Origin of the sequence: Enterobacter sp. BIGb0383 (genome assembly GCF_003751845.1) — a bacterium.
GTDB lineage: Bacteria > Pseudomonadota > Gammaproteobacteria > Enterobacterales > Enterobacteriaceae > BIGb0383.
This window is the reverse complement of record NZ_RJKQ01000001.1, coordinates 1541988-1597411: the sequence shown is the minus strand read 5'-3', so window position 1 is coordinate 1597411 and position 55424 is coordinate 1541988. Positions and strand designations below refer to the sequence as shown.

The 55424-nt window shown below is 54.7% G+C and carries 55 protein-coding genes and 7 tRNA genes (2 of these 62 cut by a window edge); 31 read left to right on the top strand and 31 right to left on the bottom strand.

All coding sequences use genetic code 11. The annotated features are described in order from the left end of the window. Together ligA and EDF81_RS07610 are read left to right on the top strand one after the other, a co-directional pair. Positions 1-2014, top strand: the 3' portion of a protein-coding gene (gene ligA, locus EDF81_RS07615) for an NAD-dependent DNA ligase LigA (RefSeq protein WP_123347468.1). 5 nt of this gene lie to the left of the window's left edge; only the last 2014 of its 2019 coding nucleotides appear in the window; its start codon lies beyond the left edge, outside the window; its stop codon occupies positions 2012-2014. A gap of 1 nt (position 2015) precedes the next feature. After that, positions 2016-2228 (top strand): DUF3820 family protein, encoded by a 213-nt coding sequence (locus tag EDF81_RS07610; protein WP_123347467.1) that lies wholly within the window; start codon positions 2016-2018, stop codon positions 2226-2228. A gap of 2 nt (positions 2229-2230) precedes the next feature. Here the strand turns inward: EDF81_RS07610 and EDF81_RS07605 are convergent, their stop codons facing one another. After that, positions 2231-3226, bottom strand: a complete 996-nt coding sequence (locus tag EDF81_RS07605) for a bile acid:sodium symporter family protein (RefSeq protein WP_123347466.1) — start codon at positions 3224-3226, stop codon at positions 2231-2233. An 89-nt stretch (positions 3227-3315) separates the two neighbouring features. Between EDF81_RS07605 and EDF81_RS07600 the strand changes: the two genes are divergently transcribed. Continuing rightward, entirely contained in the window at positions 3316-4245 is a 930-nt protein-coding gene (locus EDF81_RS07600) for a LysR family transcriptional regulator (protein ID WP_123347465.1), read from the top strand. On the opposite strand, the gene EDF81_RS07595 is transcribed toward EDF81_RS07600, so the two are convergent. From EDF81_RS07595 to EDF81_RS07575, 5 genes are all read right to left on the bottom strand, one after another. Next, the gene (locus tag EDF81_RS07595; RefSeq protein ID WP_123347464.1) at positions 4236-4589 is read right to left on the bottom strand and encodes a FlxA-like family protein; all 354 of its coding nucleotides are present in this window, start codon (positions 4587-4589) and stop codon (positions 4236-4238) included. The two genes, EDF81_RS07600 and EDF81_RS07595, sit on opposite strands and share 10 nt — an antisense overlap. Positions 4590-4898: 309 nt before the next feature. Next, positions 4899-4974, bottom strand: a tRNA-Lys gene (locus EDF81_RS07590). Between the two features lie 3 nt (positions 4975-4977). Further along, positions 4978-5053 (bottom strand) — tRNA-Val (locus EDF81_RS07585). A 33-nt stretch (positions 5054-5086) separates the two neighbouring features. Next, positions 5087-5162 (bottom strand) — tRNA-Val (locus tag EDF81_RS07580). Positions 5163-5206: 44 nt separating this feature from the next. Next, a tRNA-Val gene (locus EDF81_RS07575) sits at positions 5207-5282 on the bottom strand. Between the two features lie 258 nt (positions 5283-5540). Between EDF81_RS07575 and gltX the strand changes: the two genes are divergently transcribed. Then, positions 5541-6956, top strand: a complete 1416-nt coding sequence (gene gltX, locus EDF81_RS07570) for a glutamate--tRNA ligase (protein WP_123347463.1) — start codon at positions 5541-5543, stop codon at positions 6954-6956. Between the two features lie 49 nt (positions 6957-7005). Here the strand turns inward: gltX and EDF81_RS07565 are convergent, their stop codons facing one another. The 3 genes from EDF81_RS07565 to EDF81_RS07555 are packed head-to-tail and all read right to left on the bottom strand — an operon-like array spanning position 7006 to position 8149. Continuing rightward, the gene (locus EDF81_RS07565; protein ID WP_123347462.1) at positions 7006-7392 is read right to left on the bottom strand and encodes a YfeC-like transcriptional regulator; all 387 of its coding nucleotides are present in this window, start codon (positions 7390-7392) and stop codon (positions 7006-7008) included. Next, positions 7389-7784 (bottom strand): YfeC-like transcriptional regulator, encoded by a 396-nt coding sequence (locus EDF81_RS07560; protein WP_123347461.1) that lies wholly within the window; start codon positions 7782-7784, stop codon positions 7389-7391. Before EDF81_RS07560 ends, EDF81_RS07565 begins: the two co-directional genes overlap by 4 nt. Further along, positions 7781-8149: a YfeC-like transcriptional regulator gene (locus EDF81_RS07555; protein ID WP_123347460.1), complete on the bottom strand. Its 369-nt coding sequence runs from the start codon at positions 8147-8149 to the stop codon at positions 7781-7783. The genes EDF81_RS07560 and EDF81_RS07555 overlap by 4 nt, the downstream gene beginning before the upstream one ends. 219 nt (positions 8150-8368) lie before the next feature. Here EDF81_RS07555 and EDF81_RS07550 point away from each other — a divergent pair. From EDF81_RS07550 to EDF81_RS07540, 3 genes are all read left to right on the top strand, one after another. Then, positions 8369-8444, top strand: a tRNA-Ala gene (locus EDF81_RS07550). 39 nt (positions 8445-8483) lie between these two features. Then, positions 8484-8559 (top strand) — tRNA-Ala (locus EDF81_RS07545). A gap of 182 nt (positions 8560-8741) precedes the next feature. Beyond that, on the top strand, positions 8742-10910 hold the full coding sequence (locus tag EDF81_RS07540; protein ID WP_123347459.1) for an EAL domain-containing protein: 2169 nt from the start codon (positions 8742-8744) through the stop codon (positions 10908-10910). Between the two features lie 46 nt (positions 10911-10956). Here EDF81_RS07540 and EDF81_RS07535 read toward each other — a convergent pair whose 3' ends face one another. Beyond that, a complete protein-coding gene (locus tag EDF81_RS07535; RefSeq protein WP_123347458.1) occupies positions 10957-12147 on the bottom strand; it encodes a NupC/NupG family nucleoside CNT transporter in 1191 nt (396 codons plus the stop codon). Between the two features lie 343 nt (positions 12148-12490). Here EDF81_RS07535 and EDF81_RS07530 point away from each other — a divergent pair, with 343 nt between their 5' ends. From EDF81_RS07530 to EDF81_RS07520, 3 genes are all read left to right on the top strand, one after another. Continuing rightward, positions 12491-13747 (top strand): Nramp family divalent metal transporter, encoded by a 1257-nt coding sequence (locus EDF81_RS07530; protein ID WP_123347457.1) that lies wholly within the window; start codon positions 12491-12493, stop codon positions 13745-13747. A 99-nt stretch (positions 13748-13846) separates the two neighbouring features. Then, entirely contained in the window at positions 13847-14206 is a 360-nt protein-coding gene (locus EDF81_RS07525) for a type II toxin-antitoxin system RelE/ParE family toxin (RefSeq protein WP_123347456.1), read from the top strand. Further along, positions 14190-14513 carry a DNA-binding transcriptional regulator gene (locus EDF81_RS07520; RefSeq protein WP_123347455.1) on the top strand — a complete coding sequence of 108 codons (324 nt, stop codon included), beginning with the start codon at positions 14190-14192 and terminating at the stop codon, positions 14511-14513. Before EDF81_RS07525 ends, EDF81_RS07520 begins: the two co-directional genes overlap by 17 nt. A 53-nt stretch (positions 14514-14566) precedes the next feature. Here the strand turns inward: EDF81_RS07520 and EDF81_RS07515 are convergent, their stop codons facing one another. Together EDF81_RS07515 and mgrA are read right to left on the bottom strand one after the other, a co-directional pair. Beyond that, on the bottom strand, positions 14567-14905 hold the full coding sequence (locus EDF81_RS07515) for a DUF2502 domain-containing protein (RefSeq protein WP_123347454.1): 339 nt from the start codon (positions 14903-14905) through the stop codon (positions 14567-14569). A gap of 121 nt (positions 14906-15026) precedes the next feature. Continuing rightward, positions 15027-16025, bottom strand: coding sequence for an L-glyceraldehyde 3-phosphate reductase (gene mgrA, locus EDF81_RS07510; RefSeq protein ID WP_123347453.1), 999 nt, complete (start codon positions 16023-16025; stop codon positions 15027-15029). 177 nt (positions 16026-16202) lie between these two features. Here mgrA and EDF81_RS07505 point away from each other — a divergent pair, with 177 nt between their 5' ends. Next, positions 16203-17855 carry an alpha-keto acid decarboxylase family protein gene (locus EDF81_RS07505; protein ID WP_123347452.1) on the top strand — a complete coding sequence of 551 codons (1653 nt, stop codon included), beginning with the start codon at positions 16203-16205 and terminating at the stop codon, positions 17853-17855. 164 nt (positions 17856-18019) lie between these two features. Then, on the top strand, positions 18020-18985 hold the full coding sequence (gene glk / locus EDF81_RS07500; RefSeq protein WP_123347451.1) for a glucokinase: 966 nt from the start codon (positions 18020-18022) through the stop codon (positions 18983-18985). A 28-nt stretch (positions 18986-19013) separates the two neighbouring features. Here glk and EDF81_RS07495 read toward each other — a convergent pair whose 3' ends face one another. Beyond that, positions 19014-19745 carry a LytTR family DNA-binding domain-containing protein gene (locus EDF81_RS07495; RefSeq protein ID WP_123347450.1) on the bottom strand — a complete coding sequence of 244 codons (732 nt, stop codon included), beginning with the start codon at positions 19743-19745 and terminating at the stop codon, positions 19014-19016. 12 nt (positions 19746-19757) lie between these two features. Beyond that, positions 19758-21455 carry a sensor histidine kinase gene (locus EDF81_RS07490; protein WP_123347449.1) on the bottom strand — a complete coding sequence of 566 codons (1698 nt, stop codon included), beginning with the start codon at positions 21453-21455 and terminating at the stop codon, positions 19758-19760. Positions 21456-21845: 390 nt separating this feature from the next. Here EDF81_RS07490 and alaC point away from each other — a divergent pair, with 390 nt between their 5' ends. Then, positions 21846-23072: an alanine transaminase gene (gene alaC / locus EDF81_RS07485; RefSeq protein WP_123347448.1), complete on the top strand. Its 1227-nt coding sequence runs from the start codon at positions 21846-21848 to the stop codon at positions 23070-23072. Between the two features lie 59 nt (positions 23073-23131). Here the strand turns inward: alaC and ypdK are convergent, their stop codons facing one another. The 4 genes from ypdK to EDF81_RS07465 all read right to left on the bottom strand — a co-directional run bounded on the left by ypdK (position 23132) and on the right by EDF81_RS07465 (position 26493). After that, complete coding sequence (gene ypdK / locus EDF81_RS07480) at positions 23132-23203, bottom strand: membrane protein YpdK (protein ID WP_123347703.1); 72 nt, start codon at positions 23201-23203, stop codon at positions 23132-23134. Between the two features lie 484 nt (positions 23204-23687). Next, positions 23688-24446 (bottom strand): ABC transporter ATP-binding protein, encoded by a 759-nt coding sequence (locus EDF81_RS07475; protein WP_123347447.1) that lies wholly within the window; start codon positions 24444-24446, stop codon positions 23688-23690. Next, on the bottom strand, positions 24443-25435 hold the full coding sequence (locus tag EDF81_RS07470) for an iron ABC transporter permease (RefSeq protein ID WP_123347702.1): 993 nt from the start codon (positions 25433-25435) through the stop codon (positions 24443-24445). The genes EDF81_RS07475 and EDF81_RS07470 overlap by 4 nt, the downstream gene beginning before the upstream one ends. 56 nt (positions 25436-25491) lie before the next feature. Continuing rightward, positions 25492-26493, bottom strand: coding sequence for an ABC transporter substrate-binding protein (locus EDF81_RS07465; protein ID WP_123347446.1), 1002 nt, complete (start codon positions 26491-26493; stop codon positions 25492-25494). Positions 26494-26596: 103 nt separating this feature from the next. Here EDF81_RS07465 and EDF81_RS07460 point away from each other — a divergent pair, with 103 nt between their 5' ends. Next, positions 26597-26881, top strand: a complete 285-nt coding sequence (locus EDF81_RS07460; RefSeq protein ID WP_123347445.1) for a metal-sensing transcriptional repressor — start codon at positions 26597-26599, stop codon at positions 26879-26881. A gap of 103 nt (positions 26882-26984) precedes the next feature. Here the strand turns inward: EDF81_RS07460 and EDF81_RS07455 are convergent, their stop codons facing one another. The 3 genes from EDF81_RS07455 to EDF81_RS07445 are packed head-to-tail and all read right to left on the bottom strand — an operon-like array spanning position 26985 to position 28665. Further along, positions 26985-27728, bottom strand: a complete 744-nt coding sequence (locus EDF81_RS07455; RefSeq protein ID WP_123347444.1) for an SDR family NAD(P)-dependent oxidoreductase — start codon at positions 27726-27728, stop codon at positions 26985-26987. A 56-nt stretch (positions 27729-27784) separates the two neighbouring features. Next, positions 27785-28084 (bottom strand): YciI family protein, encoded by a 300-nt coding sequence (locus tag EDF81_RS07450; protein ID WP_123347443.1) that lies wholly within the window; start codon positions 28082-28084, stop codon positions 27785-27787. Positions 28085-28104: 20 nt separating this feature from the next. Beyond that, positions 28105-28665, bottom strand: coding sequence for an NAD(P)H-dependent oxidoreductase (locus tag EDF81_RS07445; RefSeq protein ID WP_123347442.1), 561 nt, complete (start codon positions 28663-28665; stop codon positions 28105-28107). Positions 28666-29033: 368 nt separating this feature from the next. On the opposite strand from EDF81_RS07445, the gene EDF81_RS07440 reads away from it, so the two are divergent. Continuing rightward, entirely contained in the window at positions 29034-29378 is a 345-nt protein-coding gene (locus EDF81_RS07440) for a helix-turn-helix domain-containing protein (protein ID WP_123347441.1), read from the top strand. A 14-nt stretch (positions 29379-29392) separates the two neighbouring features. On the opposite strand, the gene EDF81_RS07435 is transcribed toward EDF81_RS07440, so the two are convergent. Continuing rightward, positions 29393-30346: a LysR family transcriptional regulator gene (locus EDF81_RS07435; protein ID WP_123347440.1), complete on the bottom strand. Its 954-nt coding sequence runs from the start codon at positions 30344-30346 to the stop codon at positions 29393-29395. A 256-nt stretch (positions 30347-30602) separates the two neighbouring features. On the opposite strand from EDF81_RS07435, the gene EDF81_RS07430 reads away from it, so the two are divergent. Further along, complete coding sequence (locus EDF81_RS07430; protein WP_123347439.1) at positions 30603-31517, top strand: aldo/keto reductase; 915 nt, start codon at positions 30603-30605, stop codon at positions 31515-31517. A gap of 49 nt (positions 31518-31566) precedes the next feature. Beyond that, positions 31567-32124, top strand: a complete 558-nt coding sequence (locus EDF81_RS07425) for a flavodoxin family protein (RefSeq protein WP_123347438.1) — start codon at positions 31567-31569, stop codon at positions 32122-32124. 48 nt (positions 32125-32172) lie between these two features. Here the strand turns inward: EDF81_RS07425 and EDF81_RS07420 are convergent, their stop codons facing one another. The 3 genes from EDF81_RS07420 to EDF81_RS07410 form a co-directional block, all read right to left on the bottom strand. Next, a complete protein-coding gene (locus EDF81_RS07420; protein WP_123347437.1) occupies positions 32173-33042 on the bottom strand; it encodes an aldo/keto reductase in 870 nt (289 codons plus the stop codon). Between the two features lie 157 nt (positions 33043-33199). Then, positions 33200-33274: transfer RNA gene (locus EDF81_RS07415), tRNA-Arg, on the bottom strand. A 75-nt stretch (positions 33275-33349) separates the two neighbouring features. Beyond that, positions 33350-34264 carry a formate/nitrite transporter family protein gene (locus EDF81_RS07410; RefSeq protein ID WP_123347701.1) on the bottom strand — a complete coding sequence of 305 codons (915 nt, stop codon included), beginning with the start codon at positions 34262-34264 and terminating at the stop codon, positions 33350-33352. A gap of 269 nt (positions 34265-34533) precedes the next feature. On the opposite strand from EDF81_RS07410, the gene mlaA reads away from it, so the two are divergent. Together mlaA and EDF81_RS07400 are read left to right on the top strand one after the other, a co-directional pair. Further along, positions 34534-35286, top strand: coding sequence for a phospholipid-binding lipoprotein MlaA (gene mlaA, locus EDF81_RS07405; RefSeq protein WP_123347436.1), 753 nt, complete (start codon positions 34534-34536; stop codon positions 35284-35286). Between the two features lie 220 nt (positions 35287-35506). Next, positions 35507-37600 carry a TonB-dependent receptor gene (locus tag EDF81_RS07400; protein ID WP_123347435.1) on the top strand — a complete coding sequence of 698 codons (2094 nt, stop codon included), beginning with the start codon at positions 35507-35509 and terminating at the stop codon, positions 37598-37600. 101 nt (positions 37601-37701) lie between these two features. On the opposite strand, the gene EDF81_RS23910 is transcribed toward EDF81_RS07400, so the two are convergent. The 3 genes from EDF81_RS23910 to EDF81_RS07385 are packed head-to-tail and all read right to left on the bottom strand — an operon-like array spanning position 37702 to position 39525. Continuing rightward, entirely contained in the window at positions 37702-38019 is a 318-nt protein-coding gene (locus EDF81_RS23910) for a colicin V family bacteriocin (RefSeq protein WP_148049916.1), read from the bottom strand. Then, positions 38006-38383, bottom strand: a complete 378-nt coding sequence (locus EDF81_RS07390; RefSeq protein WP_148049915.1) for a nitrogen fixation protein NifS — start codon at positions 38381-38383, stop codon at positions 38006-38008. Before EDF81_RS07390 ends, EDF81_RS23910 begins: the two co-directional genes overlap by 14 nt. A gap of 5 nt (positions 38384-38388) precedes the next feature. After that, on the bottom strand, positions 38389-39525 hold the full coding sequence (locus tag EDF81_RS07385; RefSeq protein ID WP_123347432.1) for a glycosyltransferase family 2 protein: 1137 nt from the start codon (positions 39523-39525) through the stop codon (positions 38389-38391). Between the two features lie 350 nt (positions 39526-39875). Between EDF81_RS07385 and EDF81_RS07380 the strand changes: the two genes are divergently transcribed. Continuing rightward, positions 39876-40682, top strand: a complete 807-nt coding sequence (locus tag EDF81_RS07380) for a trans-aconitate 2-methyltransferase (RefSeq protein ID WP_123347431.1) — start codon at positions 39876-39878, stop codon at positions 40680-40682. A gap of 68 nt (positions 40683-40750) precedes the next feature. Here the strand turns inward: EDF81_RS07380 and fadL are convergent, their stop codons facing one another. Then, the gene (gene fadL / locus EDF81_RS07375; protein WP_184999473.1) at positions 40751-42109 is read right to left on the bottom strand and encodes a long-chain fatty acid transporter FadL; all 1359 of its coding nucleotides are present in this window, start codon (positions 42107-42109) and stop codon (positions 40751-40753) included. Between the two features lie 400 nt (positions 42110-42509). Between fadL and EDF81_RS07370 the strand changes: the two genes are divergently transcribed. The 4 genes from EDF81_RS07370 (at position 42510) to sixA (ending at position 47090) form a co-directional block, all read left to right on the top strand. Then, positions 42510-42794 carry a YfcZ/YiiS family protein gene (locus tag EDF81_RS07370; RefSeq protein ID WP_123347429.1) on the top strand — a complete coding sequence of 95 codons (285 nt, stop codon included), beginning with the start codon at positions 42510-42512 and terminating at the stop codon, positions 42792-42794. A 161-nt stretch (positions 42795-42955) separates the two neighbouring features. Then, positions 42956-44266: an acetyl-CoA C-acyltransferase FadI gene (gene fadI / locus EDF81_RS07365; RefSeq protein ID WP_123347428.1), complete on the top strand. Its 1311-nt coding sequence runs from the start codon at positions 42956-42958 to the stop codon at positions 44264-44266. Continuing rightward, positions 44266-46410 carry a fatty acid oxidation complex subunit alpha FadJ gene (gene fadJ, locus EDF81_RS07360; protein ID WP_123347427.1) on the top strand — a complete coding sequence of 715 codons (2145 nt, stop codon included), beginning with the start codon at positions 44266-44268 and terminating at the stop codon, positions 46408-46410. Before fadI ends, fadJ begins: the two co-directional genes overlap by 1 nt. A 194-nt stretch (positions 46411-46604) precedes the next feature. Then, on the top strand, positions 46605-47090 hold the full coding sequence (gene sixA / locus EDF81_RS07355) for a phosphohistidine phosphatase SixA (protein ID WP_123347426.1): 486 nt from the start codon (positions 46605-46607) through the stop codon (positions 47088-47090). A gap of 36 nt (positions 47091-47126) precedes the next feature. Here the strand turns inward: sixA and smrB are convergent, their stop codons facing one another. Then, the gene (smrB, locus tag EDF81_RS07350) at positions 47127-47678 is read right to left on the bottom strand and encodes an endonuclease SmrB (protein WP_123347425.1); all 552 of its coding nucleotides are present in this window, start codon (positions 47676-47678) and stop codon (positions 47127-47129) included. A 167-nt stretch (positions 47679-47845) separates the two neighbouring features. Here smrB and prmB point away from each other — a divergent pair, with 167 nt between their 5' ends. The 6 genes from prmB to EDF81_RS07320 all read left to right on the top strand — a co-directional run bounded on the left by prmB (position 47846) and on the right by EDF81_RS07320 (position 52423). After that, positions 47846-48778, top strand: coding sequence for a 50S ribosomal protein L3 N(5)-glutamine methyltransferase (gene prmB, locus EDF81_RS07345; protein ID WP_123347424.1), 933 nt, complete (start codon positions 47846-47848; stop codon positions 48776-48778). A 69-nt stretch (positions 48779-48847) separates the two neighbouring features. Further along, on the top strand, positions 48848-49933 hold the full coding sequence (gene aroC / locus EDF81_RS07340; RefSeq protein WP_123347423.1) for a chorismate synthase: 1086 nt from the start codon (positions 48848-48850) through the stop codon (positions 49931-49933). 2 nt (positions 49934-49935) lie between these two features. After that, positions 49936-50760: a penicillin-insensitive murein endopeptidase gene (mepA, locus tag EDF81_RS07335; RefSeq protein WP_123347422.1), complete on the top strand. Its 825-nt coding sequence runs from the start codon at positions 49936-49938 to the stop codon at positions 50758-50760. Continuing rightward, positions 50760-51569: a sulfite exporter TauE/SafE family protein gene (locus EDF81_RS07330; RefSeq protein WP_123347421.1), complete on the top strand. Its 810-nt coding sequence runs from the start codon at positions 50760-50762 to the stop codon at positions 51567-51569. The genes mepA and EDF81_RS07330 overlap by 1 nt, the downstream gene beginning before the upstream one ends. Beyond that, on the top strand, positions 51569-52114 hold the full coding sequence (locus tag EDF81_RS07325) for an elongation factor P hydroxylase (RefSeq protein ID WP_123347420.1): 546 nt from the start codon (positions 51569-51571) through the stop codon (positions 52112-52114). The genes EDF81_RS07330 and EDF81_RS07325 overlap by 1 nt, the downstream gene beginning before the upstream one ends. Positions 52115-52144: 30 nt before the next feature. Continuing rightward, positions 52145-52423 (top strand): YfcL family protein, encoded by a 279-nt coding sequence (locus EDF81_RS07320; RefSeq protein WP_123347419.1) that lies wholly within the window; start codon positions 52145-52147, stop codon positions 52421-52423. A gap of 27 nt (positions 52424-52450) precedes the next feature. On the opposite strand, the gene mnmC is transcribed toward EDF81_RS07320, so the two are convergent. Continuing rightward, positions 52451-54466 (bottom strand): bifunctional tRNA (5-methylaminomethyl-2-thiouridine)(34)-methyltransferase MnmD/FAD-dependent 5-carboxymethylaminomethyl-2-thiouridine(34) oxidoreductase MnmC, encoded by a 2016-nt coding sequence (mnmC, locus tag EDF81_RS07315; RefSeq protein WP_184999472.1) that lies wholly within the window; start codon positions 54464-54466, stop codon positions 52451-52453. Between the two features lie 162 nt (positions 54467-54628). Here mnmC and fabB point away from each other — a divergent pair, with 162 nt between their 5' ends. Beyond that, positions 54629-55424, top strand: the 5' portion of a protein-coding gene (gene fabB / locus EDF81_RS07310; protein ID WP_123347417.1) for a beta-ketoacyl-ACP synthase I. 422 nt of this gene lie beyond the right edge of the window; the window shows 796 of its 1218 coding nt (coding positions 1-796); its start codon is at positions 54629-54631; its stop codon lies off the right edge, out of view.

The window sequence follows — 55424 nt, the reverse complement described above, 5'->3', positions numbered from 1 at the left end:
ATCAATTGAACTACAGCTAGCTAACCTGCGAACCACGCTTCGCCATCATGAATATCTCTATCACGTTATGGATGCCCCGGAACTCCCGGATGCGGAGTACGACCGGCTGATGCGTGAGCTTAAAGAACTGGAAGCGCAGCATCCGGATCTGATCACCCCGGATTCGCCTACCCAGCGCGTCGGTGCCGCGCCGCTGACGGCTTTCGGTCAGGTGCGCCACGAAGTGCCGATGCTGTCGCTGGATAACGTCTTCGATGAAGAGAGCTTCCTGGCCTTTAATAAGCGCGTCCAGGATCGGCTGAAAAATGCCGATGAGCTGGTCTGGTGCTGTGAGCTGAAGCTCGATGGCCTGGCGGTCAGTCTTCTGTATGAAAACGGGATCCTGATGCGTGCCGCGACCCGGGGTGATGGCACCACCGGAGAAGATATTACCGCTAACGTGCGCACTATCCGCGCCATTCCTCTGAAGCTGGTCGGTGAGAATATCCCGGCGCGGGTGGAAGTGCGCGGCGAGGTCTTTTTACCCCAGGCCGGTTTTGAAAAAATTAACGAGGATGCGCGCCGCAGCGGCGGCAAACTCTTTGCTAATCCGCGCAACGCGGCGGCAGGATCGCTGCGTCAGCTCGACCCGCGTATTACCGCGAAGCGACCGCTCACTTTCTTCTGCTACGGCGTCGGTCTGCTGGAAGGCGGCGAACTGCCGCGCAGCCATATGGGACGCCTGCAGCAGTTTAAGGCGTGGGGCTTGCCGGTCAGCGACCGCGTGCAGCTTTGCGACTCCCCGCAGGCGGTGCTGGACTTCTACCACCGCGTGCAGGAAGACCGGCCGACGCTGGGCTTTGATATCGACGGGGTGGTGATTAAAGTCAACGCGCTGGATTTGCAGGAGCAGCTGGGCTTCGTCGCCCGTGCGCCTCGCTGGGCGGTAGCCTTTAAATTCCCGGCCCAGGAGCAGATGACCTTTGTTCGCGACGTTGAGTTCCAGGTCGGGAGAACCGGGGCGATTACGCCGGTGGCGCGTCTTGAGCCGGTACAGGTTGCGGGCGTGCTGGTCAGCAATGCGACCCTGCACAACGCCGATGAAATCGCGCGTCTTGGCCTGCGTATTGGCGATAAGGTGGTGATCCGCCGCGCCGGGGATGTGATCCCGCAGGTGGTGAACGTGATCCTCTCTGAACGCCCGGAAGAGACGCGTGAAATCCAGTTCCCTGAACAGTGCCCGGTTTGCGGTTCCGACGTTGAACGCGTAGAAGGCGAGGCGGTGACCCGCTGTACCGGGGGCTTGATTTGCGGGGCGCAGCGTAAAGAGGCGCTTAAGCACTTCGTCTCCCGTCGGGCGCTGGACGTTGACGGCATGGGCGATAAAATTATCGATCAGCTGGTTGAGAAAGAGTACGTCAAAACCCCGGCGGATTTGTTCAAACTCACGGCGGGGCTGATGACCGGGCTTGACCGGATGGGGCCTAAGTCGGCACAAAATACGGTTAACGCGCTGGAGAAATCCAAAGAAACCACGTTTGCACGCTTCCTCTATGCGCTGGGTATCCGCGAAGTGGGCGAGGCGACCGCAGCCGGTCTGGCCGCGTATTTTGGCAGCCTTGACGCCCTTGAGGCAGCCAGCATTGAAGAACTGCAGAAAGTGCCCGACGTTGGCATTGTGGTAGCCACTCACGTGTTTAACTTCTTCGCGGAAGAGAGCAACCGGGATGTGATCCGCCAGCTGGTCGAGGTGGCGGGCGTTCACTGGCCTGCGCCTGTCGTTATTAAGGCGGAAGAGATCGACAGCCCGTTCGCCGGGAAAACCGTGGTCCTGACCGGTAGCCTGAGCCTGATGTCCCGCGATGATGCGAAGGCGCGTCTGCTGGCGCTGGGTGCCAAAGTGGCGGGGAGCGTATCGAAGAAAACCGATCTGGTGATCGCGGGTGAAGCGGCGGGATCTAAGCTTGCCAAAGCGCAGGAGCTGGGTATCGAGGTGATCGACGAGGCCGAAATGATCCGCCTGCTGGGAGAGTAAAATGGATAAGACGCAGCTGATTGAGATTGCCAATACCGAGATGCCCTTTGGTAAATACAAAGGCCGCAGGTTGATCGATGTGCCGGAAGAGTATCTGCTGTGGTTTGCCCGCAAGGACCAGTTTCCGGCGGGCAAGCTTGGCGAGCTGATGGCCGTCACGCTGCTGATTAAAAGCGAAGGGCTGAGCCACCTGGTTCAGCCCCTCAAGAAGTAACCTCAGCTTTTTACGGCGCGGGCCTGCTCCTGCGCCAGTTTTTCGCCCTGACGTTTGTAGCGTCGCGCCATCACGGCGCAGACCATCAGCTGGATCTGGTGGAAAATCATCAGCGGCAGCACCATCATCCCGATAACCGAGGTCGGGAACAGAATGTTGGCCATCGGGATCCCGTTGGCGAGGCTCTTTTTCGACCCGCAGAAGACAATCGTAATTTCGTCCGCCTTGTTAAAGCCGCATTTGCGCGCAACGAATATATTCACCGCAATCACAATCGCCAGCAGTACGATACTGACCACCACGATAAACAGCAGCGACCCCACGCCCACCTTGTGCCAGATACCGTTCACCACCGCTTCACTAAAGGCGGAGTAAACCACCAGAAGAATCGATGTCTGGTCGGTTTTTGATATCCATTTTTTATTGCGTGACACCCAGTCGCCGATCCACGGACGGGAGAGATGACCGAGCACAAACGGCAGCAGCAGCTGCAGCATAATCTTGCCCACCTGCTCCAGATTGCCTTCCGCGCCGTGCATATCCATCAGCAGCCCGACCAGCAGAGGTGACAGGAAAATACCCAGCAGGCTGGATGCCGATGCCGAGCAGACCGCCGCCGCGACATTACCGCCCGCAAGCGACGTAAAGGCGATAGCCGACTGAACTGTGGCGGGCAGGATACAGAGGTACAGGAAGCCGGTATACAGCTCCTGGCTGACGTTAATCGGTGCCCACCAGGCAAAGAGCACGCCCAGCGCCGGGAAGAGAATAAAGGTGCTGCACATCACCCACAGATGGAGCCGCCAGTGACTGCCCCCGGCAATAATCGCCTCACGCGACAGTTTTGCGCCGTGCATAAAGAACAGCAGGGCGATGGCGGCGGTGGTCAGCCCTTCGAAAAAGGGGACAAATCCGCCGGTTGCCGGGAAGAAGGAGGCCAGCAGGACGACCGCTACCAGGGTCAGCGTAAAGGGATCGAGAATACGAAAGATGTTCATAGGCACTCCACAAAGTCGATGTTGCTATTGTGCTTATTCTACTTTGAGAAATAAAATTGATTTATTGCATCCATTCATGAATTTATCAAATGAATTACTCCATACGTCAGCTACGCGTGTTTGTTATGGTCGCGCAGGCCAAAAGCTTTAGTCGGGCAGGGGACATGATTGGCCTGAGCCAGTCCGCCGTTAGCCACAGCATTAAAGAGCTGGAGCGGCAAACCGGCGTGCGGCTGCTGGATCGCACCACCCGGGAAGTGGTACTGACCGAGGCTGGCCAGCAGCTGGCGGTGCGGCTTGAACGGCTGCTGGAAGAGCTCAGCAGCACCCTGCGCGAAGCCGGTCGGGTGGGGCAGCAGCTGACCGGGACAGTGCGCGTTGCGGCCAGCCAGACGATCTCCGCGCATCTTATCCCCCAGTGTATTGCCAGCAGCAACCGGCTTTACCCGGAAATTGACTTTGTCCTTCACGACAGGCCTCAGCAGTGGGTGCTGGAAAGTATTCGTCACGGGGAGGTCGATTTTGGGATCGTTATCGATCCCGGTCCGGCAGGCGATCTGGAGATTGAAGAGATTTTGCAGGAACCCTTCTTCCTGCTGTGCCGCAACGATCACCCCTGGGCATCGCTGGCGGATGTGTCCTGGTCGGCGTTAGAAGGCGCGCGGCTGGTGGTACAGGATTATGCGTCGGGAAGTCGGCCGCTTATTGATGCCGCATTATCTCATTTTGGCGTGCAGGCCAGCATTGTGCAGGAGATTGGTCATCCGGCAACGCTCTTTCCGATGGTCGAGGCGGGAATTGGTATTAGCGTGCTGCCCGCCCTGGCGCTACCTCTGCCCCAGGGCAGCCAGCTGGTGGTCAAACGGTTGGTGCCGGAGGTGCAGCGCAAAATCATGCTGGTGCGACGCAAAAATCGCTCGCTGTCGGGGGCCGCGCAGGCGTTGTGGGATGTGGTGAGAGAACAGGCCCGGTGTTTAAACCAGGCCCGTGAGGACGATCCGCTGTTTAATCAGATATAGATATCAATCTGATGTTCGTCGGAAGGCTTGTTAACGCCTTCTGTTTTGCCCTGCTGAACCTGCTGCTGCGATTGCTTTTGCTGAGCTTCTTCAGCCTGCTGGCGCTGAAGCTGGGCCAGCTGAGCCTGCAGCATCTGAATCTGGGACTGAATAATCTGAGCCTGTTTCTGCTTCGCTTCAGCGGCGCCCTCACCATTGGCGACGTCTTTCAGCTGCTGAGTCAGCTTTGTGATCTGCTGCGTCACTCGACTGATTTGTGAAGCAATATCATTCCCGCTGGAGGCCTGGCTGCTGCCAGTGCTGCTGCTTTGTGCGGATGCTGCCGTTGTTGAAATAGTTGTCATTGCAATCTCCTTTCTTGCCATAAAACAGTGTTATCGGCCTAATCGCGCCCGACTTGAATGGCGTTCACGCAAAAACGCAGGATGGATAATATCGGCACATTAAGGATAAATTATGGATACGTGTAACGCGGTTTAACGACTGATAAATATAGTGTTTTATTACTGTTTTGATTTGCGTAAGGGCGATTTTTAGCGATGGATTCTGGAAGGCTTTTGGTGATAAATATGGCTTTAAGTAAAACCACTGACGTGGAAATATTTTTCAAATCGCAGATAGCAAAAAAGCGCCTTTAGGGCGCTTTTTTACATTGGTGGGTCGTGCAGGATTCGAACCTGCGACCAATTGATTAAAAGTCAACTGCTCTACCAACTGAGCTAACGACCCGAATGGTGGGTGATGACGGGCTCGAACCGCCGACCCCCTCCGTGTAAAGGAGGTGCTCTACCAACTGAGCTAATCACCCATTTCGGTACTGCTACGATAACGTTCTGAGATATGGTGGGCGATGACGGGCTCGAACCGCCGACCCCCTCCGTGTAAAGGAGATGCTCTACCAACTGAGCTAATCGCCCATGTCTCAAATCTTTATCTACACTGCGGAGCCTACCGAAGTAGATGGTGGGTGATGACGGGCTCGAACCGCCGACCCCCTCCGTGTAAAGGAGGTGCTCTACCAACTGAGCTAATCACCCCCGCTGTGTGGAGTCGCATTATAGGGAGAGTTGAAAATGAGTCAACGCATTTTCTAAAGATTTTGTTTGTTCGTCGTAAAATTAGGCAATGCGGCGATGATGCAGGCGGCGGAGCATGATTTCTAAACAAAAATAGCCGGAAAGCAGCAGAAATCGGGAACAAGATTGAGGAATTAGCCCACGGTGATAGAATATTGCCCACTGAAGATTTACAGAACTTGCCGCTTGTCGGCATCTTTATCAACGTAAGGCCTTTTCATGAAAATCAAAACCCGCTTCGCGCCCAGCCCGACCGGTTATCTGCACGTCGGTGGTGCCCGCACTGCACTGTACTCCTGGCTCTTCGCCCGCAATCATGGCGGTGAGTTTGTGCTGCGTATTGAAGATACCGATCTTGAGCGCTCAACCCAGCAGGCTATCGATGCCATCATGGATGGCATGAACTGGCTGAGCCTGGAGTGGGATGAGGGTCCGTATTTCCAGACTAAACGTTTTGACCGCTATAACGCGGTGATTGATGAGATGCTGAAGGTCGGCACGGCTTATAAATGCTACTGCTCGAAAGAGCGCCTGGACACCCTGCGTGAAGAGCAGATGGCCAAAGGTGAAAAGCCGCGCTACGACGGCCGCTGCCTCCACGATCACAGCCACCATGCCGATGATGAACCCTGTGTTGTGCGTTTCGCTAACCCGCAGGAAGGCTCGGTGATCTTCGACGATCAGATCCGTGGCCCGATCGAGTTCAGTAACCAGGAGCTCGATGACCTGATCATCCGCCGTACCGATGGCGCACCCACCTACAACTTCTGCGTCGTGGTGGACGACTGGGATATGGAAATTACCCACGTCGTACGTGGCGAAGACCATATCAACAACACCCCGCGTCAGATCAACATTCTGAAAGCGCTGAATGCACCGGTGCCGGTGTATGCGCACGTTTCGATGATCAACGGCGACGACGGTAAAAAGCTCTCTAAACGCCACGGTGCGGTCAGCGTCATGCAGTATCGCGACGACGGTTATCTGCCGGAAGCGCTGCTTAACTACCTGGTGCGTCTGGGCTGGTCCAGCGGCGATCAGGAAATCTTCAGCCGTGAAGAGATGATCAAGCTGTTCTCTTTGGGCGCGGTCAGCAAATCTGCCAGCGCGTTCAATACGGAAAAGCTGCAGTGGCTGAACCACCACTATATTAATACCCTGGCGCCGGAATATGTGGCGACCCATCTGCAGTGGCATATCGAGCAGGAAAATATCGATACCCGCAATGGCCCGCAGCTGGCCGAGCTGGTGAAACTGCTGGGTGAGCGCTGCAAGACCCTGAAAGAGATGGCGGCAAGCTGCCGTTACTTCTACGAAGATTTCGCCGAGTTCGACGCCGATGCTGCGAAAAAACACCTGCGTCCGGTTGCGCGTCAGCCGCTGGAAGTGGTGCGCGATAAGCTGGCCGCACTGAGCGACTGGACGGCGGAAAATGTCCACCAGGCGATTCAGGCGACCGCCGACGAGCTGGAAGTGGGGATGGGTAAAGTGGGGATGCCGCTGCGCGTGGCCGTGACCGGTGCCGGTCAGTCTCCTGGGCTGGATGTCACCGTCCATGCGATCGGTAAAACCCGCAGCGTTGAGCGTATCAACAAGGCCCTGGGCTTTATCGCCGAGCGTGAAGCGCAGCAGTAAGTTCGCTTTCGCCAGACAAAAACGGCAGGGCTTGTGCCCTGCCGTTTTTTTATTCTGCCTGTCCGATACCCAGACGATGCAGGAAGCCGTGAAGGCCTTCTCTGACCAGCAGCAGCGCCAGCCGCTGCTGTTCATCCGGCGTCATATTATGCAGCGCATGGGTAATTTGCCGCAGCGCCTGACTGTCGGATTCAGAAAGGTAGTCCAGGCGGGGCTCTTCGACCCGGGACGTTTGCTGGCGTAACGCGGTGGTATTCGCCAGGAAATGCCGCACGTTCTGGTCAATATGAATCAGGCGTGCACGGCCACCTTTGATGCCTGGAATCGCTTCCGTGCTCCAGCCCTGTTCCCGCGTCCAGCGGCTAACCGTCTGGCGTGCGATGCCCAGGTAGTCAGCCAGTTCGGCGGTGGTCATTTTATCCGGTAGTCTGTTCATAGTGTCTGATTACGGATCCCCAGACGCAGCAGCAGGCCCGAAATACCGTCCTGGAGCAGTAGCTGTGCCAGCTGCTGCTGTTCATCCTGCGTCATATTATCCAGCGCGATGTGAATCTGATTTAGCGCCGGGTTTAAAGGGCGACTGGCGTAGTCCTGTCGCTGTTCATCGGCCCGATCGTGCTGGCTCTGTTGATGGATCGCGGTGGTACTGGCGAGGAAGTCTTTAACGTCCTGGTCAATATGAACAAGCCGGGCACGTCCGCCTTTAACGCCGTGAATCGGCTCGGTGCTCCAGCCCCGTTCGCGCGTCCAGCGGTTAATCGTCTGGCGTGCGACGCCCAGACAGTCGGCCAGTTCCGCCGTGGTCATTTTACTACGTAACCTGTTCATGACTGCTGACTACGTATGCCCAGGCGCTGTAACAAGCCTGAGATACCTTCGCGTAGCAACAGAGAGGTCAGCTGTTTTTGCTCCACATCCGTCATCTCCTTTGCAAGAGAGATGAGCAGGGCGTCAAAAGCGGAGTCATTAACGGCAATCTGTGGATAGCTGGGGGTATCATTACTGTCACGCTGGGCACTGAGGATAAATTCACGAACCTGATCGTCGACGTGAACCAGACGCGCTTTTCCTCCCTGCACGCCCGGTTTTGGTGAGGTTTCCCACCCCTCCTTTCGCACCCATTTATTAATGGTTTGTCGACTATAGCCCGTGAGCCTTGCCAGCTCCTCCGGCGTCATTCTCTCCTTGATCATGCCAAATCCTGAGTCGTGGTGGGGGAATTAATGGATTACTTTATAACATCATTTTACGTGAAAACGTGACCGGTTTAACTCAAGGCTACGGGCTGCGTCGCAAAGTGATTCATTTGTCTGCTTTTTCAGCGGTTGAAAGGAATGATTCAATTTTGCCGTTGACACTCGCGGGCGGAATTCATATTATGCCGCCCGTCAACACGACAGGCTTTACGCAACGGGGCTATAGCTCAGCTGGGAGAGCGCTTGCATGGCATGCAAGAGGTCAGCGGTTCGATCCCGCTTAGCTCCACCAAATTCTGCTCCCATCAGAATTTGTGCGTAAACATACTGTGGGGCTATAGCTCAGCTGGGAGAGCGCTTGCATGGCATGCAAGAGGTCAGCGGTTCGATCCCGCTTAGCTCCACCAAAATTTAAACCCTCGCCCGATGGCGGGGGTTTTTTATATCTGCAGATTACGTTTTTCGATAGGAAAATCCTAAAACCGCCCTTCGCAAAGGGATATTCGCCTGTGTAACTTGCTTCGCAGAATGAATAAACCTACTATCATCGCACAGATAACGCTCAGGATGAGGTCGTTTTTTAACGGAAATGGGCAACAATAACTCGATTTACTTTAGAAAGTTTGCGCTGGCATTGTTGCTGTGCATTATTTTTATTCCCGTCTCACGCACACTCTCCCCGCAGGCCATTATTGATAATCACGGTATTCATCTGGCATGGCTGCCGATGAGCGTCATGATGTCAATGATGCTACTTTTCGGGCGTCACGCCGTGCTGCCGCTGATTATCGGTTTTGCCATCACCAACTGCTGGTATTTCGACTTATCCCTGGTTCAGGCCGCTCTGCTGCTGTTTTGTCAGCTCTCCGCGTTTCTTGCCATTTGCGTTGTGGTCCGCTGGCGGCTCGGGCCGCGCTGGCGCTTTGGTCTGCCAAACTGGCATATGGGAGAGCGCATTTTCTGGTTCGGATTTGTGGCGCCGATCCTGCTCAAAGGAACGATGTACCTGACCGGAGAGTACCTGGATTACCCGGTCTCCGTCTCGCCGTATTTTGCCTCTGCGTCCGCGATATACACCATTGTTGACGTGCAGAGCCTGATTGGCGCGGTACTCATTTTTACTATGCTGTTCTATTTTCCTCTGCGGGTGATACTGAATCCTCGCTATGCGCGAGTGCTGTGGCGAAAAAGTACCGGAACGCTATTGTTGCCCGGCAACCGCCTTTTTGCGTTCTCCTGGCTCTGCGGACTGGCGCTGGTCGTGGCCGCGCTGTGCCTGCCGATTAGCTCGGGCTATATTGCCGGTTATCTGGTACCGATCATTTTTATTCTGTTTACCGTCGGTATCCGCAAGCTAAGTTACCCCGTGCTGTCGCTAAGCTGGGCTCTCTGTGCGCTCCTGTTGCTGGCCAGTAACAACAACTTCCTCCATGGTGTGAGTACGGAATACGCGCTTGCCTTCGTTCTGTCGGTGCTGATCTCCTTTTCTATCTGCCTGCTCTACATGCTGAACATTTTCCAGCACAGCCAGCGGATTAGGCGGAAATGGCACGCCCAGGCGTTAACCGATCCGCTGACGGGTTTACCCAATCTGCGGGCGCTGGAGGCGAGCCTGACGGATGTTCAGCAGGCCAGCCTCTGCTGCCTGCGGATGGCGAACCTTGAATTCCTGAGCCGTCACTACGGCATGATGATGCGCGTACACTGCAAGCGGCTGGTCGTTCGCCATCTTCAGTCGCTGCTGCAGCCGGGAGAGAAGGCGTTTCAGATGCCCGGAAGTGAGCTCGCCCTGGTGCTGTACGGTCCGGAGACGGCGCAGCGGCTGAGCCATATCGTCAATATGCTGAACCACGTCAAGTTTGGCTGGCACAACGCGGTGCTGGAGCTGGAATTCGGCGCTGCCTGGGATGTCATCGACGGTAACGACAGCGATCTGCACCATACTCTGGGCCAGCTCAGCTGGCTGGCAGAGCAGGCCTGTGAATCGCGGCGCGTGCTGGCGCTGAACAACAGTATGGGCACCGTCTCGGGGCAGACCACCGAACGTGTTCTGCTACTGGGGCAAATTAAACGTGCGCTGGCGGAAGACGGTCTGGTGCTGTACGCCCAGCCGATCCGCGATGCGGCAGGGAAGGGATACGATGAGATCCTCACGCGACTGGTGTGCGACGGGGAGATCATTATGCCCGACCGGTTTATTCCCGTCGTTGCCCAGTTTAACCTGAGCAGGCGCTTTGACATGCTGGTGATTGAAAAAGTGTGCCGCTGGATCCAGGCGAATCCGCAGTTTCGCTGCTCGGTGAACCTGCTGCCCTTTACCCTCATGCACAAAGAGAGCGCCGCCAGAATCATCGCGCTGTTTCGCCTGTACAACGTCAGAGCCGAAAATGTGATCGTCGAAATTACAGAAGAGCAGGCGTTTTCTAATTCGGAAGTCAGCGTGCAAAATATCCAGATGCTGCGTGATTACGGCTGCAAAATTGCCATTGACGATTTTGGTACCGGCTACGCCAACTACGAGCGCCTGAAGCGTCTGCAGGCGGATATCATTAAAATTGATGGCTGCTTTGTGAAGGAGATTGCGACCGATGCCATGGATGCGATGATTGTGAAATCGATTTGTGAGCTGGCAAAAGCGAAGTCGCTGTCGGTGGTGGCGGAGTATGTTGAAACCGAAACGCAGAGGGAGATGCTGCTGGCGCTGGGGGTCGATTATCTGCAGGGGTATTTGCTGGGTAAGCCGACGCCGCTGAGCTGACAAAAAAGCCGGGAATTTCCCGGCTTTTTCTATTACAGCGTTGGGTTTAGCGGATAACCAGCGCGGCAATTGACGCGGACAGCACGCTCACCAGGGTAGAGCCGTAGACCAGTTTCAGACCGAAACGGGAAACCACGTTACCCTGTTCTTCATTCAGGCCTTTAATCGCACCGGCAATGATGCCGATAGACGAGAAGTTAGCGAAGGAGACCAGGAAGATAGACAGAATGCCTTCCGCACGCGGGCTCAGCGTACCGGCAAGTTTCTGCAGGTCCATCATTGCCACGAATTCGTTAGACACCAGCTTGGTCGCCATAATACTGCCGACCTGCAGTGCTTCACCCGCTGGCACACCCATCACCCAGGCAATCGGGTAGAAGATGTAGCCCAGAATCCCCTGGAAGGAGATACCGAAGACGGTCGCGAACAGGGCGTTCAGCGCGGCGATCAGGGCGATAAAGCCAATCAGCATCGCGGCAACGATAATCGCCACTTTGAAACCGGCCAGGATGTACTCGCCCAGCATTTCAAAGAAGCTCTGACCTTCATGCAGATTGGACATCTGCAGGTTTTCTTCTTTCTCATCAACGCTGTACGGGTTAATCAGCTGCACCACAATAAAGGTGCTGAACATGTTGAGGATCAGCGCAGCTACCACATATTTCGGATCGAGCATGGTCATGTACGCGCCAACAATCGACATAGATACGGTCGACATCGCGGTGGCAGACATGGTGTACATGCGCTTGCGTGACATTTTGCCCAGAATATCTTTATAGGCGATAAAGTTTTCGGACTGTCCCAGAATCAGAGAGCTGACGGCGTTAAAGGATTCCAGCTTGCCCATACCGTTGACTTTCGACAGCACGGTGCCGATAGCGCGGATAACAATAGGCAGAATGCGGATATGCTGCAGAATACCGATCAGTGCAGAGATAAAGATGATCGGGCACAGCACCTTCAGGAAGAAGAAGGCCAGACCTTCATCATTCATTTTGCCAAAAACAAAGTTTGTCCCTTCGTTGGCGAATCCGAGCAGTTTTTCAAACATTTCGGAGAAGCCTTTTACAAATCCAAGGCCGACGTCTGAGGTCAGGAAGAACCAGGCCAGCAATACTTCAATCACAAGTAATTGAACAATAAAACGAATGCGGATTTGCTTACGATCGCTGCTGACAATCAGTGCCAGCAGTGCAACCACAGCAAGGGCGAGGACAAAGTGCAAAACGCGGTCCATATTTGCTCCAAATATGAGGCAGATTTAATTTTCGTGCACATTCTATGTAACAAGTGCAAAGAAAACGAGATCTGAAACGCACAATAATAAAAAGGTGTGAGTAGATTCAAAAAAGACAAACAAACATACATTTTAGTGATGTTGCGTAAAGAAGTGAAAATCCACCTGTGTATGTTAATATCATGTAAAAACGCATTAGCAACGTGCTGCGATTTTATCAGCATCCCGCCAGCCAAAAGTGAACCCCTATCAGAGAAATCGCTACAACCCTTTTTAATGATCTTGATAATCATTCGCATTTTGATAGCATGAAACATAGCAAAGGCTATATTAGAGGCATGAAATGAACGACAGTCGCGTTGAGGGGAGCAGTGGTCGTACAGCGCGTAGATTAAGGCTGGCACTGATGGGGCCAGCGTTCATTGCCGCTATTGGCTATATCGATCCCGGTAACTTTGCTACCAACATCCAGGCGGGGGCCAGCTTTGGCTACCAGCTATTGTGGGTGGTGGTATGGGCTAACCTGATGGCGATGCTGATCCAGCTGCTTTCCGCCAAGCTGGGGATTGCCACCGGGAAAAATCTTGCGGAACATATTCGCGATCGCTACCCGCGTCCGCTGGTCTGGTTTTACTGGGTGCAGGCGGAAATTATCGCCATGGCGACGGATCTCGCGGAGTTTATCGGCGCGGCGATCGGCTTTAAGCTGATCCTCGGCGTGTCGTTGTTGCAGGGCGCTGTTCTGACCGGCATTGCCACTTTCCTGATCCTGATGCTACAAAGCCGTGGGCAGAAGCCGCTGGAGAAGGTGATTGGTGGGCTGCTGCTGTTTGTTGCCGCCGCCTATATCGTTGAGCTGGTCTTCTCTCAGCCCGCGCTCGCTCCGCTGGCGCGCGGGATTATTATCCCGTCGCTGCCGGGTTCACAGGCGGTCTTCCTGGCGGCGGGCGTGCTGGGGGCGACCATTATGCCGCACGTGATTTATCTCCATTCGTCCCTCACTCAGCATCTCCATGGAGGAGAACGACGGGAACGTTATGCCGCAACCCGCTGGGACGTGGGCATTGCCATGACCATCGCCGGTTTTGTAAACCTGGCGATGATGGCGACCGCCGCGGCAGCATTTCACTTTAATGGTCATACGGGCGTGGCCGATCTTGAGCTGGCCTATTTAACCCTCGAACCGCTGCTGAGCCATGCTGCTGCGACCATTTTTGGCCTGAGCCTGGTGGCGGCCGGACTGTCGTCAACGGTGGTGGGCACCCTGGCCGGACAGGTGGTAATGCAGGGCTTTGTGCGCTTCCATATTCCCCTGTGGCTCCGGCGCAGTATTACCATGCTGCCCTCGTTTATCGTGATTCTGATGGGGCTGGACCCGACGCGGATCCTGGTCATGAGCCAGGTACTGCTGAGCTTTGGTATTGCTCTTGCGCTGGTGCCGCTGCTGATCTTTACCAGCGATGCGCGCCTGATGGGCGACCTGGTCAATGCAACGTGGGTAAAACGCATCGGCTGGATTATTGTGGCGCTGGTGGTGGGACTAAATCTCTGGCTGCTGGTGGGCACGGCGCTGGACATGACCGTGGCAGGAAGCCATTGACGTCAGCGCAGTGGGAGAGTCCTTCTGGTTTGCATCAGTAAGAAAAGACGAGTAGTCTGGCACCTGGTGCTATAGTTAAGGTAACAGGATGTTTGCCTGATGCGAGTATTTAAAACTAAATGGTTCAGCAAGGCGGCTAAATCTCACGCCATCAAAGATAGTGAGTTATGCCAGGCTATTGAGGCAGCAATGCAGGGAAAGGCTGACGACCTCGGTGGGGGCGTTTATAAGAAACGGCTGAATCAGAATCGCGATCGCGCCATTATCCTGGCGAAAGGCGGTGAGAACTGGTTTTACACGTTCCTGTATGCCAAACAGGACATGGCAAATATTGATAGTCGCGAACTGGCTGGATTTCGTGAGTTGGCGAAACACTATGCTGCTCTTATTGATAAAAAGATTATGGCGCTGATTAAGAGTAAAGAATTGGTGGAGATTTGCCATGACTGCAAAAAGTAAGTTCAAAAGTCCTGCATTTGAGGCCATCCACAGCGCTGCTGCCGGGTTATACAGTGTTGATGCTATCCCGCAGGAAACGATGCGCAACTTTGATAAAGCATGCCTTAACAATGTGGATAGTATGCAACCCATTGAGATTAAAGCTTTGCGTGAAAAGCTAAACGTCAGCCAACCCGTTTTTGCCCGTTATCTTAATACCAGTGTCTCAACGGTGCAGAAATGGGAAAGTGGTGTGAAACGTCCAGGCGGAGTGGCGCTGAAACTGTTAGCTGTAGTGCAGAAACATGGACTGAAGGTTCTGGTTTAATTTTTGGGGCTATAAGTGAAAACCCCGTCGCGGGCGACGGGGCTGCAGATAAATCAGCGATGGTGATGACCGCGTCCGCGTCCCGGACGATCCCATCCACGGCGATCGTCCCGATCGCGCCAGCCTTCCTGATAGCCGCGCTCCCATGCGCGACGATCGTCCCAGCCGCGATGGCGGCCGTTATCGTGCTTCCACCAGCGGTTTTTACGCCACTCATAGTTGCTTCGCCAGTAATCGCGGTCGCGCCAGCGTCCGCCGTCCCAGTAATTACCGTAGTTGTCGCGATCGCCAATTTGCAGCTTAACCGATGGCAACAGGGTGATTTCCGCAGCATTCGCAACCAGCGGGGCTGACGCCATCAAAATGGCTGCCAGAATCAGGGACCTGAACATAGTGACTCTCCTTCACGAAAGGCCTGTGGCCTGCTAACGCAATATTACGGGGCGGTAAAGCCCCGTCGAATTGGCGTAACTCTTAAATCGTAAAGGACAGCATTTTTTGCACAAGTACGGCTTATTCGCCCTGCTGCAAAATCGCCTCGATGGCCTCACACTCCTGGGTAGTGAACTGACTGTTCATCAGCATTCCCACCGCATCCTCAATTTGTGACGTTTTACTCGCGCCGATCAGCACCGAGGTCACTTTGTTATCACGCAGTACCCAGGCCAGCGCCATCTGCGACAGCTTCTGTCCACGACTCAGTGCGATATCGTTAAGCTGGCGAACGCGGCTCAGTTTGCTTTCGGTGAGCTGGTCGGCATTCAGGAAGCGGCTGCCGCTGGCGGCACGCGAGTCCGCCGGGATACCGTCGAGATAGCGATCCGTCAGCATCCCACCCGCCAGCGGAGAGAACGCGATACTGCCCACGCCTTTCTCCTGCAGCAGATCGAGCAGGTCCGCTTCAACCCAGCGCTCGAACATGGAATATTTCGGCTGATGAATCAGGCAGGGGGTACCTAAATCTTCGAGGATCTCAATCGCCTGACGGGCCAGATCTGCCGGGTAATTCGACAGCCCAACGTAGAGAGCTTTCCCCTGACGAACGACATGGTCCAGCGCACGCATGGTCTCTTTGAGCGGCGTCTCCGGATCCGGACGGTGGTGATAGAAGATATCGACATAGTCCAGGCCCATCCGCTTCAGACTCTGGTCGAGGCTGGAAATCAGATATTTGCGCGAGCCCCAGTCGCCGTAGGGACCGTCCCACATGGTATAGCCCGCCTTGGTCGAAATAATCAGTTCATCGCGCCAGGGCAGAAAATCTTCCTGCAGAATACGACCAAAGTTACGCTCGGCGGAGCCGGGCGGCGGGCCATAGTTGTTGGCTAAATCAAAGTGGGTGATGCCCAGGTCGAAGGCACGGTGCAGCAGCTGACGGCTGGTTTCTACCAGCGTTTCGTCGCCGAAGTTGTGCCAAAGACCGAGTGAAATTGCCGGCAGTTTGATGCCGCTGTCGCCGCAGCGACGGTAGTCCATTGTCTGGTAACGCTGAGGATCGGCCTGATAAACCATATTATTTCCTTAGGACAAGAGCACAGAAGATGTATACGTTTACACTAATGGCCGTCTTCCCGCCAGTCTGTGTCAGCCTCGTAAAATTAAATTTCCACATTTTTACTAATGATTTTCTGGACACCTGTCACACTTCTCCGATACTCAATTCAGGGTTTCTGTCTGAAGGAGTGGGCTATGCAAGAGTATACCGTTGCGGACTATTTGCTGGATCGCCTTGCCGGATGCGGCGTTGAACATGTTTTCGGCGTTCCCGGCGACTACAACCTGCAGTTTCTGGACCATGTTATCGAGCATCCGACTGTCGCCTGGGTGGGCTGCGCTAACGAACTTAATGCCGCCTACGCGGCGGACGGCTATGCCCGCTGCCGGGGTGTGGGAGCGCTGCTGACGACGTTCGGCGTCGGTGAACTGAGCGCCATCAACGGCGTGGCCGGGAGCTATGCGGAGTCGGTACCCGTGCTGCATATCGTCGGGGCACCTGACAGCGGCGCACAGCAGCGTGGCGAGCTGCTGCACCATACGCTGGGCGATGGCGATTTCCACCATTTTTATCATATGAGTGAACCCATTACCTGCGCCCGGGCATCGCTGAGCGTGCAGAATGCCTGCGGTGAAATCGACAGAGTGCTGCGGGAAATGCGGATGACCCGGCGGCCGGGCTACCTGATGCTGCCGGTAGAGGTTGCCAGAGCACCTGCGGTCGCGCCTGCGGGCACGTTGAGCGTGACGGCGGAGCCCGCCGATGCCGCGACGCTGGCGGCGTTTCGCCATGCCGCGTCGGAGATGCTGTCCCGCAGCGAGAACGTGGCGCTGCTGGCGGATTTTCTGGCTCTTCGTTTTGGCCTGCAGTCGCGGCTGCAGGAGTGGGTGGCGCAGACCCCGATGCCTCATGCCACGCTCCTGATGGGCAAAGGGCTGTTTAACGAACAGGGGCCGGGCTTTGTCGGGACTTACAGCGGTGCCGCCAGCGAGGCATCCGTGAGTCAGGCGATTGAAGAGGCCGGGGCCGTTATCTGTGTCGGCGTCTGTCTGAGCGACACCCTGACGGCCGGATTTACCCACCACCTTCCTGTAGAGAAAACCCTGGATATCCAGCCCGGTGCGGCCAGAGTCGGCGAACGTCGCTTTAGTCCATTGCCGATGGCGGAGGCGGTGGAGGTCCTGATTGCCCTGTGCCGGGAGCTTCCTGTTCGGGAGGCGGCGAATTTGCGCCCACCGACGTTGCCTGAAGCGCGTGATGACCGCCTCACGCAGATCAGCCTCTGGCACAGCGTGGAGCGCTTCTTGCGTCCGGGCGACATTATCCTGGCGGACCAGGGCACCGCTGCCTTTGGCGCAGCGGCGCTGACATTACCTGAGGGGGCCAGCATGCTGGTTCAGCCTCTGTGGGGGTCGATAGGCTATACGTTACCGGCAGCCTTTGGGGCGCAGACGGCCTGCCCGCAGCAGCGGGTGGTGCTGATTATCGGCGACGGTGCGGCGCAGTTGACCATCCAGGAGCTGGGTTCCATGCTGCGCGACGGTCAGCGGCCGCTGATTTTGTTGCTTAATAACCACGGTTACACGGTCGAACGGGCGATCCACGGCGCGGCGCAGCGCTATAACGATATCGCCAGCTGGGACTGGACGCGACTCCCGCAGGTGCTGGGGCCGCTGTCGCGGGCGCAAAGTTGGCAGGTGGCGGATCGTGCCCAGCTAAATCATGCCCTGAATCTGGCCCGAGAAGTGGATGGGCTGGCCCTGATTGAGGTGATGCTGCCGGAGAGGGATATTCCCGAGCTGCTGCGTTCCGTTACCCGTGCGCTGGAGGCACGAAACGGAGGATGATGCAGGCTTCGCGCTGTGTGAGCTGAAACGGTAAAGTAAATCGCAGAGGAATGTGATCGAGATCGACATTTCCGGGGTAGTCGCACGGTGGGCGTTGTTGTTACGTCGGCTTGTATTTACAGTGTGCCAAAGCGATTTTCGGAATCTTGCGGAGCAGCAGCAGAATGACAAAGTATGCCCTGGTAGGAGATGTTGGTGGCACCAACGCGCGTTTAGCGTTGTGCGATGTGGAAAGCGGTGATATTTCGCACGCTAAAACGTACTCCGGGCTGGACTACCCGAGCCTGGAAGCGGTGGTGCGTGTGTATCTGCAGGAACAGAATGTGACGGTTGAGGATGGCAGTATCGCCATTGCCTGCCCGATTACCGGCGACTGGGTGGCGATGACCAACCACACCTGGGCATTCTCTATTGCCGAAATGAAACAGAACCTGGGCCTGGCCCATCTGGAAATTATTAACGACTTTACTGCCGTGTCGATGGCGATCCCGATGCTGAAAAAAGAGCATCTGATCCAGTTCGGCGGCGGTGAGCCGGTCGAAGGTAAGCCGATTGCCGTCTACGGTGCAGGCACCGGGCTCGGCGTGTCGCATCTGGTGCACGTGGATAAACGCTGGATCAGCCTGCCAGGCGAAGGCGGACACGTCGACTATGCGCCGAACAGTGAAGAAGAGGCCATTATCCTTGAACAGCTGCGCGCAGAGCTGGGGCACGTTTCCGCCGAGCGCGTCCTGTCCGGCCCTGGGCTGGTCTATCTCTACCGCGCCATCGTCAAATCCGACGGTCGTCTGCCGGAAAACCTGCAGCCGAAGGACGTGACCGAGCGCGCGCTGGCGGACAGCTGTATCGACTGTCGCCGTGCCTTATCCCTGTTCTGCGTGATGATGGGACGCTTTGGCGGCAACCTGGCGCTGAATCTGGGCACCTTTGGCGGGGTCTATATCGCCGGTGGGATCGTCCCGCGTTTCCTGGAGTTCTTTAAAGCATCCGGTTTCCGCGGCGGCTTTGAAGACAAGGGCCGTTTTAAAGCCTATGTGCAGGATATTCCGGCTTATCTGATCGTTCACGATAACCCGGGGCTGCTGGGCGCGGGCGCGCATCTGCGTCAGACGCTGGGGCAGGTTCTGTAACGAGAAAAAGGCGCCAACGGCGCCTTTTTTACAGGTTCATTAATAGCCGGAACGCTTTAACCCGGCTGCGGCTGACCGGGACCTGGAAGTCGAGATCCCGCAGGCGCAGAATGTAGGTGTTATTGAACCAGGGTTCGATCTCGCGGATTTTATTCAGGTTCACGCAGAATGAGCGGTGGCAGCGGAAAAAGTGCGCCGCCGGCAGCTTGCTGCAAAACTCGGTGATATTCATCGGCATCACGTACGACTCGCGACGGGTATAGACGAAGGTCATCTTTTCGTGCGCTTCGGCGTAGTAAATATCGTTGATGCTGGTGACGATAATTCTCTCGTCTTTGATCAAATTGATCGTATCGTTTTCGCGCACGACCGGTCCAGACTGCGGCTCTGCCGTCTGCTGTTGCCAGGCATTTTCCAGCTTGCCGAGCATGGTGATAATCCGCGACTCTTGCCACGGCTTCAGAATATAGTCGAACGCTTCCAGCTCGAAGGCTTCAACCGCATGCTCTTTCCACGCGGTGATAAACACAATAAACGGCTTGTGGGCGAACTGGCTGATATTCTGCGCCAGCAAAACGCCGTCCAGCGACGGAATATTGATATCAAGGAAGATGGCATCGACCTTGTTGTGCTGCAGATATTTCAGCACGTCGAGGCCGTCGTCGAAGGTACCGACAATCTCCATCTGGCTGTGCTCTTTAATCAGCCAGCTCAGTTCCTGTTGCGCCAGGAACTCGTCTTCAACAATGATGACTTTCATTTTCTCTCCCGGCTAGAGCAACAGCGTGACAGGCGTCGTTGACGGCGTGCCCTGATTAGGCACATAAAATGTGATTTCGGTCCCCGGCTCCAGACGCCGGATATGCAGCCCTTCGCCGTAAAGCAGCTTCACCCGGTGATGCACGTTCAGTAGCCCGATTTTATTGCCCGGCATTTCGTTGGCTTCCACGCGCTCAATGACTTTCGGATCGATGCCGTTACCGGTGTCGCGCACGCTGATGCGCACCCGATTACCGCACTCCGCCACGCTAATGGTCACCACGCCCTTGCCTTTACAGGGCTGGATACCGTGAACGATGGCGTTTTCCACCAGGGGCTGGATCAGCAGGCTGGGGATCACGCAGCTGACTTCATCATCAATATCGTAGATCACCGTCAGCTTGTCGCCGAAGCGCGCCTGCTCGATGGTGATGTAATCCATAATCTGATACAGCTCTTTCTTAATATCGATCTGCTCATCGTCTTTTAATTCAATGTTATAGCGAAGATAGCGCGACAGATTAAAAATCAGCTGGCGGGCGGTGTCCGGATTGAGGCGAATCGATGACGAGATCGCATTCAGCGCGTTAAACAGAAAATGGGGATTAATTTTACTTTGCAGGGCGCGCAGCTCGGCCTTGTTGGCCATCTCTCTCAGCTGCTCGGCGCGAGAAACCTCCAGCTGAGTGGAGATAATCTGCGACAGCCCGACGGCCATCTCCTGCAGCGTGGAAGTGATCTGGTGCGCGTGGCAGTAATAAATTTTCAGCGTGCCGGTCACGACCCCTTTTTCCCACAGCGGGATCACCAGCAGAGAGTGGATCTCCGGGGTCCGATGGGCCTCGTCATTGTTTCTGATGACGATTTCGCCGTGATCAATCGCCCGGCGGGTGGTCGGGCTGATGATATCGTCGCTGTAGCGATAGTTGTCTTCCCCGACGCCGACATAGGCCAGAACATGGTCGATATTGGTGATGGCGACCGCATCGGCGCTGATATCGCGGCGGATAATGTCGCAGACCTGACGCAGGGATTCGCTGTTAACGTGGCGGAACAGCGGCAGGGTTTTATTGGCAATATCCAGCGCGAGCTTGGCCTGACGCGCGGCAAGCGCCTCTTTTTCACCTTCAACACTCTGCACCAGCAGAACGATAAAGCCGATACAGACCGTGCCCAGAATCATCGGAATACCGATTTTCGACACGATATCGAGGCCCAGCTGGGTGGTGGGCGCCCAGACGACCACCAGGATCATGGTCAGCGTTTCGCACAGCATTCCGCCGAGGATACCAATTCGCCAGTGCTGGGCTTTCGGTACCCGGCAGTTGATCCAGCCGGAGAGACAGCCGGCGATAATGCTGGTGATAAAACAGGGGATCGCGGTAACGCCGCCGATATCGATCAGATAGCGGTGAATCCCGGCGATGATGCCGGTAATAATCCCCACCCAGGGACCAAACAGGATGCCGCCCGCCATCACGGCGATGATCCTGACGTTAACCAGCGAGCCTTCCACGTGCACGCCGGACCAGGTACTGAACAGGGCGAACATCGAGAAAATAGCCGTTACGGCAAGCAGCTCCTGCGGCGTGTGGGCCGTCTTATGCAGCAGCTCGCGGAACAGTCGGATGCGAATAAGGAAAAACAGGCAGATCAACATCAGTGCTGCCCGATCGAATACCGCCAGCAACATCGTAAAAATTTCGTGCATCGGGACGCCATGACAATCGCGTGAAAACACTATGATAAGAGACCCGGCGGCCGTTGACCAGTCGCGGTTTTGCAAGGATAAACGGGAAAAACCACAGTTTAAAAAGGGGATTGTTGGATATTTATCCAGTATGCGCGTCATGCAGAAAATTTCGCTGCCTTTGGTGTTACCTGAGCGATGATTTAATGTTGTCTTTTTGTATCTAAATGAGCATTAAGCGGATAAGTGATTTAATTGTCCTTTCCAGGATTTCCTGTTTTTAGCCGCCGCATTTATTTTTCGCTCACCCTCTCGACAGCGGGTTTTTGTTCAGGTTATTTTCTCTTCATGCCACCACAACGTGGCAGCGTCGCTCGGACGGTCCGGGCGCTAACGTTATCTGAGGAATTTATGGCTGAGCACAGTCCTGAACGTCGCTTTACGCGTATCGATCGTCTTCCCCCTTATGTTTTCAATATTACCGCCGAACTGAAAATGGCTGCGCGTCGGCGCGGCGAAGATATTATCGATTTCAGTATGGGCAACCCCGATGGCCCGACGCCGCCGCATATCGTCGAAAAACTCTGCACCGTGGCCCAGCGCCCGGATACCCACGGCTATTCCACGTCGCGGGGGATCCCTCGTCTTCGTCGGGCGATTTCTCGCTGGTATCAGGATCGCTACAGCGTAGAGATTGACCCGGAAAGCGAAGCTATTGTCACCATCGGCTCGAAAGAGGGGCTGGCGCATCTGATGCTGGCCACGCTGGATCACGGCGATACCGTCCTGGTGCCGAACCCAAGCTACCCGATTCATATCTACGGGGCGGTGATTGCCGGGGCGCAGGTGCGATCCGTGCCGCTGGTGGAAGGCGTCGATTTCTTTAACGAGCTGGAACGCGCTATCCGCGAAAGTTACCCGAAACCGAAAATGATGATCCTCGGCTTCCCGTCCAACCCGACCGCCCAGTGCGTCGAGCTCGACTTTTTCGAGAAAGTTGTGGCTCTGGCGAAACGCTACGATGTGCTGGTGGTACACGATCTGGCCTATGCCGATATCGTCTACGATGGCTGGCAGGCACCGTCGATTATGCAGGTGCCGGGTGCCCGCGACGTGGCGGTAGAGTTCTTTACCCTGTCAAAAAGCTACAATATGGCCGGCTGGCGTATCGGTTTTATGGTCGGCAACCCGCAGCTGGTCAGCGCCCTGGCGCGTATCAAAAGCTACCATGACTACGGTACCTTTACGCCGCTGCAGGTGGCAGCGATTGCGGCGCTGGAAGGCGATCAGCAGTGCGTGAAGGATATTGCCGAGCAGTATAAGCGCCGCCGTGACGTGCTGGTAAAAGGGCTGCATGAGGCGGGCTGGATGGTGGAAATGCCGAAAGCGTCGATGTACGTGTGGGCCAAAATCCCGGATCAGTACGCGGCAATGGGCTCGCTGGAGTTTGCCAAAAAGCTGCTGAGCGACGCCAAAGTCTGCGTTTCACCGGGCATCGGTTTTGGTGACTACGGTGATACGCACGTCCGCTTTGCGCTGATTGAGAACCGCGACCGTATTCGTCAGGCCGTCAGAGGCATCAAAGCGATGTTCCGCGCCGACGGGCTGCTGCCGGCGAGCAGTAAAAGCGTGGAATAACCCCGAATTCGGGACATGAAAAAGGCGCCATCGGCGCCTTTTTCACATTCAGTATTTGCTCAGATCATCAGGGCAAATGTTCCGGCCCAGACTAATACCATCACCGAAATGCCCATAAAGAAATATTTCACGTTTCATCACTCCGCGCGCATTCTGCACGCCATCAATGATAAGTCCTGACTGATTATAGAGAGCTGACACTGTGCCAGATTCAAAATGAGACTAATCTCCCATTTCTGACCACAGCAGCACCTCAGAATTCTGCACCTTTTGGTACGAGACGGCGCTAATGTACGCCTAAAAATATGGCCTTACAAGAGGGGTTTTCTTATTTATTTTTAGTAACTTAGAACTGTCTTCGATCGGCGACACTTTAATTGCAAAGCGTAATAAATTTGGTTCCGGCGACGCCTCACTGTGACCAATGTGGCACCGTGCCAGCGGCTTGTTTTTGCGATGGATTTTTACGCTAAAGAGCAGGGTGAGATGCAGAAAATAGCCGATTCAGGATGGGGTTTGTCAGGGGAGGGCGCGGCACGTTAATGTATCTGACTGTCGCCAGTTAACGACGCCTTGCCGCCGTCCTTTTTCTGCGGTGGTCAATGCGGAGATGGGCTACGCCATGACGTAGCTGATCCCAATCGCATTCTCCTCCCTTCTGACGTTAGCCCTGACGCTCCAGGTCTCCTCAATTTGGTCGGCGGTTAGCACCTTATCAGGCGTGCCGCTCGTCACCACCCGTCCCGATTTTAACAGCACCAGGTGCTGACAGTAGTTCGCGGCAAGATTGAGATCGTGCAGCGCGACCACCACCGTCAGCGGGAGCTTTGCAATCAGCCGCATCAGTTCGAGCTGGTACTGAATATCGAGATGGTTGGTCGGTTCATCGAGCAGCAATATCCGCGGCTGCTGCGCCAGGGCGCGGGCAATCTGACTGCGCTGGCGCTCCCCGCCGGAGAGCTGATGCCAAGGACGTTTACGCAGCCCGGAGAGCTGCATCTGACGTATGGCATCCTCAACCGCAGCCTCATCGGCGGCGCTTAAGCCCTGCAGCGCCCGACGATGCGGCGTGCGGCCCAGGCGGACGATCTGCTCGACGGAAAGATCCCCGTCGACTTCGGCATGCTGGGGCACAAAGGCTATCTGCTTTGCCCGCGCTTTCAGCGGCATCGCGGCGAGCGAGGTCCCGTTCAGACTGATATGCTCCGCCTGCCGGGGAAATAACCCGGCCAGACAGCGCAGCAGGGTGGATTTCCCTGAGCCGTTAGGCCCCAACAGGCCGACGACCTGTCCGGCCGTCAGTTCAAGAGTGATGTCATGGAGCACGCGTTGCGACTGCAGCGCCACCTGCAGTCCGGAAACGGCAATCTTCATCTTCTTTTCTCCCTGCTGCGATACAGCATCACCACAAACGCGGGCGCACCCACCAGAGCGGTCACGACCCCAATCGGCAGAACCTGGTGGGTGATAAGCGTCCGGGAAACGATATCGGCGAGGATCATAAAATGGCTGCCGATAAGAAAGGTGAGCGGGATGGAGCGACGGTGACCTGGCCCGCAGAGCATACGCGTGACGTGGGGGATCACCAGTCCGACAAAGCCCACTGCGCCAATGGTGCTGACCATGATCGCCGTGACCAACGCACAGGTGAGCAGCAGCACAATACGCACCAGGGTTACCGGAATGCCCAGCGTGGTCGACACCTCGTCGCCAAAGGTAAAGGTATCCAGCGCATGGGCAAAAGCCAGGATCACCAGCAAACCCGCCAGCGTTACCCCCAGCGCCAGCATGGCATCCGGCCAGCGCACGCCGCTCAGGCTACCCAGCAGCCAGAACATCACGCTGCGGGACTGCTCGGCATTGGCGGAGGTGCTGACGACATACGCCGTCAGGGCATTAAACAGCTGGGTTCCGGCGATCCCCGCCAGCAGAATGCGCGACGGGCTTTCCGTCATGCCACGGGTGATCAGCATAATCAGCACGAAGGCGGCGCAGGCGCCGATAAACGCGCCGCTGCTGACGCCCAGGGTGCTGCCGCCAATTCCCAGCAGCATAACGCACACCGCCCCCAGGGAGGCACCGGCGGAAATCCCCAGCAGATAGGGCTCCGCCAGCGGGTTACGTAAAATCGCCTGTAACACCAGGCCGCACAGCGCCAGGCCACCTCCGCTGCAGGCCGCCATCAGGGCACGGCTCATGCGGTACTGCCAGACGATCCCTTCTTCAATCTGCGGCAGGTCCCAGGATGTCAGCCCAAGTCCGTTAAGAATGGCTTTGCCTGCATTTGTAAAGGAGACCGGCATATCACCGATGCTGGCGGCAAGCGCCAGCATCAATGGCAATGTCAGTATGCCGATGCCCATCAGCGCCGGATACCGCCAGCGCGGCAGGGGGAAGGGCAGTCGTATGGCAAGACTACTCATTGCTGCGCCTGAAACTTCGCCAGCGCTTCGCTCATTATTTCGACAGCATCCACATTACGCAGGGACGGGTTCAGCGACATCGCGGGGACCACGATGATATGCCCCTTTTTGACGGCCGGAATATTTTTCGTGACCGGATCGCTGCGTAAGAACTGCTCTTTCACCGCCACGTCATCCGCCGGATAGAGTCGACGCGCCATATCGGCAATGACGATCACATCCGGCTGCGACTGGGCGATATGCTCCCATGTCACCGCTGGCCACTCATCATGGGATTCGATAATGTTTTTCAGCCCCAGCGTATTCGCAATCCAGCCCGGCGCCCCGAAATCACCCGCCACCCACGGGTCGCCGTTCAGGCGAGTACTGGAGAACCAGAACACCACTTTCAGCGGCGTCTTGTGCTCTGCGCTGGCGCGTTTCTGCGCCTGTTCAATACGCTGCTCCAGGGCCTGGTTCAGTTTTACACCCTGCTGCGGTACGTCAAAAATGGCGGCCAGCTCAGTGACTTCGCGCTCAATTTCCGCCATCGAGAAGGGCGTACTGCGTGCGCCATCGCTGTTCGACGTGTCGGTCACGCTTTTATCGGTGCAGTCGGCCGGGGAGATCCAGGTCTTAATTCCCAGGGAGGTAAACTGTTCCCGGGTGCCGACTTCGCCCTGCGGCCCGATATGCCAGTGATACTGGGCGAGCACCAGATCCGGTCTTTCAGCCACGACCGCTTCAAAGGACGGTGAGTTATCCGCCAGCTTTTTCAGAGATTGACCCTGCTCCTTGAGCGAATCAGGTAAAGGACCAAACCATACCGAGGTCGCGCTAATCTTCTTCTCAAGCCCCAGCGCCAGCAGCAGCTCCGTTTCATGCTGGCCGACGGTCACCACCCGCTGTGGTGCCTGAGTGAAGGTTTGTTTGAGGCCGCAATTATCAACGGTCAGTGGGAAAGCGGGGGCCGCAACCGCAGCCTGGGCCAGGGCAAACAGCGCAGGCAGTAAGAGCATTTTTGGGGTGAACACGTTCTCAATCCTTAAATTGTTATGTTATAACATAATACATCTATTGCGGCGGGGAGCAACCCTGCAGAGGATCCAGAGAATAGCGGTGATGAAAGAGAGAGTGATTGACTTAACGCAGGCAGAGCAGCACAAACTTCAGATTCGATTCAATAAAATCAAAGGGCAACTGGCGTCGATTGAAGGCACGCTCGCCTTTCCGCTGGCGTGTTCCGGGACGCTCCAGCAGCTGGCGGCGGTCAATGGTGCGCTTAAATCGATGATGCGTGAAATTCTGGAAATCAGCGTGCGCACCGAAGTGGCGCGTCTTCAGCGGCAGGATGCCGACCGGAATGCCGATGAGATTATTGAGGCGATGAGGAGTTTTTTGAAGTGACTATTTAGTCAGCAGATGTGCTGCGTGGTGAAGGTTAAAACGCAGCCCGATGCCTTCAGAAAGCATCTACGCCGCGCTATTGAGCATCAAAATTTATAACCGATCACCAGGGTAACTGCTTACCGTCTCTGAAGAAAAGACCGGTGGGGCCATTATCGGGCAACGTTGCAGCCCACAGAATGCTTTTAGCCCCATCTTCCACCGGACGCCCAGGTGAACCGGGATACGTTGCAACCAGCCCCGGGCAGACGGAATTCACCAGAATGTTTGCGTCCCTGAAATCCTGCGACAATTTTATCGTCAGGCCATTTAACGCTAATTTAGACAGCGCGTATGTTCCAATAGGTACGTCACCAAACTGACTCATCTCGAAACCTGGATTATTAACCAGACCGTAGTCCGGATCCCAGAATGCACCGGCTCCGCTGGAGACATTAACAACGCGGGCATTTCCTGAGGCTTTTAATAATTCGTAGAATTCCTGAGACATGCGCCAGCTACCCAGTAAATTCGTCTCAAACTGGCGGCTGGCCGTTTCAAGATCGGATTTTATGCCCGTTACCGGTGTGACTGCCATAATTGCAGCATTGTTGATCAGGACATCTAACTGACGGTAATGCTCAGTAATATGCTGAACCGCCTTACTGACGCTGCTGGCATCCGTTGTGTCGATCTCTAAGGGGGAAACGCTTAGCTTTTCATCACGTAAAATATTAGCCAGAACGCTGGCCTGCTCGTACTTGCGGGCAGTTAAAACAACATGAAATCCTTTCTGGGCTAACTGACGAGAGGTTTCAAAACCCAGGCCGGCTTGTCGTCCGGCACCCGTAACTAACGCAATTTTCATTTCGACCTCTGTAACGGTAAAAATATTCAGGTATTAGCTCTGGCCGCTAAATGAATCTACTGACCCACAAATTTATAAATTTCGGAGGAAATAAATTTCGGCAAGAACTCATGGATCTCGTATTGCGCATAATCCGGATAGAAGCAATCCTCGTTTAGGATAGAATATAATTCCTCAATACTGTCCGACTGGGCTAAAATAACACCAGCATGTGCATTGGTATTCACTTTTGGTCCGAGTATTAAAAATTTTCCTTCCCGAAAATATTTCTGCAGCCACTCTGCATGGAAAGGGAACATCTCAGTACGTTGCTTTTCGCTGACGTCGCTGTTAACGGTAATATGAATTACGTACATTTTTATCTCCGGATATTTTATCAGGACGCCAGAGCTTTGATTGTTGCAATCAGGCGGGTGGCATGATCTTTTGCAGCTCTATATTGTGCTTTCAATATGTCTTCGTTATCACGGCTGGTGTAGCTGATACCATTGGTATAAATAGAGGGTTGCAACTCAAGATTGCATAATGTTGCGGTCGTCTCGAACTGCGGCAGGTAATCATCTACCCTGTAACTGAAGGCGCCATCGCGTGAATAGGCGACTTCCGGCGCACCGGTAGTAAACGACAGCAGCAGTTTTTTTCCGGCGAGCTTGCCTTTAGAGCCATGTGAGAAACCGTGCAGAAATACGTTATCTATCCACAGTTTCATCAAGCCAGGTACGGAATACCAGGAAAAAGGAAACTGCCAGATGATGAGGTCGGCATGTAATAGCGCGGTCTGCTCAGCCTCAATATTGAAGTCGTAGTCAGGGTAGAGCGTGTCCAGACGACGGATTTCCACTTCCGGCAGGGCCTGAGAAACCTCTTCGAGGATAGTGGCGTTGGCGACGGAGGTTTTCAGGTCGGGATGACCGGAGATAATAACGACTTTTTTCATAAAACATTCCTCAGGACTCAAAAATGATTAGATACCAAATCCGCCATCAACGGCGATGTCTGCGCCGGTGATGAAACCTGCTCTTCTTTCCTTGCCATATTTCGTTCCTCGAATGACATAACCGATTCTTGATAATATAGAGAGGATATTTATCCACGAGTACCCTACCTGAGCTAACAGGACTACTGACCTAAAGTTAACAATGGGCCGTGCGAAGTCCGGGCAGTGTTTTTGTTCCAGGATTTATGAGGTAAAGGTTAAAGGTGCATCAACCTGAGTTTACGTTGTTTGTTTATTTATATATCGATAATCTTGCAGGGTCAAAAACCTCCGGGACCAGATGGCCCGGGATCTTCGCAAGGGAAAGAATGCTGAAATTATATTATATGATAGAAGATATTCTGCAGTGGATTGATGCGAACATTGACAAGCCACTGAGGATCGAAGATATTTCCGTAAAATCAGGTTATTCAAAATGGCATTTGCAAAGGGTTTTTTATCAGCATAAGAAAAAAACAATAGCGTGCTATATCAGGGACAGAAAGTTAGATTTAGCAGTAAATGACCTTATATCGACAAACAAAAACATCCTGACCATCTCGATTGAATATGGTTTTGGGTCGCAGCAGAGCTTTACAAGGATATTTTCCAAAAAGTATAAGATACCGCCATCGCGTTATCGATATCTTTATAGTTCGAGCTTGCGCCATTAATCAAGTGACTTAGGTCAGACACTGTATTGTTTTAACTCTTTTAATGGCGTGCTGAGTTCTTTTTTTAAGCGTAATTTATCTAAAAGATACTGTACTGTTGTTTGCACACGTTGTGCAATCAATGCCCGGTGAGGATATTGAATAACCATTTCAAAATCACCAGGGTCATGTTCATCAAACAACAAGACCTTTAAAGCGCCATTCTCGATTTCTTTCAGACAATTATGAACGCCTACCTGTGCTATACCGAGTCCCAGAACCGCCACATCGGTAAGGGACTTAGGGTTGGTGAGCGTTATCTTAGCGTTTTTTGGGGTGATAAATGAGAGTGTCCCGTCAGATCCTTTGAATCCCCACGGGCTAATTCTGCCATCAATGAATTTTCTGGGGATTAGTGTGTGATTACTCAGTTCGGCAGCTGAATCAGGAATGCCATGCCGGGAAAGATATTCAGGCGAGGCGACAAGGACAGTTGGCATTTTACAAATTGACCTTGAGATGAATGCCGAGTCGGTGATTTTTCCACCGCGTATAACAATATCATAGCCGTTGTCGACTAAATCTATAATATTATCGTCAAAGTCCACTTCGACGGTTAGGTTTGTAAACTCTTTAATTAACCCGACAAGTTCAGGAACAATAAAATCTGAGCCAAAAGCGGCACTGGTTGAAATTCTTACGTGGCCTCTGTTCTCATTTTTTTCCGTCATCACCATATCGACAGCATTTTCCAGTGCCCCCAGCGCTATGCGTACATGAGCAAGAAAAAGTTCGCCCTCTTTGGTCAGTGAAAGGGTTCTTGTCGTTCTGTTCATAAGCCGTACTCCCAGCACTTTTTCAAGGCTGGCGATATTCTTACTTACAGCAGCAGAAGTGATTTTGAGTTTTCTTGAAGCTGCCGCGAAGCTTTGGGAATCAGCTGCTTCGACAAATGAAATAATTGCACGAACATGTTGCGAAATATCCACTGGCACACTCCTGACATCTCTATTATATCAAAGGCAAAAGTAACGGCACGTTAGTATAACGCGATCCGTTGCCGATCACTATCAACTCAAGGTTGAGACAGAAACGACTTAACATGAGGTTAACATTCTCTGGGCGATGGTTACCATAAAGGAAAATCGTTGCCGATATCTTTTCTGTGTCGACAAATTGATGTGGCTGTGACGGTATGCCAGGCCGCCATGGGCCCTTACGCAACAGACTCTTATAGAGGTGGCTATGCAAAAAAATGTGACTTATACGGAAACAGGTAATGGAACCCGGATCCCCCTGGTCGGGTATGGTACCTTTCTGATTACAGACGAAGAGGTCGCAGATGCGGTCTTTAATGCCATTAAAGTAGGCTATCGGCATATTGATACTGCGGCAGTATACAATAATGAAGTCGGCGTGGGTCTGGGGATCAAGAAGGCCTTAAGCGATTTATCGCTCACCAGAGACGATATATTTGTAACGACAAAGCTCTGGCCCGGATATGCTGGTTGGGGTGAGGAAAGTAAGAATAAGCAAGATACCCTTGCCGCTTACAATCAAAGCTTAGAGAAACTCGGCCTCGATTATGTCGATTTATATCTTATTCACTCTCCACATGGTGGTGAGCAGCGCCTGTCGCAATGGGAAGCGTTACTTGAACTCCAGCTTTCTGGCAGAGTAAAAAGTATTGGCGTCAGTAACTACAGTATAAAGCACCTGGATGAAATAAAGAACGCTGGCCTGCCTCTGCCTGATGTAAACCAGATCGAACTTCATCCGTGGTCGCAAAAACCAGAATTACGTGAATACCTTGAGATTAATGGTATTGCACCTATTGCTTACAGTAGTCTGGCACCGTTATCGACATGGCGGAATAAACCCGATCAGACAAGTGGAAAAACTCAGGCAATGATCGATGATGGCGCCGTGTTTTCTACTTTAGCCCAAAAATACAATGTTACGGAAGCTCAATTTTTATTGCGATGGGCTGTGCAGCAAGGCTACCCGGTACTTCCTAAAAGCCTCAATCCGGAACGCATGCGACAGAACCTCGATGTGTTTGGTTTTGATATAAGTGAGGAAGATATGAATTTAATAAAACTCATGAATCGTGGTGACGGCATTGCCTGGGATCTGGGCGATCCAAGTCTGATAGACTGATTTATTACTCTCGGTTATTTATTTGACGATTGACATCAATGAGGTATGTATGAGTGTTAAAGTAAGTGTGGTGTATTTTTCTGGCTATGGACATACCAAAGCGGTTGCGGAGGTTGTCGCTGCGGCTGCGCAGGCGGAATTAATTTCTATTTCAAGTGAAGGAACCCTGGCAGATAATGACTGGGAAACCCTGAATCGTTCCGATGCTATTATTTTTGGTGCGCCAACATATATGGGGTCTGCGCCGTGGCAGTTTAAACGATTCTCTGATGACTCTTCTAAAATATGGGCGAAACTCGGCTGGAAAGACAAAGTCTTTGCCGGATTTACTAACAGTGCGGCATTGAACGGCGATAAATTCAATACACTGCTGCAATTCCAGACGCTGGCGTCTCAGCACGCCGGTATTTGGGTTGGCTTAGGCATTCTGCCTGCGAGTTTAAAAGCCTCGTCAAGAAATGATATCAATAATCTTGGCGGTTTCTCTGGTTTGTTGGTCCAGTCTCCAGCCGATGCCGGTGCGGATGAGATCCCGTCGGGTGACCTTGAGACAGCAAAGCTGTTTGGCAAGCGTGTATTTGATATCGCGGAGAAATTTGTCAAATAAGTCAGTTTCACAGGGGAATGGAAAACATTCCCCTTGAATGTATCACTGTCAGCTATGTATTTTTACGCCGAGGCAGCCGCGCACGAATTCGGGCTTAAAATGTTTGACTGAATCGCCAACATAACCTAAATCGAGTGAACTGATTTGCGCCATTTCGTTATCCGACAGCGTGAAATCCCAGATGGAAATGTTCTCTTCAATACGCTTCAGCTTCGTGGATTTAGGAATGATCGTCACACCCCGCTGCAGGTTCCAGCGCAGGACAACCTGAGCAACGCTTTTTTGATGGGCATTGGCAATTTGCTGAAGCAGCTCACTTTCATAAGGCTTATGTCTCCCACCGCCTAATGGTGCCCAGGCTTCAGGCTGAACGTTATAGTACTTCATGGTCTCAAGCGCTTCAGCCTGTACAAAGTACGGGTGCAATTCGACCTGGTTGACCATCGGCCTGATTCTGACTGTTTCACAGAAGTTTGCTAACACGTGAGGATAGAAATTGGATACGCCAATCGCTTTCAGTTTACCTGCTTCGTAGGCCTCCTCCAGAGCACGCCACGCGCTGAAATAATCGCGCATTGCCTGATGCAGTAAATAAAGATCAAAGTATTCTAACCCTGATTTTTTTAGTGATGATTCAATCCCCGCTATGGCCATATCATAGTTACCCATATCCTGGACCCAAAGTTTAGAGGTTATAAATAACTCCTCACGGGTACACAGACCGGCATCAATGGCTTCACGTACGGCGTCACCGACGGCATCTTCGTTACCGTAAACGGCTGCGGTATCGATAAGACGATAGCCTGCGCGGATAGCACCCAATACTGACTGTTTGCATTCTTCTTTATCGGTGACCTGGAAAACGCCAAAACCAACCATAGGCATTTTAAGATCATTGCTTAACGTTGAATATTCCACTTAAAAATTCCCGATCGTGTTAAAGCTAACAGTCTAGGTCAAAGGCGCACTGATGATTAGTATGTAAAAGCTGAATTGGCTTATGAATAAAACTCATTAATGGCGCTGAGTACAAGGGGGGATTGATTGATTTTGGTAAACGTCAGGAAAGGTGTACTGGTGTCCCCTGCAGGAATCGAACCTGCAACTAGCCCTTAGGAGGGGCTCGTTATATCCATTTAACTAAGGAGACAAGGCGGCGCCAGTATAGCGTTTTTTCCCGGGCAGGGTAAGCGCCTGGCCGCCTGACTGCTTAAAGCGTCGCCATTCAGGGCTGATTTTCTTTGGCTTCTTTGGCCCGGGCCTCGGCTTCGGCCCTGCGTTTATTGCTCATATCATTGCGGATCTGGGCGTGGCTAAGCAGGGCGAAAATAAAGGTGCCGCCGCAGATATTGCCTGCCAGCGTCGGCAGGGCGAAGGGCCAGATAAACGCCTGCCACTGCACATCCCCGTTAAAGACCAGGTAGAAGATCTCCACCGCGCCGACCACGATATGGGTGGTATCGGCCAGGGCAATAAGCCATGTCATCAGGATAATCACCACGATCTTTGCCGCTCCGGCGGCGGGGAACATCCAGACCATGGTGGCGATTAGCCAGCCGGAAATAATGGCGTTGGAGAACATTTCGCCGGGGCTGTTTTTCATCACGTCCATACCTATTTTGACGAAAGCGTCGCGGGTTGGCTCGTCGAAAATGGGCATATGTTCAAAGGCCCAGGCCGCAATGGCGGTGCCGATCAGGTTACCCAGCAGCACAATGCCCCAGAGCCGCATCAGCAGGCCCATATTGCTGAGCGTGGGCTTTTGCATAATGGGCAGTACGGCGGTGACGGTGTTTTCGGTAAACAGCTGCTGGCGGGCCATAATGACGATGATAAAGCCGAAGGTGTAGCCGAGGTTCTCGAGCACAAAGCTGCCGGGAATGCCGTCGAGCTGAACGTGGAAAATCCCTTTCGCCAGCAGGGAGGCGCCCATTGAGAGCCCCGCAGCAATAGCTGACCACAGTAGCGCCATCCCGTCGCGCTTGAGCTCTTTTTCGCCGTCCTGGCGGATATGCTCGTGGATCGCCATCGCCCGCGAGGGCAGGCGGTCTTCATCCACCTCGATCTTTTTGCCCTCGCTCTGCTCTTCACTTTCGACTTCCAGTCCGTCGCTGTTTTTGTCGATTTTCTCTTCTTTAATATCGTCCATTCTGGCTGCCTCTCGTCACCTGCGCTCCATTAAGCGTAGCGGCTCTGTAAGGTTCGACGTCAGGACATCGTCTGAATTTTTTCCTGCGGTGTGCGGTGCAAAAAGTGCGGCTATGCTGAGAACAGGTCCCCGGCATACGCAACGGGGGCGTGACATCGTTACTCTTGCTGATACAATCGGTTACACGTTAACGGGCGGAGGCGTTCTGCTGTTCCGTCATCGATGGCAATTCATCAGGCCATTTTAACAGGGAGACCTCTATGAATTTTCGCCTGTCAGCGCTTGCGCTGGGAGCAACCCTGCTGGTCGGCTGCGCGAGCTCCGGTGAGCAGCAGGGACGTTCTGACCCGTTTGAAGGGTTTAACCGCACGATGTATAGCTTCAACTTTAACGTGCTGGACCCTTACGTTGTGCGACCGGTTGCGGTTGCGTGGCGCGATTACGTGCCACAGCCCGCGCGAAATGGCCTGAGCAACTTCACCAGCAACCTCGAAGAGCCGGCCATTATGGTGAACTATTTCCTCAAGGGCGATCCCTATAAGGGCATGGTGCACTTTACCCGCTTCTTCCTGAATACCCTGCTGGGGATGGGCGGCCTGGCCGATATCGCCGGTATGGCGAACCCGAAACTGCAGCGCGTTGAACCGAGCCGCTTCGGCAGCACGCTGGGGCACTATGGCGTGGGCTATGGCCCGTATCTGCAGCTCCCGTTCTACGGCAGCTTCACGCCGCGTGAAGACGTCGGCGATATGGCGGATTCGCTCTATCCGGTCCTCTCATGGCTGACCTGGCCGCTGTCGGTCGGGAAATGGACCGTGGAAGGGATTGAGACACGCGCCCAGCTGCTGGACTCCGACGGTCTGCTGCGTCAGTCTTCCGACCCGTATATTATGGTGCGCGAAGCCTACTTCCAGCGTAATGACTTTATCGCCAACGGCGGCCAGCTGAAGCCGCAGGAAAACCCGAACGCGAAGGCGATTGAGGGCGATCTGCAGGATATCGATTCCGAATAAATTCCCTGCGAGATATCCCTCCTCTACCAGCGCCCGATGAGTTTCATCGGGCGTTTTCTGTTTTGGCCACCGATAAGCGCGTCGAATAGATTCAGGGTGATATCGTTACCCTACCAACTATAACGGTAATCATTATCATTCTCTTTATCGTTTACGCTTCATTTAAGTTACGTTACCTAAGGTAGACGCGCGCCTTTCTTATATACGTAATGGACTTCTGATGAAAAAAAATAAAATCACCGCGGCAATTCTCCTTGCCGCGGCAGTGCCTGCGTTTGCTCAGGACGATACCATGGTTATTACGGCAAGCGGCTATGAGCAGAAACTCACCAATGCTCCCGCCTCTATTTCGGTTATTGGCCAGGATGAACTCACACAGAAAAACTACAGCGACCTGGGTGAAGCGCTTAGCGGCGTGGAAGGGGTTGATGTGCGCGGCGGCACGGGGAAAACCGGCGGGCTGGATATTTCCATTCGCGGCATGCCCAGTAGCTACACGCTGATCCTGATTGACGGTATTCGCCAGAACGCCAGCTCGGATACCACGCCCAATGGTTTTGATACCCTCAATACCGCGATGATGCCGCCGCTGTCCGCTATCGATCATATCGAAGTGATCCGTGGCCCGATGTCGACGCTCTACGGCTCCGACGCCATGGGCGGCGTGATTAATATCATCACAAAGAAAAGTCCCGATGGCTGGCACGGTGGGATTAATCTTTCCCATTCTTTCCAGGAACACAGCAAATGGGGTGACAGCTCCACCGTCGGGGTTTACACCAGCGGGACGCTGATCCCGGATACCCTGGATATGACGCTGCGCGGTAATTTTGAGCATCGCCAGGGTTCCAGCGTCACCAGCCTGAGCGACAACGGCAGCAATACCCGCGTGCCTTATCCGACAAAAAGCGACAACTACACCGTCGGTGGCCGCCTGAACTATCACACCAGTGAGAAGAACACCCTGTGGATTGACGGGGAAACCTCGCAGCAGGAATATGATAACCGTGACGGTCAGCTGGGTCCGGTCGGAACCAGCGGCGGCGGCTACCGCGAAAAGCTGCGCTATCAGCGTAATAAAGTGGTGGTCGGCCATGACAGCGATCTCTCATTTGGTCGCTGGAGCTCCAGCCTCTCTTATGCGGTTTCCGAAAACAAAGGCCGCGTATTAACGCCGCGTACCCTGTCGGCTGATAACAGCGGATTAAGCGGTCAGGATCGCCAGCTGAAAAATACCAACACCATCTTTGATACCAGCCTTGTCTCTCCGCTGGGTGACGATCATCTGTTGACCGTGGGCGGCCAGTACTGGGATGCGCGCCTGAAAGATGGGATTGTCCTGGCGAACAGCGGTGAAACGTTTAACCAGAAAACCTGGGCGCTGTTTACGGAAGATGACTGGCAGATTATCGATCCGCTTTCCCTGACCTGGGGCGCACGGTATGAGAAACACGACAGCTTTGGCGGCCATATTAGCCCGCGTGCTTATCTGGTGTGGAACGCGCTGGATAACTGGACCGTAAAAGGCGGCGTCAGTACGGGGTATAAAGCGCCGTCCCTGAGCCAGCTGCATAACGGCGTTAGCGGCGTTGCCGGAAATGGCCTGGTCTCTACCATCGGTAATCCGGATCTGAAACCGGAAACCAGCGTTAACTACGAAACCGGCCTCTATTATGAGAACGCCGATAATGTAAAAGCCAATATCACCGGCTTTATCAGCAACTTCCGCAACGCTATCGACAGTGAAACGCTTGACGATTCCACCTACTCTTATCGCAACGTCGGCAAAGCGATTAACCAGGGTATTGAGTTCGCGACCTCGTTCCCGGTGGTGATACCGGAACTGACGATGAACCTGAATTACACTTATACCGACAGCAAACAGCGCGGTGGGGAGAATCCGGGCGCGCCGCTGACCAATACCGCACGTCATATGGCGAATGCTAAGATGTCATGGCAGGTCAACGATGCGCTGACCTCGTGGGTTGCGGCGGAATATCACGGCAAAACGCCGCGTTATACCTCGAATGTCGAGAATCTCAGCGATGCGGAAAAAGCAGTCTATGACGCTCGCGGCGCGTATCTGAAGGCCTGGACCGTGGTGAATATGGGGGCTGCTTATCGTATCACGCCGCAGCTGACCGTTAACGGCACCGTTAACAACGTGCTGGATAAGGACTTCTCGAAAGTGAGTCTGTACCAGGTTGGTCGTAGCAGCGTCTACGCGGGTGATTACTTCCAGACGCTGGCGTCAACAACCGGCTATGTAACGCCGGGGCGTAATTACTGGCTGTCGCTGAATTATACCTTCTGATGGCATCCGAAAGAGACTCGTCTCGCCAACGCCCGATGGAGTACATCGGGCGTTTACAACGCCATAGAGGTGGATATTTCCATTGGAATTAATGCAATACATTAATAACAAATATCGTTATCGTTGAAGGGATCCCAGTTACACATTCTTCCTGCTCCGTAATTCCATGCTTCAGATGGAAAATCCGCAGGTTTTCCACCCGTGCACACACCTGAACCGGAAGGTGCGGGATTACCTGGGCTGTAAAAACCACCGGGCCAGGAGCAACTCTTACCTGATACAATGCCAACAACGGCAGACCATACAATTTGAGCCCCTGTTCCCCAATCTCCACTACCGCTGGCACCACCAGATATCATTGAAAGCTCTAATGTATCAGTGATCTCTTTTAACACTAATCTATGACTATTTTGCATCATCTAACTCCTTTATTAGTTTAGTTACTGGTTTTAAGTTGTTTGTCGCATATTCCATTGTGCTAAGATGGATTATATTCTTCTTGTTAAAGTTGCTGGTGTAAAATTGATATTTTAATCCTGGCGCGCAAATCAGGATTACAGCACCTTGTGCTATAAGCTTTTCTATGTCTGACTCAGTGTTATCTCTCTCAACGCTCCATTCGGGATAATGTGTATTAATATACTTATCCAGTGCTTGAATATACTTCATTTCTGAGCCAAGACCGAATAGATTTCCCCAGATACCAGCACCGTTAACTCCCTGTAGTGGGTATCGCCCTAATAATTGACTGGGCATGTAAATAAAATAGATCATCTTCTTCATTTTCTTCATCCTTTCCTGGAAGTTTCTTCTTTTAAGTACTCATCAACAAGATCTGTTTTAAAACCGCAGTCACGCACGCTCGAAAGTAATTTTCTGGCTTGAACGTACTGTTTTTTTTCATAAAGATAGAAGGATATGGCTGCATCGATATGAAGTCCGTCAGAATGTAGCATCTCCTCATGGACTTGATGGGCCCCTTTCCTGTATCTCACGAGATTAAACATAATCCTGGTGGCTTTTACTTGCCAGTTAAAGAGTTCATATACAGCGTTATAATAGATGGAGTTAGTATTGTTTGGTACGATTAGGTCCATTAGCCTGGTGATTAGATAAAAATCACTATGACTGCATTGTATCATTACACATGCTCGTGCAATTAAATCAAGAATGGCAAAGGTATAGGCATCTTGCTTTATGTTTTCATAAGACAAAGGTTGGTTGTTATTCAGTGTTATCTTTTTTAATAGAGAGTGGTAAATTTCATTCGGATAGAGGGTTTCAAACGAATCCCGATAGTAGAAATAGTACCAGCGAAGGTTTTCTGGCTCCAGGGTTATATTTCGAATGTTTAATTTTCTATTCCTTAGTGCTTTCTCTTTTTCAATGATAACCTCATTGGTATAGCCGTCGTGATGTAGAGTTATATCCACTGAGACAGGAGTGTAACTACTCCCTTTTGTTATCCTTAAATCCTCATGAACATACCCTAAATAGAAAAACAAACCATTATTAGGAAGGATCCTTCTGACTGATGTTGTAACATTTCCGTTGTGGTCAATTATTTTTGGACAAAGTACCTGGTAATCTCTGGTATTGCTTTCACTGGCGGAAGTTATGCGTTGATGGATTCTTTTATCTGACGTCTCGAGATACTCGTCTGCATCAATAAAGAAAATATAATCAGAGGTTGACTTTCTGATGGCGATGTTTCTGGCCTCTGAAAATGAGTCATGCCATTCCACGGAGAACGTTTTTATCAGGTCGTTATTAAAAGAGTTGATGATGTTAACGGTATTGTCATCTGATCCTGTATCGATAATTATGATTTCATCAAAAACATTAACAATACTATGGATGCATCTTGAAATGCAGCGTTCTTCATTTTTTACAATTATGGCAGCAGTAACGGTGAAATCATCCATGCTTCACTCTCCCCTTTTGTTGTAATGATTATCATTATCATTATGGTTCGAGGGGTAAAGCGTTGAATTTCGAAAGTGTGATTTGTATTGTTTTTTTTACGTGTATTAATCCCATAGTCGGCTGGAAGCCCGCCTGGCCAGTACCGGGATACCATCGAGGCGATACCGGCACGCAGGGTATACAGTACGCGGGTGATTACTTCCAGGCGCTGGCGTCAACAACCGGCTATGTAACGCCGGGGCGTTTTATCTTGATGCTCATCATTCTGTTTTGGTTGTGTTATAACATAACAATTATTTGTCGGGACGGTAGGGAACGCCGCAACAACCATTCATGAAATGAGGGAAAAATGTCAGAAGATGAAATCATGGCGTTGCTGTCACGCTGGGATCGACAGCAGGAAGGTTATATCGAACAGCGTGAGGAACGTTTTAAGGTCATGTTCGATGTTATTGAATCTGTCCTGGGGGGATCGTTTACTGCGATCGATGCCGCCTGTGGTCCCGGTTCGCTGAGTAAACGCCTGCTCGACCGGTTCCCTCAGGCACACGTTATTGCCGTTGATGCGGATGTTATGCTGCTTGAACTGGCGCGTGTTTCGCTGGCGCATTATGGCGAGCGTGCTCAGGTTATTGAAGCGGACCTGGGCTTATCTTCATGGAGCGAGAAAGTTCTGGCTGCAGCGCAGGCGGCGAATGTTGATACGCCCTCGGTGCTGTTGTCTACCACGGCATTGCACTGGTTAATGCCGGGTGAACTTGCTGAGTTTTATGGTGCCGCAGGGGATCTGCTAAAGCCTGGTGGCATGGTGATGAATGGCGATCACATGCGTTTTGACAGCCGATTGCCAACGCCACGGCAGGTCGCAAAACAGGTTCGGGAAAAGGTTGAACAGGAGACGGTGGCACTGGGAGAGGACGACTGGGCATCCTGGTGGCTAAAAGCAGAAAAAATCCCGCGCCTGAAAAAGTTAAAAGTAGAGCGTGATGCCCGATATGCCGCACGGCAACCGAAGCGTAAGAATAGCGGGGAAGATTGCCCGGTTGATTTTCATGTCGCATCGCTGCGGCATGCCGGTTTTACTGAGGCGGGAACGATATGGCAATATTTTGATAATTATATTGTTTTTGGTCGAAAACCGCTTTCAGACGAATAAGTTCAGTCCTGCCAGCGCCAAAACGCCCGATGAATGTCATCGGGCGTTTTGTTAACGCCAGGGGCCAATCAGAACGCGTAGTTAAAGTTCGCGCCGTAGAGCCAGGCTTTACCTTCAGAGCTGAAGGTGTACGGGCCTTCGGTGAACTTCACTTTCTGACCGTGCATATAGGAAACGCCGACATCCACGGACGCATCTTTATTAAACGCGTAGGTGGCACCGGTGCTCAGCCACAGACGATCCTGGTCCGGGATGGAGATAGAGCGGTGAGAAGCCGGAACCGGGCTATCATCGTAGGCGATACCGGCGCGCAGGGTCCAGGCATCGTCCATATAATAGGTGGTCCCTAACGCAATGCGGTAAGCGTCTTTAAAGTTCTCTTCTTTCTGGAACAGGGTCTGACCGTCGTTGCCGGTCGCTTTCAGCTCCTGGAACTGGCTCCAGCTGGTATAGGTCAGGCTGTAGTGAACCGCCCACTGCGGTGCGACGCGGTTATAACCGGACACTTCCCACATTTCAGGCAGGTTCAGATCCAGAGATCCGCCGATGGTCGCGCCGCCGGTGCCGTAAGGCAGGCCGTTGGCCGTCAGCGCGGCGTTAATCAGCGGGTTGTTGGTCAGGCTGCTTCTGTAATCGCCATCGTCAAATTTAACCTTCACTTCAGAACGATAGGTCAGCGCATAGCGGTTGTTTTTATCGATCTCATACAGAATACCGGCATTCCAGCCGAAGCCCCAGGCATCGCCTTTCAGTCTGGCAATCTGGGTATCGTTGCTCAGAGAGCCCGCATAGCCAGCCAGCGCCTGCAGGTTCTGGTTGGTGGCGAAGTCAGGGCGTGCGCGAAGCTGGGCGGCGGTCAGCAGACCCAGGTCGCCCGCATAGCGTTCCAGCTTGGCTTTCGCATAGACGGCGTTAAAGCCGAGGCCGAAGCTCCAGCTATTGCTCAGACGATATGCACCGCTCAGGTTCATATTGGCGGTGGTCAGGTCGGTTTTACCGCCCATAGAGCCTGCGGCATAGTTGTCGCTGAACTCCGTTGCCAGACCGTAGTTAGAGGTCAGGGACGCGCCCCAGCCAAACTGTTCATTTATAGGAGCAACAAAATGAATATTTGGCACCCAGGCGTTTGGCGCAATATTGCCAGCATCCACGCTTTGACCCGACGGAGAGGTACCTGAAATACTCACGTCCGGATTAACGTAGACGGCACCACCGGAAAAGGTCGGGCGATCAAACAGAGTAATCAGCGCCGGGTTACGGCTGACGTTGCCGGCATCGTCGGCGATAGCGCCTTCACCAGAATACGCACGGCCCAGGCCTGAAGAGGAGAATTCATTTAACTGGAAGCCTGCGGACCAGGCCTGTGTAGAGACGATTGCCACTGCCACTGCGAGTGCAGACTTGGTAAACCGGGTTTTCTGGCTCATGCCCATAACCTCATTGAGTTATTTTTTATTCAAAAATATTACAGTTCGTAATAGAAGCGCGAAGTGTAGGGTCTGTACAACCTAAGAGAAATCAGACCAGTGCCGAGAGTATAGGTCTGACCAGCTGGAATGTTGCAAGTATGTTTATAAGTTTTTTCAATTGTGATCTTAGAAACGCGATCCAGCTGACAATTTTTCCGTCGGGGATGAAAAGGGCGAGGGGCAATTTTTGTTTTAGATCATTTTTAACTGTGATTTTGCTCACTTATCGCCGCCCCGGACATTAACAACTGGAGACGGGTCGGCGGCGGGCGTAAAATAGCCATAATATTTATCTGGCACCCCGAGTGCGTTTTTGCGTACTGAACGCCGCAAAATCTAAATACAGAGGTAATCTACAATGAGTAAATGCAGTGCTGATGAAACCCCGGTTTGCTGCTGTATGGATGTTGGTACCATTATGGACAACACCGATTGCACCGCGTCTTACAGCCGTGTATTCGCCAACCGCGCCGATGCGGATGCCACCCTGGAAGCGCTGAGCGCCAAAGCTCGTGGTGTAGAATCTGACCCTTGCGTGATCGCTCCAACCTTTACCGAGGTTAGCGGTGGCGTACAGCTGGATATCGACTTTGTGTTCGCCTGTGAAGCCGAAACCCTGATTTTCCAGCTGGGCCTGCGTTAATCCCTTCTGTTAACGTCCCGCTTTGCGGGGCGTTTCCTTTACGCTTCAATGTGTTTTAGCTCCCATTTTTCCCCTCCGCCGATTGGCTAAATGTAAAAAACTGGTTAAAACTGTTATCAGGTCAGACCACTTTTGCGCATTATGGTTAACAGGGGAGCGTTATGAGTCAGGCACTACCGCTTGTCACCCGTCAGGGCGACCGCATTGCCATTGTCAGCGGGTTGCGTACGCCATTTGCCCGTCAGGCAACGGCCTTTCACGGCATCCCGGCAATCGATCTGGGGAAAATGGTGGTGGCAGAGATGCTGGCCCGCAGTGAAATCCCGCCCGAAGTGATTGAACAACTGGTCTTTGGCCAGGTGGTTCAGATGCCTGAAGCCCCCAATATTGCCCGCGAAATCGTCCTCGCGACGGGGATGAGCGTTCATACGGATGCGTATAGCGTCAGCCGTGCCTGCGCCACCAGTTTTCAGGCGGTGGCGAACGTCGCCGAAAGCCTGATGGCGGGCACCATCCGCGCCGGTATTGCGGGCGGGGCTGACTCTTCCTCTGTCTTACCTATTGGCGTCAGTAAAACGCTGGCCCGCGTGCTGGTGGATGCCAATAAAGCCCGCACTCTGGGCCAGAAACTGAAGCTTTTTTCCCGCCTGCGCCCGCGCGACCTGCTTCCGGTTCCACCGGCGGTGGCCGAGTACTCAACCGGCCTGCGGATGGGCGATACGGCCGAGCAGATGGCGAAAACTTACGGCATCACCCGCGAACAGCAGGACGCGCTGGCCCACCGTTCCCATCACCGGGCGGCGCAGGCCTGGGCTGAAGGAAAGCTCGGCGATGAGGTGATGACCGCCTGTATCCCGCCGTACCGTCAGCCGCTGGCGCAGGACAACAATATTCGCGGCGACTCGACCCTGGCCGACTACGCCCGACTGCGTCCGGCGTTTGACCGTAAACATGGTTCGGTAACCGCCGCCAACAGCACGCCGTTAACCGACGGCGCGGCCGCCGTGATCCTGATGACCGAATCCCGCGCCAGAGAGCTGGGCCTGACGCCGCTGGGCTATCTGCGCAGCTACGCCTTTACCGCCATCGACGTTAAACAGGACATGCTCCTCGGGCCCGCCTGGTCGACGCCGCTGGCGCTGGAGCGGGCCGGGCTGACGATGACCGACTTAACCCTGTTCGATATGCACGAAGCCTTTGCTGCCCAGACCCTGGCGAATCTACAGCTGCTCGCCAGCGAGCGTTTTGCCCGCGATGTGCTGGGCAGGGCGCACGCGACCGGCGAGGTGGATGACGCGAAATTTAACGTGCTGGGCGGATCTATCGCCTACGGACACCCCTTTGCCGCGACCGGTGCACGCATGATTACCCAGACGCTGCACGAGCTCCGTCGCCGCGGCGGCGGCTTCGGGCTGGTAACCGCCTGCGCTGCAGGTGGGCTGGGTGCAGCCATGGTTCTGGAGGCCGAATAATGACAACGACGTCCGCATTTACCCTGCACCTGCGCAATGACCAGATCGCCGTGATGACCGTCGATGTGCCGGATGAGAAGATGAATACCCTGAAGGCGGAGTTTGCCGGTCAGGTTCGCACCCTGTTAAAGCAGGTACGTGAAAACCGTGAGATTCGCGGGCTGGTCATTATCTCTGCCAAAGCCGATAACTTTATCGCCGGGGCCGATATCCGCATGATTGACGGCTGCGCCAGTACCGAACAGGCCGAAGCTCTGGCCCGTCAGGGGCAGCAGCTGATGGCGGAGATCCACGCGTTGTCGATCCCGGTGATTGCCGCTATTCACGGAGCCTGTCTCGGCGGTGGTCTGGAACTGGCGCTGGCCTGCCACGGCCGTATCTGTACCGACGATGAAAAAACGCTGCTCGGGCTGCCGGAAGTGCAGCTCGGCCTGCTGCCGGGATCCGGCGGCACCCAGCGTCTGCCGCGCCTGATTGGCGTCAGCACCGCGCTGGAGATGATCCTCACCGGCAAAACGCTGCGGGCGCGCCAGGCGCTGAAAAGCGGGCTGGTGGATGAGGTGGTGCCACGGTCGATCCTGCTGGCGGCGGCGGTGGAACGGGCGAAAAAAGAGCGACCCGCCAGCCGACGCCTGCCGGTAAGGGAGCGCATTCTCGCCGGTCCGCTGGGGCGGGCGCTGCTGTTCCGTGTCGTCAGCAAAAAGACGGCGCAGAAAACCCAGGGTAACTATCCGGCGACCGACCGCATTCTTGAGGTGATTGAAACCGGGCTGAGCCAGGGTAGCAGCAGCGGCTATGACGCAGAAGCCCGCGCCTTTGGCGAACTGGCGATGACCCCACAGTCTCGCGCCCTGCGCAATATCTTCTTTGCCAGCACCGAGCTGAAAAAAGATCCCGGTGCGTCGGTGGAGCCAGGTCCGCTCCATTCGGTAGGGATACTGGGCGGCGGGCTGATGGGCGGCGGCATTGCTTTTGTTACCGCCAGTAAGGGCGGACTGCCGGTGCGTATCAAAGACATCAATTTCAACGGCATTAACCACGCCCTGAAATACAGCTGGGATCTGCTGGATAAAAAAGTCCGTCGCCGTCATATCAAGCCTGCTCAGCGCGACAGCGAGCTGGCGCGGATCTCCGGCACCACCGACTTCAGCGGTTTTTCCGGGCGTGACCTGGTGATTGAGGCGGTCTTTGAAGATCTGGCCCTCAAGCAGCAGATGGTTGCCGACGTTGAGCAGCACTGCGCACCGCATACGATTTTTGCCTCTAATACCTCCTCTCTGCCAATCGGCGATATTGCCGCCCGCGCCCAGCGTCCGGAGCAGGTGATTGGCCTGCACTTTTTCAGCCCGGTGGAGAAAATGCCCCTGGTCGAGGTGATCCCGCATCAGGGCACCAGCGAGCAGACCATCGCGACGACGGTTGCACTGGCGAAGAAACAGGGCAAAACCCCGATTGTGGTGGCGGATAAAGCCGGTTTCTACGTTAACCGTATTCTGGCGCCTTATATTAATGAGGCGATGCGGATCCTGACCGAAGGCGGCAAGGTAGAAGAGGTGGACAGGGCTCTGGTCCGCTTTGGCTTCCCGGTTGGGCCGGTACAGCTGCTGGATGAGGTCGGGATTGATACCGGCACTAAAATTATTCCGGTGCTGGAGGCCGCTTTCGGCGAACGCTTTAGCGCCCCGGATAAAATCGTTGCCGCGATCCTCGGGGACGATCGCAAAGGCCGCAAAAATGGCCGGGGTTTTTATCTCTATCCCGCCAAAGGGCAGAAAGGCCGCAAGCGCGTCGATCCCGCTATCTATCCGCTGATCGGCGCAAGCGGGCAGGCATCGGGTCTGACGGAGCAGCATATTGCCGAGCGCTGCGTGATGCTGATGCTGAATGAAGCCGCCCGCTGTTTCGATGAGGGGGTTGTGCGTAGCGCCCGCGATGGCGATATCGGCGCGGTATTTGGTATCGGTTTCCCGCCGTTCCTCGGCGGGCCGTTCCGCTATATGGATTCGTTGGGGGCCGCTGACGTGGTGGCGATTTTGCAGCGTCTGGCCTCGCAGTACGGACCCCGCTTTACGCCGTGCGATCCCCTGCTGAGAAGGGCAGAGCAGGGGGATAAATTCTGGCCGGCGCGGGTGGAACAAAACTAAATTCTGCGTTGAATGAGGCACATCCGCTCATTTAATAAACAGGGATTGACTATACTTACGCCATTGATGTAAAACACAGCGTTTCATTCGTCGAATGGATAAGGCACAATGCCCGGCCTCCGGGTTCCCCGGCGCTGAGAAGTTGGTGGCGTCCGGTTAACGTTGGTGCTTCTGGTTAACAAAAGCGGTGCAATATGCAAGTTTTTATCATGCGTCACGGCGACGCTGCACTTGATGCAGCCAGTGACTCAGTTCGTCCTCTGACCGTCTGTGGCTGTGACGAATCTCGTCAGATGGCGACCTGGCTTAACGGTCAGAAAGTAGATATTGAGCGTGTGCTGGTCAGCCCGTTCCTGCGCGCAGAGCAGACCCTCGGCGTGGTGGGGGAAGTGATGAACCTGCCGGGTAAGGTGGATGTTCTGCCGGAGCTTACGCCTGCGGGCGATGTCGGTATGGTCAGCGCTTACTTACAGATGCTGGCCAACGAAGGCGTTGCCACTGCACTGGTGATTTCTCACCTGCCGCTGGTTGGCTACCTGGTGTCTGAACTCTGCCCGCAGGAAGCGCCGCCGATGTTCACCACCTCGGCCATTGCCTGCGTCACCCTCGACGCTGAAGGTCACGGCACCTTTAACTGGCAGATGAGCCCCTGCAATTTGCGGATGGCGAAAGCTATCTAATAGCTTGCCCGGCAGTGCGCCGGGCAGTTTCTCATCCTATGGAAGTTCCGGCGGTTGCCACTCTTCGATCTCAATGAGCACCAGCAGCGCGGCGTCGCCGCCGTACTCTTTCGGTGCCTGATGAAACGCCACCACGTGAGGATGCTGTGCCAGCCAGAGCGGCGTCTGCTGCTTGAGGATATGTTTACCGTGGCCGTGCATCACGCAGGCGCAGAACACATGTTCGCGACGGCAGGCGGCAATCAGCGCCCCCAGCTCCTGCTTGGCCTGCTGCTGAGTCAGCCCGTGTAAGTCCAGAAACAGCTCCGGAGAGTAGTCGCCGCGGCGCAGCTTTTTCAGCTCGAAATGGCTATCGCCATCGCGCACGTATTTGCTCGGACCATCGGTATTCAGCAGCGGCTGGAACTCATCGGAAAAGTAGTGGCTGGCGTCGACCTGTTCCTGAATCAGTCTTTTCACCGGCACTTCGCTGATTTTTTTGCGCTGCGGACGGTGGACAATCGTATCGTGACTGATTTTGCGCGTGCCGGTCATTAACTGGCGGAACAGCGCCTGATCCTCGTCATTAAGCGATGTTTTCTTCTTCATCGTGCCGTCTAATCTCATCGTTTATTTCCGATAGTGTACCCGACCCGCCGCTTTCCCGGGCAGTAAAATGGTTTTTTCCCGCTAACCGCGCCGTGGAAGCTGATTTATCCCGGGCTTCATGGCAAACTAGCCGCCGAATTTATAGCGAAGCAGGGCCTGGAGGATACGTGGATAAAATTTTCGTCGAAGAAGCAGTGAGTGAGCTGCATACCATTCAGGACATGCTGCGCTGGTCGGTCAGCCGCTTTAGCGCCGCCAATATCTGGTACGGTCACGGCACCGACAACCCCTGGGATGAAGCGGTGCAGTTGGTGCTGCCAACCCTTTATCTGCCGCTGGATATTCCGGAAGATATGCGCCAGGCGCGCCTGACCTCCAGCGAGCGTCACCGTATCGTTGAGCGCGTGATCCGTCGCGTCAACGAGCGCATCCCGGTCGCCTATCTGACCAATAAAGCCTGGTTCTGCGGTCACGAATTTTACGTTGATGAGCGCGTGCTGGTGCCGCGCTCGCCGATTGGTGAGCTGATCAACAACCGCTTTGCCGGTCTGGTTGATGCCCAGCCCCAGCGCATTCTCGATATGTGCACCGGCAGCGGCTGTATCGCTATCGCCTGTGCTTATGCCTTCCCGGACGCGGAAGTCGACGCGGTGGATCTCTCTGAAGACGCGCTGGCGGTCACCGAGCACAATATTGAAGAACACGGTCTGCTGCACCACGTCACGCCGATGCGCTCTGACCTGTTCCGCGACCTGCCGACCATACAGTACGATCTGATCGTTACCAACCCGCCGTACGTTGACGAAGAAGATATGTCCGATCTGCCGGGCGAATACCGTCACGAGCCTGAAATGGGCCTGGCGTCCGGCAGCGATGGCCTGCAGCTGACCCGCCGCATTCTGGCCTGTGCGCCGGACTATCTGGCCGACGGCGGCGTTCTGATTTGTGAAGTCGGTAACAGCATGGTACATCTGATGGATCAGTATCCTGAGGTGCCCTTTACCTGGCTTGAGTTCGACAACGGCGGCGACGGCGTCTTTATGCTGACCAAAGACCAGCTGCTGGCGGCCCGCGAACACTTCAGCATCTACAAAGATTAAAACGAGAAAAAACGGCGGGCGACAGGCCCGCTCAGAACGCGCAAACAGAACAACCAAATCGGAGCCACGATGGCAGGAAATACAATCGGACAACTCTTTCGTGTAACCACCTTCGGCGAGTCGCACGGCCTGGCGCTTGGCTGCATTATCGACGGTGTTCCGCCGGGTATTCCGCTCACCGAAGCGGATCTGCAGCACGACCTCGACCGACGTCGTCCCGGTACCTCCCGCTATACCACCCAGCGCCGCGAGCCGGACCAGGTCAAAATCCTCTCCGGCGTTTTTGACGGCGTCACCACCGGGACCAGTATCGGCCTGCTGATTGAGAATACCGACCAGCGCTCTCAGGATTACGGTGCCATCAAAGACCTGTTCCGTCCGGGACACGCTGACTACACCTACGAACAAAAATACGGCCTGCGCGACTATCGCGGGGGCGGACGTTCTTCCGCCCGCGAAACCGCGATGCGCGTGGCTGCCGGTGCGGTTGCCAAAAAATATCTGGCGCAGAAGTTCGGCATTGTGATCCGCGGCTGCATGACCCAGATGGGCGATATCCCGCTGGAAATCAAAGACTGGGCGCAGGTTGAGCAGAACCCGTTCTTCTGCCCGGACCCGGATAAAATCGAGGCGCTGGACGAACTGATGCGCGGCCTGAAAAAAGAGGGCGACTCTATCGGGGCGAAGATCACCGTGGTCGCCGACGGCGTGCCGCCGGGTCTTGGCGAGCCGGTATTTGACCGTCTTGATGCCGATATCGCCCATGCGCTGATGAGCATCAATGCGGTAAAAGGCGTCGAGATTGGCGATGGCTTCGAGGTGGTTAAGCTGCGCGGCAGCGAGAACCGCGATGAGATCACCAAAGCGGGCTTCCAGAGCAACCACGCCGGTGGCATCCTCGGCGGGATCAGCAGCGGTCAGCAGATCGTCGCCCATATGGCCCTGAAACCGACCTCCAGCATTACCGTTCCGGGCCGTACTCTGAACCGTGCGGGCGAAGAGGTGGAGATGATCACCAAAGGTCGCCACGATCCCTGCGTCGGGATCCGCGCCGTGCCGATCGCCGAAGCGATGCTGGCGATTGTGCTGATGGATCACCTGATGCGTCAGCGCGCACAAAATGCGGATGTCAAAAGCGACTTACCACGCTGGTAACTATGAATAAACACCTCCTCGCGCTGATGGCCTTACTGGTCAGCGGCGCCAGTCTGGCGGCAACGCCCTGGCAAAAAATTACCCAGCCAGTTCCCGGCAGCGCCCAGTCTATCGGCGCGTTTTCTAACGGCTGTATCGTGGGCGCGCAGGCGCTGCCGATCCAGTCCGACAGCTATCAGGTGATGCGTACCGACCAGCGTCGCTACTTTGGCCATCCGGATCTGGTGCAGTTTATCCAGCGCCTGGGGAACCAGACGGCGGCGAACGGGATGGGTACGCTGCTGATTGGCGATATGGGGATGCCTGCGGGCGGACGTTTTAACGGCGGCCACGCCAGCCACCAGAGCGGTCTGGATGTTGATATTTATCTGCAGTTGCCGAAAACGCGCTGGACGGCGGCGCAGCTGCTGAAGCCTCAGGCGCTGGATCTGGTGTCCCGCGACGGCAAGCAGGTGGTGCCCTCCCTGTGGAAACCGGAAATCGGTAGCCTGATCAAGCTGGCCGCGCAGGACAGCGAGGTCACCCGTATTTTTGTTAATGCGGCGATCAAGCAGCGGCTCTGTCTGGATGCGGGCACCGATCGCGACTGGCTGCGTAAAGTCCGCCCCTGGTTCCAGCATCGCGCCCATATGCACGTGCGTCTGCGCTGCCCGGCGGGCAGCCTGGAGTGTCAGGATCAGCCTCTGCCGCCGGACGGCGATGGCTGCGGTGCCGAGCTGCAAAGCTGGTTTGAACCGGCGAAGCCTGGTACCTCTTCCCCTGGAAAACCGGTGCCGCCGCCGTTGCCGCCTTCCTGTCAGGCTTTACTGGATGAGCATTTACTTTGATGGATATGTTTACCGACATTTTTATGGTGACGCCCACCGTGCTGGCGGTGCTGCTGCTGGTGGCGATCCTTGCCGGGTTTATTGACGCGCTGGCCGGCGGTGGCGGACTGTTAACGGTGCCTGCGTTGCTGGCCGCCGGTATGACGCCCGCGCAGGCGCTGGCCACCAACAAGCTGCAGGCCTGCGGTGGGTCGATCTCCTCCTCGCTCTATTTTATTCGTCGTAAAGTCGTCAATCTGGCCGATCAGAAGCTCAATATTCTGATGACATTTATCGGCTCCACCACCGGCGCGCTGCTGGTACAGTACGTCAAGTCGGACGTGCTGCGGCAGATCCTGCCGGTGCTGATTATCTGTATCGGCCTCTATTTTCTGCTGATGCCGAAGCTCGGCGAAGAAGACCGTCAGCGTCGGCTGTATGGCCTGCCATTTGCTCTGGTCGCGGGCGGCTGCGTCGGTTTCTACGACGGCTTTTTCGGTCCCGGCGCCGGGTCGTTCTACGCCCTGGCGTTTGTCACCCTGGCCGGGTTTAACCTCGCCAAGTCGACCGCGCACGCCAAAGTGCTTAACGCCACCTCAAACATCGGCGGTCTGCTGCTGTTTATCATCGGCGGTAAGGTGATGTGGGCGACCGGGTTCGTCATGCTGGCAGGCCAGTTCTTTGGAGCGCGAATGGGCTCCCGACTGGTACTGAGCAAAGGGCAAAAGCTTATCCGTCCGATGATTGTGATTGTCTCGGCGGTGATGAGCTGCAAACTTCTCTATGACAGCCACGGAGCGGAGATCTTCCAGTGGTTAGGGATACAATAATGAACCAGCAACACCATTTTCAGCAGCTGATGACCATTTTTGACGGCTGCTTTGCGGGTGATTTTAATACCCGTCTGATTCAGGGCGACGAAGAACCGATCTATCTTCCTGCAGATAATGAGGTGCCGTACCACCGCATCGTTTTTGCCCACGGCTATTACGCCAGCGCGCTGCATGAAATTTCCCACTGGTGTATTGCCGGGGAAGCGCGTCGTCAACTGGTGGATTTTGGCTACTGGTACTGCCCGGACGGTCGCGATGCGGCAACGCAGGGGCAGTTTGAAGATGTCGAGGTCAAACCTCAGGCGTTTGACTGGTTGTTCTGCGTGGCGGCGGGTTTCCCGTTTAACGTCAGCTGTGACAACCTGGAAGGCGATTTCGAGCCGGACCGCATTGTGTTTCAGCGTCGGGTGCATGCTCAGGTGATGACGTATCTGGAGCAGGGCATCCCGCCGCGTCCGGCGCGTTTTATCAAAGCATTGCAGGATTATTACCACACGCCGGCGTTGACGGCGGAACAATTTCCGTGGCCGGAAGACCTATAACTAAGGCCATGTTACTAAAGAGGAAGAAAGATGCTCGCTGAGTTTGAATCACGCATTCTGGCGTTAATTGACGATATGGTAGAAACGGCCGGTGATGACGAACTGTTTGCCAGCGGCTATCTGCGTGGACACCTGACGCTGGCGGTTGCAGAGCTGGAAAACGGTGAGGATCATTCCCCGGCTGCGCTGTACCAGAAAGTCGGGGTTGGCCTGGAAACCGCTATCCAGGCCGGTGAACTCTCGCCGCGCGACCAGGCCCTGGTGCTGGGCATGTGGGATACCCTGTATCAGCAGGCGCAGCCGAACTGACATCGCGTTACACAGCGGGTGAGGGCATCAGCCTCCACCCGCTTTCACCACCGCTTTTCCCTTCAGCAGTTTCCGCACCCAGAACCGATTTGGACTCAGCGCCGCCAGGGTTTCGCCATCCAGCGGGATCGGCTCTTCGCTCATCTGAGACGCCAGGATTTCCGCCGCCAGCGGGGCCGAGCAAAGCCCGCGTGAACCCAGCGCGCCCAGCATATACAGCTCCGGATAGACCGGCGCGCTGACCGCATCCGCTTTATTACCTGCCAGGTCCGCATAGTGCTCCAGGGTCGCGGCGTAATCCGGGACGTTGCCGACCAGCGGGAGATGATCGCGGGTCGCGCAGCGCACGCCGCAGCGTGCTTCACCCTCGCTGACATCCACCTCATGCGGCCACTCAGCCTCGGGGAAACAGTCAATCAGGCGCTGGCGGTTATGCTGCTGATCGGCCTCGCTGTACTCCACCGCCTCGTTGCCCCGATGATAGCTGGCACCGATACAGTGGTGCTGATTGTTCGGGTTAACCGGCGTCATATAACCGTCGTAGCACAGAACCTGGCGCAGTTCGCCCAGCGCGGGCGTGGTCGGAATATGGCTGACCTGGCCGCCAACCGAGTAAACCGGCAGCGTGTCGGTATGGGGGAACTGGCTGACGCGGTGCCCGTTCGCCAGCACCAGACTCCGGTGCCGGGCGCCGATGCCGTCGGCAAAAGACAAATGCCAGCCCGTTTCAGCAGGTTCAAACGCGGAGAGAGGATGCTGATAGTAAATCCTCAGGCCCTGCCGTTCGGCCAGAGCCAGCGCGGCGGCGGTCAGCTGCGCCGGACACAGCCAGCCGCCGGCCGGATAAGTAATGCCGCCGCAGTTGGTCTCCACGCCCGTCAGCGCCCGTGCCTGTTCGCTATCGACGGCGTGGGCAAGTTCATCCGGCAGGTTGAGACTGAGCATCTGGTCGATTTTGGCCTGACTTTTCTCATCCCAGCCCAGCTGGGTGACGCCGCACCACTGATGGTCAAAGTCCACCGGTAGCGCATCGTAGAGACGGCGGGCAAAGGTAAAGGCCGCCGGGAAGAAACTTTCCAGCGCCGGGTTCTGGGCGCTCAGCAACGGATAGAGCGCCCCCTGACGGTTGCCGGAAGCACCTTCAGCCGGAGCGGCGTCGGCGCAGTAAAGGGTGACCTGCCAGCCGCGACGCAGCAGCGCCAGGGAGAGCAGGGCGCTGGCGATCCCGCCGCCGATAATCGCCACTTCCCGTTCCGTACTTCCGCTACGCGCAAACCAGGGTGTACGGGCTGGAATTGCGGGGGGATTCTCCAGTATGCCGGTCAGCATTTCACGCTTGCGGCCAAAGCCCTTGCACTTGTGCATGGTGAACCCGGCCTCCTGCAAACCCCGGCGCACAAAGCCTGCTGAGGTAAAGGTGGCGAGCGTTGCGCCGGGACGCGCCAGGCGGGCCATCGCCCGGAACAGCTCCGGTGTCCACATATCGGGATTCTTCGCCGGGGCAAAGCCGTCGAGGAACCAGGCGTCCACCTGCCGGTTAAGGGAGTCATCGAGCCGGTCGGTCAGTTCATTAATATCGCCAAACCACAGGTCCAGCGTGACCCGACCTTCATCCAGCAGCAGACGGTGGCAGCCGGGCAGCGCCATCGGCCATTGCGCCTGCAGCAGCTGCGCGTAACCGGCCAGCTCTGGCCAGTGAAGGTGCGCCTCGTGCAGATCCGCTTTTTTTAGCGGGAATTTTTCGAAACTGATGAAATGTAATCTTTGCAGGGTAGCCTGCGGGTGCGTGCGCCGGAAATCGTCAAATGCCTGCCAGAGGGTAAGGAAGTTCAGGCCGGTGCCGAAACCGCTCTCGGCGACGATAAAATGGTCGCGGGCGTGATCGGGAAAACGTGTGGTCAGCTGGTTGCCGCCGAGGAACACATAGCGGGTCTCCTCCAGACCGTTATCATTGGAGAAATAGACATCGTTAAAATCTCGGGAAACAAGTGTACCCTGATTGTTAAATTCGACCCTGGCGGATTGTATAGCGGTATGTTTCACGTAAGTTACTCGTCTGGCAAGCAGTGTCCCGATCTTAACGATCCTGTCAGGATGGTGCAAATTTCCACATAATCTGGCTGATCGGACTTGTTCAGCGTACAAGTGTACGCTATTGTGCGACACGAATCTTAAATGAAATAGTGCGACTTACAGAGGTATTAAATGAAACGTGCAGTGATTACTGGCCTTGGTATTGTTTCCAGCATCGGTAACAACCAGCAGGAAGTCCTGGCATCTCTGCGTGAAGGACGCTCGGGGATCACTTTCTCTCAGGAGTTCGTTGATGCCGGTATGCGTAGCCACGTATGGGGTAACGTTAAGCTTGACACGACAGGCATGATTGACCGCAAGGTTGTGCGTTTCATGAATGATGCCTCTATCTACGCTTACCTCTCCATGCAGCAGGCTGTTGAAGATGCAGACCTGAAGGAAGAGGTTTACCAGAATAACCCGCGTGTGGGTCTGATCGCCGGTTCCGGTGGTTCGTCTAAATATCAGGTGTTCGGCGCTGACGCGATGCGTAGCCCGCGCGGCCTGAAAGCGGTTGGCCCGTATGTGGTCACCAAAGCGATGGCCTCTGCGGTTTCCGCCTGCCTCGCCACGCCGTTCAAAATCCACGGCGTTAACTACTCTATCAGCTCCGCCTGTGCGACCTCCGCACACTGTATCGGCAGCGCGGTAGAACAGATTCAGCTGGGCAAACAGGACATCGTTTTTGCCGGCGGCGGCGAAGAGCTGTGCTGGGAAATGGCCTGTGAGTTCGATGCAATGGGCGCACTGTCCACTAAATACAACGACACGCCGGAAAAAGCGTCCCGTACCTATGATGCAAACCGTGACGGTTTCATTATCGCAGGCGGCGGCGGTATGGTTGTGGTTGAAGAGCTGGAGCACGCGCTGGCGCGCGGTGCACACATCTACGCTGAAGTGGTAGGCTACGGCGCAACCTCCGACGGTG

Excerpts from the sequence above, each read along its gene's own strand:
- EDF81_RS07610 (WP_123347467.1), top strand. The coding sequence starts at position 2,016 with ATGGATAAGACGCAGCTGATTGAGATTGCCAATACCGAGATGCCCTTT.
- EDF81_RS07605 (WP_123347466.1), bottom strand. The coding sequence starts at position 3,226 with ATGAACATCTTTCGTATTCTCGATCCCTTTACGCTGACCCTGGTAGCG.
- EDF81_RS07600 (WP_123347465.1), top strand. The coding sequence starts at position 3,316 with ATGAATTACTCCATACGTCAGCTACGCGTGTTTGTTATGGTCGCGCAG.
- EDF81_RS07595 (WP_123347464.1), bottom strand. The coding sequence starts at position 4,589 with ATGACAACTATTTCAACAACGGCAGCATCCGCACAAAGCAGCAGCACT.
- gltX (WP_123347463.1), top strand. The coding sequence starts at position 5,541 with ATGAAAATCAAAACCCGCTTCGCGCCCAGCCCGACCGGTTATCTGCAC.
- EDF81_RS07565 (WP_123347462.1), bottom strand. The coding sequence starts at position 7,392 with ATGAACAGACTACCGGATAAAATGACCACCGCCGAACTGGCTGACTAC.
- EDF81_RS07560 (WP_123347461.1), bottom strand. The coding sequence starts at position 7,784 with ATGAACAGGTTACGTAGTAAAATGACCACGGCGGAACTGGCCGACTGT.
- EDF81_RS07555 (WP_123347460.1), bottom strand. The coding sequence starts at position 8,149 with ATGATCAAGGAGAGAATGACGCCGGAGGAGCTGGCAAGGCTCACGGGC.
- EDF81_RS07540 (WP_123347459.1), top strand. The coding sequence starts at position 8,742 with ATGGGCAACAATAACTCGATTTACTTTAGAAAGTTTGCGCTGGCATTG.
- EDF81_RS07535 (WP_123347458.1), bottom strand. The coding sequence starts at position 12,147 with ATGGACCGCGTTTTGCACTTTGTCCTCGCCCTTGCTGTGGTTGCACTG.
- EDF81_RS07530 (WP_123347457.1), top strand. The coding sequence starts at position 12,491 with ATGAACGACAGTCGCGTTGAGGGGAGCAGTGGTCGTACAGCGCGTAGA.
- EDF81_RS07525 (WP_123347456.1), top strand. The coding sequence starts at position 13,847 with ATGCGAGTATTTAAAACTAAATGGTTCAGCAAGGCGGCTAAATCTCAC.
- EDF81_RS07520 (WP_123347455.1), top strand. The coding sequence starts at position 14,190 with ATGACTGCAAAAAGTAAGTTCAAAAGTCCTGCATTTGAGGCCATCCAC.
- EDF81_RS07515 (WP_123347454.1), bottom strand. The coding sequence starts at position 14,905 with ATGTTCAGGTCCCTGATTCTGGCAGCCATTTTGATGGCGTCAGCCCCG.
- mgrA (WP_123347453.1), bottom strand. The coding sequence starts at position 16,025 with ATGGTTTATCAGGCCGATCCTCAGCGTTACCAGACAATGGACTACCGT.
- EDF81_RS07505 (WP_123347452.1), top strand. The coding sequence starts at position 16,203 with ATGCAAGAGTATACCGTTGCGGACTATTTGCTGGATCGCCTTGCCGGA.
- glk (WP_123347451.1), top strand. The coding sequence starts at position 18,020 with ATGACAAAGTATGCCCTGGTAGGAGATGTTGGTGGCACCAACGCGCGT.
- EDF81_RS07495 (WP_123347450.1), bottom strand. The coding sequence starts at position 19,745 with ATGAAAGTCATCATTGTTGAAGACGAGTTCCTGGCGCAACAGGAACTG.
- EDF81_RS07490 (WP_123347449.1), bottom strand. The coding sequence starts at position 21,455 with ATGCACGAAATTTTTACGATGTTGCTGGCGGTATTCGATCGGGCAGCA.
- alaC (WP_123347448.1), top strand. The coding sequence starts at position 21,846 with ATGGCTGAGCACAGTCCTGAACGTCGCTTTACGCGTATCGATCGTCTT.
- EDF81_RS07475 (WP_123347447.1), bottom strand. The coding sequence starts at position 24,446 with ATGAAGATTGCCGTTTCCGGACTGCAGGTGGCGCTGCAGTCGCAACGC.
- EDF81_RS07470 (WP_123347702.1), bottom strand. The coding sequence starts at position 25,435 with ATGGGCATCGGCATACTGACATTGCCATTGATGCTGGCGCTTGCCGCC.
- EDF81_RS07465 (WP_123347446.1), bottom strand. The coding sequence starts at position 26,493 with ATGCTCTTACTGCCTGCGCTGTTTGCCCTGGCCCAGGCTGCGGTTGCG.
- EDF81_RS07460 (WP_123347445.1), top strand. The coding sequence starts at position 26,597 with ATGAAAGAGAGAGTGATTGACTTAACGCAGGCAGAGCAGCACAAACTT.
- EDF81_RS07455 (WP_123347444.1), bottom strand. The coding sequence starts at position 27,728 with ATGAAAATTGCGTTAGTTACGGGTGCCGGACGACAAGCCGGCCTGGGT.
- EDF81_RS07450 (WP_123347443.1), bottom strand. The coding sequence starts at position 28,084 with ATGTACGTAATTCATATTACCGTTAACAGCGACGTCAGCGAAAAGCAA.
- EDF81_RS07445 (WP_123347442.1), bottom strand. The coding sequence starts at position 28,665 with ATGAAAAAAGTCGTTATTATCTCCGGTCATCCCGACCTGAAAACCTCC.
- EDF81_RS07440 (WP_123347441.1), top strand. The coding sequence starts at position 29,034 with ATGCTGAAATTATATTATATGATAGAAGATATTCTGCAGTGGATTGAT.
- EDF81_RS07430 (WP_123347439.1), top strand. The coding sequence starts at position 30,603 with ATGCAAAAAAATGTGACTTATACGGAAACAGGTAATGGAACCCGGATC.
- EDF81_RS07425 (WP_123347438.1), top strand. The coding sequence starts at position 31,567 with ATGAGTGTTAAAGTAAGTGTGGTGTATTTTTCTGGCTATGGACATACC.
- mlaA (WP_123347436.1), top strand. The coding sequence starts at position 34,534 with ATGAATTTTCGCCTGTCAGCGCTTGCGCTGGGAGCAACCCTGCTGGTC.
- EDF81_RS07400 (WP_123347435.1), top strand. The coding sequence starts at position 35,507 with ATGAAAAAAAATAAAATCACCGCGGCAATTCTCCTTGCCGCGGCAGTG.
- EDF81_RS23910 (WP_148049916.1), bottom strand. The coding sequence starts at position 38,019 with ATGATGCAAAATAGTCATAGATTAGTGTTAAAAGAGATCACTGATACA.
- EDF81_RS07390 (WP_148049915.1), bottom strand. The coding sequence starts at position 38,383 with ATGAAGAAGATGATCTATTTTATTTACATGCCCAGTCAATTATTAGGG.
- EDF81_RS07385 (WP_123347432.1), bottom strand. The coding sequence starts at position 39,525 with ATGGATGATTTCACCGTTACTGCTGCCATAATTGTAAAAAATGAAGAA.
- EDF81_RS07380 (WP_123347431.1), top strand. The coding sequence starts at position 39,876 with ATGTCAGAAGATGAAATCATGGCGTTGCTGTCACGCTGGGATCGACAG.
- fadL (WP_184999473.1), bottom strand. The coding sequence starts at position 42,109 with ATGAGCCAGAAAACCCGGTTTACCAAGTCTGCACTCGCAGTGGCAGTG.
- EDF81_RS07370 (WP_123347429.1), top strand. The coding sequence starts at position 42,510 with ATGAGTAAATGCAGTGCTGATGAAACCCCGGTTTGCTGCTGTATGGAT.
- fadI (WP_123347428.1), top strand. The coding sequence starts at position 42,956 with ATGAGTCAGGCACTACCGCTTGTCACCCGTCAGGGCGACCGCATTGCC.
- fadJ (WP_123347427.1), top strand. The coding sequence starts at position 44,266 with ATGACAACGACGTCCGCATTTACCCTGCACCTGCGCAATGACCAGATC.
- sixA (WP_123347426.1), top strand. The coding sequence starts at position 46,605 with ATGCAAGTTTTTATCATGCGTCACGGCGACGCTGCACTTGATGCAGCC.
- smrB (WP_123347425.1), bottom strand. The coding sequence starts at position 47,678 with ATGAAGAAGAAAACATCGCTTAATGACGAGGATCAGGCGCTGTTCCGC.
- aroC (WP_123347423.1), top strand. The coding sequence starts at position 48,848 with ATGGCAGGAAATACAATCGGACAACTCTTTCGTGTAACCACCTTCGGC.
- mepA (WP_123347422.1), top strand. The coding sequence starts at position 49,936 with ATGAATAAACACCTCCTCGCGCTGATGGCCTTACTGGTCAGCGGCGCC.
- EDF81_RS07330 (WP_123347421.1), top strand. The coding sequence starts at position 50,760 with ATGGATATGTTTACCGACATTTTTATGGTGACGCCCACCGTGCTGGCG.
- EDF81_RS07325 (WP_123347420.1), top strand. The coding sequence starts at position 51,569 with ATGAACCAGCAACACCATTTTCAGCAGCTGATGACCATTTTTGACGGC.
- EDF81_RS07320 (WP_123347419.1), top strand. The coding sequence starts at position 52,145 with ATGCTCGCTGAGTTTGAATCACGCATTCTGGCGTTAATTGACGATATG.